Annotated in this window: 53 protein-coding genes and 3 tRNA genes (1 of these 56 running past the window's edge); 33 read left to right on the forward strand and 23 right to left on the reverse strand. The window is 35.2% G+C overall.

Annotated features, from left to right (window positions below):
• Positions 1–99: 99 nt before the first annotated feature.
• From DSM00_RS12475 to xerA, 4 genes are all read right to left on the reverse strand, one after another.
• Positions 100–435, reverse strand: coding sequence for a hypothetical protein (locus tag DSM00_RS12475; protein ID WP_128758306.1), 336 nt, complete (start codon positions 433–435; stop codon positions 100–102).
• Positions 436–604: 169 nt separating this feature from the next.
• A complete protein-coding gene (locus DSM00_RS12480; RefSeq protein ID WP_128758307.1) occupies positions 605–1,660 on the reverse strand; it encodes a hypothetical protein in 1,056 nt (351 codons plus the stop codon).
• Positions 1,661–1,825: 165 nt separating this feature from the next.
• Positions 1,826–2,719, reverse strand: coding sequence for a carboxypeptidase-like regulatory domain-containing protein (locus tag DSM00_RS12485; protein ID WP_164916336.1), 894 nt, complete (start codon positions 2,717–2,719; stop codon positions 1,826–1,828).
• 602 nt (positions 2,720–3,321) lie between these two features.
• Positions 3,322–4,395, reverse strand: a complete 1,074-nt coding sequence (xerA, locus tag DSM00_RS12495; protein WP_128758310.1) for a site-specific tyrosine recombinase/integron integrase — start codon at positions 4,393–4,395, stop codon at positions 3,322–3,324.
• 130 nt (positions 4,396–4,525) lie between these two features.
• Here xerA and DSM00_RS12500 point away from each other — a divergent pair, with 130 nt between their 5' ends.
• The 8 genes from DSM00_RS12500 to DSM00_RS12535 all read left to right on the forward strand — a co-directional run bounded on the left by DSM00_RS12500 (position 4,526) and on the right by DSM00_RS12535 (position 14,152).
• Positions 4,526–4,900 carry a hypothetical protein gene (locus DSM00_RS12500; RefSeq protein ID WP_128758311.1) on the forward strand — a complete coding sequence of 125 codons (375 nt, stop codon included), beginning with the start codon at positions 4,526–4,528 and terminating at the stop codon, positions 4,898–4,900.
• A 280-nt stretch (positions 4,901–5,180) separates the two neighbouring features.
• Positions 5,181–6,494, forward strand: a complete 1,314-nt coding sequence (locus tag DSM00_RS12505; protein ID WP_128758312.1) for a phage integrase SAM-like domain-containing protein — start codon at positions 5,181–5,183, stop codon at positions 6,492–6,494.
• A gap of 219 nt (positions 6,495–6,713) precedes the next feature.
• A complete protein-coding gene (locus DSM00_RS12510) occupies positions 6,714–7,637 on the forward strand; it encodes a hypothetical protein (protein ID WP_128758313.1) in 924 nt (307 codons plus the stop codon).
• Between the two features lie 98 nt (positions 7,638–7,735).
• Positions 7,736–8,020 (forward strand): helix-turn-helix domain-containing protein, encoded by a 285-nt coding sequence (locus tag DSM00_RS12515; protein ID WP_128758314.1) that lies wholly within the window; start codon positions 7,736–7,738, stop codon positions 8,018–8,020.
• Between the two features lie 5 nt (positions 8,021–8,025).
• Complete coding sequence (locus DSM00_RS12520) at positions 8,026–8,334, forward strand: helix-turn-helix domain-containing protein (RefSeq protein ID WP_128758315.1); 309 nt, start codon at positions 8,026–8,028, stop codon at positions 8,332–8,334.
• An 11-nt stretch (positions 8,335–8,345) separates the two neighbouring features.
• On the forward strand, positions 8,346–13,007 hold the full coding sequence (locus DSM00_RS12525) for a hypothetical protein (RefSeq protein WP_128758316.1): 4,662 nt from the start codon (positions 8,346–8,348) through the stop codon (positions 13,005–13,007).
• 107 nt (positions 13,008–13,114) lie between these two features.
• Positions 13,115–13,723 (forward strand): hypothetical protein, encoded by a 609-nt coding sequence (locus DSM00_RS12530; protein ID WP_128758317.1) that lies wholly within the window; start codon positions 13,115–13,117, stop codon positions 13,721–13,723.
• 210 nt (positions 13,724–13,933) lie between these two features.
• Entirely contained in the window at positions 13,934–14,152 is a 219-nt protein-coding gene (locus DSM00_RS12535; RefSeq protein ID WP_128758318.1) for a helix-turn-helix domain-containing protein, read from the forward strand.
• Between the two features lie 236 nt (positions 14,153–14,388).
• Here the strand turns inward: DSM00_RS12535 and DSM00_RS12540 are convergent, their stop codons facing one another.
• From DSM00_RS12540 to DSM00_RS12565, 6 genes are all read right to left on the reverse strand, one after another.
• Positions 14,389–14,616: a helix-turn-helix domain-containing protein gene (locus DSM00_RS12540; protein WP_128758319.1), complete on the reverse strand. Its 228-nt coding sequence runs from the start codon at positions 14,614–14,616 to the stop codon at positions 14,389–14,391.
• A gap of 30 nt (positions 14,617–14,646) precedes the next feature.
• Positions 14,647–15,024 carry a hypothetical protein gene (locus DSM00_RS12545; RefSeq protein ID WP_128758320.1) on the reverse strand — a complete coding sequence of 126 codons (378 nt, stop codon included), beginning with the start codon at positions 15,022–15,024 and terminating at the stop codon, positions 14,647–14,649.
• 10 nt (positions 15,025–15,034) lie between these two features.
• Positions 15,035–15,772 carry a hypothetical protein gene (locus tag DSM00_RS12550; RefSeq protein ID WP_128758321.1) on the reverse strand — a complete coding sequence of 246 codons (738 nt, stop codon included), beginning with the start codon at positions 15,770–15,772 and terminating at the stop codon, positions 15,035–15,037.
• A gap of 596 nt (positions 15,773–16,368) precedes the next feature.
• Positions 16,369–16,451 (reverse strand) — tRNA-Leu (locus DSM00_RS12555).
• Positions 16,452–16,503: 52 nt separating this feature from the next.
• Positions 16,504–16,576: transfer RNA gene (locus DSM00_RS12560), tRNA-Lys, on the reverse strand.
• Between the two features lie 77 nt (positions 16,577–16,653).
• Positions 16,654–16,726, reverse strand: a tRNA-Lys gene (locus tag DSM00_RS12565).
• 121 nt (positions 16,727–16,847) lie between these two features.
• Between DSM00_RS12565 and DSM00_RS12570 the strand changes: the two genes are divergently transcribed.
• Entirely contained in the window at positions 16,848–17,366 is a 519-nt protein-coding gene (locus DSM00_RS12570) for a shikimate kinase (RefSeq protein WP_128758322.1), read from the forward strand.
• On the opposite strand, the gene DSM00_RS12575 is transcribed toward DSM00_RS12570, so the two are convergent.
• Genes DSM00_RS12575 through DSM00_RS12585 form a run of 3 tightly spaced genes read right to left on the reverse strand, consistent with a single transcriptional unit; the run spans position 17,358 to position 18,839 of the window.
• A complete protein-coding gene (locus DSM00_RS12575; RefSeq protein ID WP_128758323.1) occupies positions 17,358–17,861 on the reverse strand; it encodes a phosphoribosyltransferase family protein in 504 nt (167 codons plus the stop codon). The genes DSM00_RS12570 and DSM00_RS12575 overlap by 9 nt on opposite strands.
• Positions 17,862–17,881: 20 nt before the next feature.
• Positions 17,882–18,460, reverse strand: a complete 579-nt coding sequence (locus DSM00_RS12580; RefSeq protein WP_241652416.1) for a methyltransferase — start codon at positions 18,458–18,460, stop codon at positions 17,882–17,884.
• Complete coding sequence (locus DSM00_RS12585) at positions 18,450–18,839, reverse strand: RNA-binding S4 domain-containing protein (RefSeq protein ID WP_128758325.1); 390 nt, start codon at positions 18,837–18,839, stop codon at positions 18,450–18,452. Before DSM00_RS12585 ends, DSM00_RS12580 begins: the two co-directional genes overlap by 11 nt.
• Before the next feature lie 79 nt (positions 18,840–18,918).
• On the opposite strand from DSM00_RS12585, the gene DSM00_RS12590 reads away from it, so the two are divergent.
• Positions 18,919–19,821, forward strand: coding sequence for an FKBP-type peptidyl-prolyl cis-trans isomerase (locus tag DSM00_RS12590; RefSeq protein WP_128758326.1), 903 nt, complete (start codon positions 18,919–18,921; stop codon positions 19,819–19,821).
• An 81-nt stretch (positions 19,822–19,902) separates the two neighbouring features.
• On the opposite strand, the gene DSM00_RS12595 is transcribed toward DSM00_RS12590, so the two are convergent.
• From DSM00_RS12595 to DSM00_RS12605, 3 genes are all read right to left on the reverse strand, one after another.
• Positions 19,903–20,487 (reverse strand): outer membrane beta-barrel protein, encoded by a 585-nt coding sequence (locus DSM00_RS12595; RefSeq protein WP_128758327.1) that lies wholly within the window; start codon positions 20,485–20,487, stop codon positions 19,903–19,905.
• Positions 20,488–20,601: 114 nt separating this feature from the next.
• Positions 20,602–21,555 carry a transketolase family protein gene (locus DSM00_RS12600; protein WP_128758328.1) on the reverse strand — a complete coding sequence of 318 codons (954 nt, stop codon included), beginning with the start codon at positions 21,553–21,555 and terminating at the stop codon, positions 20,602–20,604.
• 41 nt (positions 21,556–21,596) lie between these two features.
• Complete coding sequence (locus DSM00_RS12605) at positions 21,597–22,442, reverse strand: transketolase (protein WP_128758329.1); 846 nt, start codon at positions 22,440–22,442, stop codon at positions 21,597–21,599.
• A 193-nt stretch (positions 22,443–22,635) separates the two neighbouring features.
• On the opposite strand from DSM00_RS12605, the gene tgt reads away from it, so the two are divergent.
• From tgt to DSM00_RS12660, 11 genes are all read left to right on the forward strand, one after another.
• Positions 22,636–23,766 carry a tRNA guanosine(34) transglycosylase Tgt gene (gene tgt / locus DSM00_RS12610; RefSeq protein ID WP_128758330.1) on the forward strand — a complete coding sequence of 377 codons (1,131 nt, stop codon included), beginning with the start codon at positions 22,636–22,638 and terminating at the stop codon, positions 23,764–23,766.
• The gene (locus DSM00_RS12615; protein WP_128758331.1) at positions 23,767–24,843 is read left to right on the forward strand and encodes an LptF/LptG family permease; all 1,077 of its coding nucleotides are present in this window, start codon (positions 23,767–23,769) and stop codon (positions 24,841–24,843) included.
• On the forward strand, positions 24,830–25,741 hold the full coding sequence (locus tag DSM00_RS12620; RefSeq protein ID WP_128758332.1) for a DMT family transporter: 912 nt from the start codon (positions 24,830–24,832) through the stop codon (positions 25,739–25,741). The genes DSM00_RS12615 and DSM00_RS12620 overlap by 14 nt, the downstream gene beginning before the upstream one ends.
• A 90-nt stretch (positions 25,742–25,831) precedes the next feature.
• On the forward strand, positions 25,832–26,785 hold the full coding sequence (locus DSM00_RS12625) for an acetyl-CoA carboxylase carboxyltransferase subunit alpha (RefSeq protein WP_128758333.1): 954 nt from the start codon (positions 25,832–25,834) through the stop codon (positions 26,783–26,785).
• Between the two features lie 167 nt (positions 26,786–26,952).
• Positions 26,953–28,521 carry a replicative DNA helicase gene (dnaB, locus tag DSM00_RS12630; RefSeq protein WP_128758334.1) on the forward strand — a complete coding sequence of 523 codons (1,569 nt, stop codon included), beginning with the start codon at positions 26,953–26,955 and terminating at the stop codon, positions 28,519–28,521.
• A gap of 152 nt (positions 28,522–28,673) precedes the next feature.
• Positions 28,674–30,407 (forward strand): alkaline phosphatase D family protein, encoded by a 1,734-nt coding sequence (locus tag DSM00_RS12635; protein ID WP_128758335.1) that lies wholly within the window; start codon positions 28,674–28,676, stop codon positions 30,405–30,407.
• A gap of 224 nt (positions 30,408–30,631) precedes the next feature.
• Positions 30,632–31,816 carry an asparagine synthetase B gene (locus DSM00_RS12640; RefSeq protein WP_394365804.1) on the forward strand — a complete coding sequence of 395 codons (1,185 nt, stop codon included), beginning with the start codon at positions 30,632–30,634 and terminating at the stop codon, positions 31,814–31,816.
• On the forward strand, positions 31,816–32,352 hold the full coding sequence (locus tag DSM00_RS12645; RefSeq protein ID WP_128758336.1) for a DUF922 domain-containing protein: 537 nt from the start codon (positions 31,816–31,818) through the stop codon (positions 32,350–32,352). The genes DSM00_RS12640 and DSM00_RS12645 overlap by 1 nt, the downstream gene beginning before the upstream one ends.
• A 78-nt stretch (positions 32,353–32,430) precedes the next feature.
• Complete coding sequence (locus DSM00_RS12650; RefSeq protein ID WP_128758337.1) at positions 32,431–32,640, forward strand: hypervirulence associated TUDOR domain-containing protein; 210 nt, start codon at positions 32,431–32,433, stop codon at positions 32,638–32,640.
• 5 nt (positions 32,641–32,645) lie between these two features.
• Positions 32,646–33,263: an L-threonylcarbamoyladenylate synthase gene (locus DSM00_RS12655; protein WP_128758338.1), complete on the forward strand. Its 618-nt coding sequence runs from the start codon at positions 32,646–32,648 to the stop codon at positions 33,261–33,263.
• 93 nt (positions 33,264–33,356) lie between these two features.
• Entirely contained in the window at positions 33,357–34,193 is an 837-nt protein-coding gene (locus tag DSM00_RS12660; protein WP_128758339.1) for an alpha/beta fold hydrolase, read from the forward strand.
• Positions 34,194–34,263: 70 nt separating this feature from the next.
• Here DSM00_RS12660 and DSM00_RS12665 read toward each other — a convergent pair whose 3' ends face one another.
• From DSM00_RS12665 to DSM00_RS12675, 3 genes are all read right to left on the reverse strand, one after another.
• Entirely contained in the window at positions 34,264–35,097 is an 834-nt protein-coding gene (locus tag DSM00_RS12665) for an OmpA family protein (protein WP_128758340.1), read from the reverse strand.
• Between the two features lie 90 nt (positions 35,098–35,187).
• Positions 35,188–36,186, reverse strand: a complete 999-nt coding sequence (locus tag DSM00_RS12670) for a glycosyltransferase family 2 protein (protein WP_128758341.1) — start codon at positions 36,184–36,186, stop codon at positions 35,188–35,190.
• 9 nt (positions 36,187–36,195) lie between these two features.
• Positions 36,196–36,642, reverse strand: coding sequence for a type I restriction enzyme HsdR N-terminal domain-containing protein (locus tag DSM00_RS12675; RefSeq protein WP_128758342.1), 447 nt, complete (start codon positions 36,640–36,642; stop codon positions 36,196–36,198).
• A 73-nt stretch (positions 36,643–36,715) separates the two neighbouring features.
• On the opposite strand from DSM00_RS12675, the gene holA reads away from it, so the two are divergent.
• Positions 36,716–37,744 carry a DNA polymerase III subunit delta gene (gene holA / locus DSM00_RS12680; RefSeq protein ID WP_128758343.1) on the forward strand — a complete coding sequence of 343 codons (1,029 nt, stop codon included), beginning with the start codon at positions 36,716–36,718 and terminating at the stop codon, positions 37,742–37,744.
• A 21-nt stretch (positions 37,745–37,765) separates the two neighbouring features.
• On the opposite strand, the gene DSM00_RS12685 is transcribed toward holA, so the two are convergent.
• Together DSM00_RS12685 and tsaD are read right to left on the reverse strand one after the other, a co-directional pair.
• Complete coding sequence (locus DSM00_RS12685; protein WP_128758344.1) at positions 37,766–38,476, reverse strand: 16S rRNA (uracil(1498)-N(3))-methyltransferase; 711 nt, start codon at positions 38,474–38,476, stop codon at positions 37,766–37,768.
• Between the two features lie 2 nt (positions 38,477–38,478).
• Entirely contained in the window at positions 38,479–39,516 is a 1,038-nt protein-coding gene (gene tsaD, locus DSM00_RS12690; protein WP_128758505.1) for a tRNA (adenosine(37)-N6)-threonylcarbamoyltransferase complex transferase subunit TsaD, read from the reverse strand.
• 223 nt (positions 39,517–39,739) lie between these two features.
• On the opposite strand from tsaD, the gene DSM00_RS12695 reads away from it, so the two are divergent.
• The 4 genes from DSM00_RS12695 (at position 39,740) to DSM00_RS12710 (ending at position 47,267) form a co-directional block, all read left to right on the forward strand.
• On the forward strand, positions 39,740–44,086 hold the full coding sequence (locus DSM00_RS12695; RefSeq protein ID WP_128758345.1) for a translocation/assembly module TamB domain-containing protein: 4,347 nt from the start codon (positions 39,740–39,742) through the stop codon (positions 44,084–44,086).
• 229 nt (positions 44,087–44,315) lie between these two features.
• Complete coding sequence (gene pfkA, locus DSM00_RS12700) at positions 44,316–45,302, forward strand: 6-phosphofructokinase (RefSeq protein ID WP_128758346.1); 987 nt, start codon at positions 44,316–44,318, stop codon at positions 45,300–45,302.
• A 28-nt stretch (positions 45,303–45,330) separates the two neighbouring features.
• Positions 45,331–46,332 (forward strand): type I glyceraldehyde-3-phosphate dehydrogenase, encoded by a 1,002-nt coding sequence (gene gap, locus DSM00_RS12705; RefSeq protein WP_128758347.1) that lies wholly within the window; start codon positions 45,331–45,333, stop codon positions 46,330–46,332.
• A 74-nt stretch (positions 46,333–46,406) separates the two neighbouring features.
• Complete coding sequence (locus DSM00_RS12710; protein ID WP_128758348.1) at positions 46,407–47,267, forward strand: N-acetylglucosamine kinase; 861 nt, start codon at positions 46,407–46,409, stop codon at positions 47,265–47,267.
• 74 nt (positions 47,268–47,341) lie between these two features.
• Here the strand turns inward: DSM00_RS12710 and DSM00_RS12715 are convergent, their stop codons facing one another.
• A complete protein-coding gene (locus DSM00_RS12715; RefSeq protein WP_128758349.1) occupies positions 47,342–47,722 on the reverse strand; it encodes a RidA family protein in 381 nt (126 codons plus the stop codon).
• A 23-nt stretch (positions 47,723–47,745) separates the two neighbouring features.
• Positions 47,746–50,454 (reverse strand): putative LPS assembly protein LptD, encoded by a 2,709-nt coding sequence (locus tag DSM00_RS12720; protein ID WP_241652417.1) that lies wholly within the window; start codon positions 50,452–50,454, stop codon positions 47,746–47,748.
• A gap of 138 nt (positions 50,455–50,592) precedes the next feature.
• On the opposite strand from DSM00_RS12720, the gene DSM00_RS12725 reads away from it, so the two are divergent.
• The 7 genes from DSM00_RS12725 to DSM00_RS12755 all read left to right on the forward strand — a co-directional run.
• Positions 50,593–51,672 carry an N-acetylmuramoyl-L-alanine amidase family protein gene (locus DSM00_RS12725; protein WP_128758351.1) on the forward strand — a complete coding sequence of 360 codons (1,080 nt, stop codon included), beginning with the start codon at positions 50,593–50,595 and terminating at the stop codon, positions 51,670–51,672.
• Between the two features lie 77 nt (positions 51,673–51,749).
• The gene (locus DSM00_RS12730; RefSeq protein WP_128758352.1) at positions 51,750–52,700 is read left to right on the forward strand and encodes an MlaD family protein; all 951 of its coding nucleotides are present in this window, start codon (positions 51,750–51,752) and stop codon (positions 52,698–52,700) included.
• A 5-nt stretch (positions 52,701–52,705) separates the two neighbouring features.
• On the forward strand, positions 52,706–54,049 hold the full coding sequence (locus DSM00_RS12735) for a (Fe-S)-binding protein (protein WP_128758353.1): 1,344 nt from the start codon (positions 52,706–52,708) through the stop codon (positions 54,047–54,049).
• A gap of 37 nt (positions 54,050–54,086) precedes the next feature.
• Positions 54,087–54,521 carry an LNS2 domain-containing protein gene (locus tag DSM00_RS12740; RefSeq protein WP_128758354.1) on the forward strand — a complete coding sequence of 145 codons (435 nt, stop codon included), beginning with the start codon at positions 54,087–54,089 and terminating at the stop codon, positions 54,519–54,521.
• Positions 54,522–54,557: 36 nt separating this feature from the next.
• A complete protein-coding gene (locus DSM00_RS12745; RefSeq protein WP_128758355.1) occupies positions 54,558–55,349 on the forward strand; it encodes a (Fe-S)-binding protein in 792 nt (263 codons plus the stop codon).
• Between the two features lie 166 nt (positions 55,350–55,515).
• A complete protein-coding gene (locus tag DSM00_RS12750; protein ID WP_128758356.1) occupies positions 55,516–56,001 on the forward strand; it encodes an ABC transporter ATPase in 486 nt (161 codons plus the stop codon).
• A gap of 14 nt (positions 56,002–56,015) precedes the next feature.
• Positions 56,016–57,671: the 5' portion of a glycoside hydrolase family 3 N-terminal domain-containing protein gene (locus DSM00_RS12755; protein WP_394365805.1), read on the forward strand. The gene runs 1,257 nt beyond the window's last position; the window shows 1,656 of its 2,913 coding nt (coding positions 1–1,656); the start codon lies at positions 56,016–56,018; its stop codon lies off the right edge, out of view.

The raw sequence follows: 57,671 nt of genomic DNA on the forward strand, positions 1-57,671 counted from the left end.
GATCTGTAGTTACAGATTTTAGCAAAGGATACGTATGTCTCAAATTTAATGTAGAAAAGAGTTGTTTTTTACCTCAGTTCTTTGTTGTAACACGTTTTTTTATTCAGCCCAACCGTGATAAATATGTAACATAATCAGTAAAATAGTCAGTCCAAAAATTATAAATCCGTTTATTTTATTTTTTCTCAAACTCCAAAATCCAATTCCGAGTAAAATTCCGAAAGCTATTCCGTAAGTCAAATTCACGTACGAGTAAAGTTCAGCCGTTCTGTAATAATAAGGAACAGGTCCTTCTCCGCCAAAAGGATAAAATTCGGTTTCTTTTTTAATTCCAATTTTATAAAATTCAGCGAGTCCAAAAAACGAATAGAATCCGCTCAAAAGAATTGCAATTCCAGTTATTATTTTTTCGAATATGGATTTTTCTGTTTTCAATTATTTGGTTAGAGTGTCGGTTTGGTCAAATGTGTTACAACGGTCTCGGCTATGAGTAGTTGCGTGGTTTAGCGGTTAACTTTGCAAATACACACCAAACTGAAAATCCGCGAGGATTTTCAGAAGTAGGCGAGAACAAGCAATTACTTATAGCCATTGTTAGGCAAAGTTATTTTTTCGGTTTTACAATTATTAAATCCTCAGAATTAATTCCTTCTTTAATAAATAATTCAGGTGTTTCTTCCTCGCTGATATCTTCTAGCATAAGAAGTGCTATAGCTTGTTCGAAAGATTTTTTGACAGATAAACCAAAACCGATGGAAGAATAAAATTGAGATGAAAATATTCTTGCAGCTTCGTCTCCGATTGAAGTATTCATTCCAATTGTTGCTTCAACATATTCAGATACCGCTTCGGCCTGATTTTTAGAATAACAAGTGTTGAAAAAGACTAATCTAATTCCGTCTGAAGAAGCCATAATTGTTTGTACAATTGCCTCTTTACTAACTATTTTAGTTCTACCATAATTAGTTTGAAAAATGATTTCATCATTATCTGATCCGTGTCCGCTAAAGTGAATTATTGATGGTTTGTACTCATTAATAGCTTGTAATAAGTCTATCGGTTGAACTGCCCAGCAGGTTTCAAACTTAACAGAATCTCTATGCTTAGATTTCCGTATCATTTCAGATATTGCTCTAGCTTCTTCGTCTAATCTTAATTGTTGTTGGTCAATTGGATTTGATGCAAGAAATAAGACAACAATTTTTTCAGGAATATTTTTTAATTCTTCAATTTGATATCGTGTTTCGGTATGTAAATTATTATGATGTTGAAGTGTTGAACCAATATTCCTAAGGTTTTGTTCTTGTTCTCTTCTTAATTTATCTGCTTCAGCTTTTCTTTTTTTATCAATAGAAGCTAATTCCTTGTCAACTTTAGTTTGAGCGTCTTGAATTTCTTTATTCTTTTTTCCAATCTTAGTTTCTATATCCGCTATTTTCTTGTAAGAATTAGCAAGGTCTTTTTCATATCTAGTTATCTCTCTTAGTTTAGATTGAATTGTACTAGTTGATTTAGTCCGATTAATAGCTTCACTCGCTCTATTAATTTTAATTGTTGTATCGGATATTTTTTTTTGCTCTTTGGCTTTATCTGTCAAAAGCTTAGTCAAATCGCTTTGTTTTCTGGATAGATTATTTCTGTGTGAATCAATTAAAGCCATTTTTTTAGTTTCGATTTAATTTTGCCTAACGTGTTTGTGTATGATTTCGTTGCGTGTTTCAGCAACTAATTTAGCAAATACAAACCGAATAGAAAATCCGCGAGGATTTTCGTAAGCAGTAGATTACTAGCAATGAATTATACACGGTGTTGCCCACAGTATTTTTTAATTCGTAAGTGTTAATTCAATTGTTAAAATTCCATAATTATCTAAATACGGTTTGGGGCTATTTCCTTTAAATCTTTCTACTTTTTCCCATTTCCCATTTTTATATAACCAACTATTTGTGTTTTTTGTAACAGGTAAAAGTCCAACTTTTGGTTCATAAAGTGTTTTCTCAATTATTTGATTAGAGTCTTGGGTTGGAATCGAAATATTAAATTCATTTTCTTCAATTATTAACCATTCGTAGCTTACAAAAAGTCCGTTATCAGGAAAGTAAATATTTAAGTCCGATAAATCAATTTCCAAATTTTTCGTTCCCTTTTTAGAAATTCCAATTATATTTTTTCCGAAAATAGGTTTATCAGGTTGCCCATTGTCTCCAACTGAATAAAACCTGATATTGAATTTCGCATTTTTAATGTCACTAAAAATTCTAAATTTTATACTTTTTAGAAAAGGTGTTTCTAAATAAGATGTATCATAATCAAATAACCTAGCTTTTATTTCAGGATTTTTTTCTGTAGCGTAGTAAAATCCTATTTCAGAATCCTGAAAAGCTCCAATTATTTTTTCTTTACTGTCTTTTTTTGTTGAAACAATTACTTCTTCTAATTCATAGGATTTTGGAATTAGGAATATTTCAGAAGGCACTTCTTTTAGATTGATTTTCATGGTCTCATATCCTAAACTTGAAAGCACTAAATTTTTTCCTTCAGAATTGTCAATTAAAAACTCACCGTTTTCGTCTGAAGTAGTTCCGATATTTTCATTTTCAATCCAAATGTTAACATAGGATATTTTTTCTTTAGTTTTCTTGTCAAATATCACTGCCTTTATTTGACTAAAACACAAGTTAGAAACAAGGAAAACTATTATCGGAAGCAGGTTTTTCATATTGTGGGCAACGGTTCGTGTATGGTGTCGTAGCATCCCGAAGGGTGCTATGCACTATACATATTGTTAGCTTTTAGTGCTTTCTTGACCACTTAATATTCATTCGTATTTTTAATTTTTATGTATTTGTTAAATTCTGCATACTTTCTAAATTTTAAAAATATTTTTCAATTCAGATTTCGAGTTTTCAATTCAGATTTTGATTCCGCAAACGAGTTAAAATATCAAATGAAATTGAATTCCGAGTTTGAGTGAGATTTTAGTATTTTTCAAATTCTGTAAATTAATTCATTCAGATTTTGACTCTTTATTATCATTGATGTTATTCAATTTCAAAATAAAAATGAAGTTTAAAACAGAAAATAAAATGATTAGAATCGATGATGTTTTAGAATTTATCAACTCAAATAATTCAAATATTTGATTTAATCCTAAAATGATTAATCCAATACTTGATATCAGAATAATTATAGATACTTTTTTATTTCTCATTTTCATTAATTTCTTTTTTTAGAATTCAATTTGCGTAAACTTGCTCCTGCATTAAAGCTAACAATTGGATATGTGTACATGTACACATATATCTATTTTAGTTTCAGTAGCTAATCTAAGGGATTTTTGATCTTTAAAAAAGTATTTGTTGCTACATGAGTATATATTTCAGTAGTTTTTGTACTCTGGTGACCTAACAAAACTTGTATTTGGCGTAAGTCTATTCCGGCTTCTAATAGATGCGTAGCAAAACTATGTCGTAAAGTGTGTGCGCTTATTTTTTGTATAATCCCTGCTTTGCTTGCAGAGCGGTTTATAATTTTCACAATACTTGTACTGCTGTATTGATTTCCATTTTGTCCTTCAAAAAGAAATTTTTGTGGTTTATAACATTTATAATAAATGCGTAAATTTTTTAATACAGTTTGTGATAATAACGTATAACGATCTTTTTTACCCTTAGCTTGTATCACACGTATAAGCATTCGTTTACTATCTATATCTGCAATTTTCAAGTTAAGAAGCTCGCTACGCCTCAGCCCAGAACTATATAGAAGTTGTATAACACATTTGTGCTTAACGTTAGTGGTAGCATCAATAAGACTTAGTATTTCTTCTTTCGAGATAAAAGTAGGTAATTTCTTTTCTTTTCTAGGTCTTTCTAGTTCATAAAAACGATTAGGCATTCCTAATACACTTTCATAATAGAATTTAATAGCATTTATAGCTTGGTTTATGTATGAATTAGATTTATCACTGCGTATTAATGCTTGGAGGTATCTGCGTACGTGCATTTCATTAAGAGTTGATATTTCTTTATCGGAATAGTAATTAATATAATGTTCAAAAAACTGAATATAAGTACGTACAGTATTAAGTGCATAGCGCTTAAGTTCAAGTTTTAGAAGATACTCTTCGGGGCATCGCTTGTAATCTTTTGGAAGGTTTCTATTGCGATAATAATCTACGTTAATTATAACATTTTTCTTGACTACAGGTTTATTCGCTAGAAATCTGTTGTAATTAATCCAGGCTATGCCATTAAATGTTTTATAGATTTGAGCAAGATTAGCTTTAGAATTAATTATGTATACTAAGTTATAGGTAGTGCTCCATTTTGGCGAATCAAGATTTTTTATCAATGCCTGAATTTTTTTATCAGGAGCAAATTTTATCCCTATCATTTTCTGATTGTTGATCATGATATTGTATAACGTAATATTTTTTAGAGCACTCACGGTTTCAATACTACAATAGAATCAAATTTTAAAAGGTATATTAGTCGTATAATATACTTTTTTAAAAGGATTGCTTATGAGAACTTGTCCGGTTTGTGATTCAGTTATAGCTGGTAGAATTGATAAAATATTCTGCTCTGTAAAATGCAAATCAATTTGTCAATACGAAAGAAGACAGTCTAAAGAAGTATTCTATTTAGAAGTAGATCGCCAACTCAAAACAAATAGAAAGTTATTAAAGACATACAGCTATAAAGGCTATACTACAGTTCAGAAGGCTGAACTTATAAACGATGGCTTTAACCCTAATTTCTTCACGCATTATTGGAAAAACAAGAGGGGAGATGTTTACTTATTCGTTTATGATTACGGATTCCTCGATCTGGAAAAATCTGGTAAATCAAAATATCTAATTGTAATGTGGCAAAAGTATATGGAAAAGAAAGCTTAATTTTAAAACATTAATTTTAGGCCAAAAATTCTGTCAGTATTTTGAAAGTATAAAAAGAAAAACCCCTGTAAACATTGCGTTTACAGGGGTTTTTTGTACCCGGAATGGGAGTATAATAGCGCAATTCATTGAAATTTTAATAATACAAAAACAATCAGATAGACTAGTGTTTATAGGGTTTTTACTGTTATTTATATTGCCTAAGGTATTATTAAATTGCGAGTTGGTTAACTAGATGTTAACTAATAAGCTATCTTTGAACCTTTAAAAGGTATGTATAATGGCTTCTATTAAATTTTTAATTCAAGGAAAAAATTCCCCGGCTAATATTTATGTTCAGTTGTCAGTTGGGCGTGGTAAGGTATTTAAACGTAAAACTGGTTATTCTATAGACCCCAAAGACTGGGGTAAAAAAGGGATGCCTATTGACAGGAATACTAGCCTTAAAAACCTAAAGGCAGACTTGAACAAGTTAAGTAGTAATTTAGAAAATTGCCTTAATGATGCAGTTAGTTTAAAAGAGGTTGTAAATGGTGATTGGTTGCAACTGCAAATCAATATAATTAATGGTCAAGTTATTGGAGATGAAAAGGAAAAGCTAACTAATCATATTCAATATATTATTGATAATGCGCACAGAGTTAAAAAAGCTAATAATCAAATAGGATTGTCTCAAAGCCGTATTAAATCTTACAAGCTTTTTAAAAATGTGATCTCAAGATTTGAGAAAGAGATAAACAAAGGACAATCATTTTTTATTAGGGATGTTGGGTTTGATTTTGGGGAACAGTTTTCGGAATGGTTGTTTAGTAAAAAATACAGTATTAATTATGTGGGTAAAAATATTGATAATCTAAAAGCTGTTTGTCGTGATGCTGAAAGGAGAGGTATAGAAACCTCAACACAATTAAAAAGAATATCGAGTTTTACAAAACAGACAAATAGCGACGAGGTAATAATTTTAAGCGAATCTGAGCAAGAATCAATTGCCGATTTAAAACTTAATAGGGAAGCTTTGATAAACGCACGTAAATGGCTGCTATTAGGTTGTCAACTGGGGCAAAGATTTAGTGATTTGATACGTATTACTCCTGATATGATTAAGGCTAGTAATGGTATAAAAATAATAGAGTTAACTCAAATAAAGACGAGCAAACTAGTAGCAATACCATTAATGCCAAAAGCTATAGAAATTATAGAAAATGGTATGCCTTACCCTATAGCGTTACAAAATTTCAACGAGTATATTAAGGATATCTGTAGAGAGGCTGGATTTAATCAACCTACTAAAGGATCCGCTTACATCGAAACAGAAGAAAAGAGTAAAAATAAACCTAAAACACCAGGGATTTATCCAAAGTGGAAACTAATCGGGTCCCACGTCTGCAGGCGTTCTTTTGCCTCTAACCTATACGGAAAAATACCCACTGCATTATTGATAAATATTACAGGACATGGAACCGAAAAAATGTTTTTAAAATATATTGGCCGCACTGCTTATGATAATGCTTATCAAATGATGGAATATTTTGGTAAGCTACAGGCCAAAGAGAAAAAAGAGGCACAAATGCAAGTATTAAAAAACGCTAACTAAATAATTAAAATTATGAAAATTGTTAAAATTGAAGGTCGAAACGAGTTGCACATTATAGGAACACGGGAGTTACTTTCGGATAATGAAATTAAAAGAATAGCACTTGAAAATGACGTACAGAAATATTCTAGTAAAGTTTATGAAGTATTTAGGCACTCAAGGGTTAACTCTGGATTTAAACACTTCGCATACCAATTAAATTATTAAGCATTAATTAAAATGAGTCCTGTACTTGAAATTTATAAAGAACTTGATAAGTTTGATAACATATCAGATAAGCTTGATTGTTTATCAAAATACCACTTGTCTTTTAATGGTATTTACAGGGCTAATTATAATTCAATTACAGAGGGCAACCTTTCAATTCATCAGTTAGTAAAAAAGTTTGAAAAAAAGCATTTTCCGGATACTAAGAATATTCCAGAATTTACTTTTTGGTTCCTAAAGTTTAACGCACTAAAGTATTGTGAAACCTATTTGCTAAATGATAGACTCACAAGAAGGCTCAATTCAGAGGTTAGAATAGAAGAAGCGACTATTGAGCTTGAAAAAATAGAAAAGGCTGAGAAATTAGCCCACACGCTGGTTATTGATAACGATATTGATACCGATTTAAAGTATAAAGATGAAAAAGGGTATTTGTATTTGATGAACCCTAAAGATTTTCCTCAGCCAGAATACCAAACCAAAGAAATTAGGCGTGTTCTGAATGGTTACTATGAATCTAATCCTACAGAACACGCTTATACGGTTGCTCAGAGTCCAGAGGTTAAAATCTATGCTAAGCATATTATTTTAAAAGGTTATTTAAAAAAACTCAAAGCAGAAGTTGAAATTGTAAATGATAATCACAAATTAAAATTTGATCCTAATTATTTTAATAAGGAGGGCTTCAATTTGTTTTTATACTTACTAGAGAATTATTCAAAAACCACGATAAACAAGTATTCGTACATATGGTTCTTTTTGAAAAATCATAATCCGAAGCCGGAGCAAATAAAATTTCTACATACTCAAACTAGCTATAAGGAAATGATCGATGAAAAATTTAAAGTGAGTATAAGCTATAAGAAAGCAGGGTATAAATGGGAGGAAGATGTCCTGCCAACTTTAAAACGTATTGCAAGTAATTTTTTTCATTAGGGTTGTTTAAACAATAACTCACCCAAACTTACCTTTTACTACCCTTTTATCAAACCCCTTTAAGGCAATCTATTTGCTTCATAACTAAAACAAACGTTATGGAGACAAATCAAATTATTCTACAAGGCACAACTAGTCAACAACTCATTGAGGACCTAAAAAATGCCTTCCGCGAAGTATTAGAGGATAGTAAACCTCAAACTAACTCTTCGATCGACAAACAATTAATGACTAGAGAAGAAGTCTGCGATTTATTGCAAATCAATAAATCCACACTTTGGAAACGTACAAAGACTGGCAAAATTCCTAGTTACGGTCAGGGTCGCCGCATTTACTATAAGCGCAGCGAAGTAATGGAGTCGTTAACCCCACTTAAAAAATAAAAGCTATGCGTACCGCAGATACACAAAGCCTTTATAATTCAGGAGGCAATATAAATGAATTTACTGAATTAACCGGTGATGTTTCAAGAGTTTATGATGTGCTAAAGCAATCGCCCTTAACAATGAAAGAGGTTGATCTAAGAACTGGTATTATGCGTGAAAGCGTATGCAGACACGTTAACAATCTTCTTAAGGCTGGACTAATCGCCAGAACGAGAGTAAGACGGTGTTCAGTTACAGGTTATTCAAATGTAAATGAGTATACCGGAGATTCTAGTTTATTTCCTGAAACTCGTCAGCTTTCACTTTTTTAAAACTAACTACAATGCTTAGACAGACTTTTATATCCGGTAGAATGAATCAGGATGCCGATATTCGCTTACTACCCAAAGGCGAATATCGCGAAGCATACGGTATTGAAATAATTAATAGTGAAGGCTCAGACGTTGGTGCAATTGAGCCAATGCTCTCTAATAAGAAACTCACTAGCTACAACGTAGGCGCTAACCCTCTTGATATGGGTGACTTTGCAGACGAGTTCCGCAAGAAAATATATTGGCTTGTCCTTTCAGATTTAGGAAGCTTTTTATTTGAGTGGGATGATACAAATAAGATACAATCATTAGTATTAGGAGATACGCGCCCGGAGGCTACACGTGTATTTTCACTCAAGAAAGAAAACCTGATTACAGCAATGGTCAAGGTCACTACTCAAAATATCGAGGATGATTTATTGCTGTTTACTGATGATAACATGCAGCCAATTTGCATAAATATTGAACGTGCTAAATCCTGGGGAATAAATGGCTTTGTTGAGGAAGATATTCTACTCATTAAAAAACCACCGCGTTATGCCCCTAAGATAACACCTACCTATACCAATGACGGCAGCAATAACCTTGAAGAACGGTTTTTCTTATTTGCTACACGCTTCAGATATTTAGACGGGGAATATAGCGCACCTTCGGACTTTACTAACTACAACTTTAACCCTAAGCCGTTTAATCTTGATTATTTTACCCTTGACAATAAGGGAATGATCAACGCTTTTAATGCGGTAAAAATTGATTTCAATACAGGAGAAAAGCAGGTTACAGAAATTCAGCTTTTAGTAAAAGAAAGCTTGAGTAATTCGTTAAACGTAATTGAAACCTTTAGTAAAGAGGCTGAGGGATGGGGAGATAACTTAACCAAGAGTTTTGTATTTTCAAATAACAAAACAATCACGCCTCTTCCCGATGATCAATTGCTTCGTTTATTTGACAATGTACCTTTAAAAGCAAAAGCTTTATCGCTTATTGAGAATATACCGGTATTCAGTAATTACTTAGAAGGCTATGACCTAAAAGACGAGGACGGCAACGACATTAATATCGATTATAATATTGCTCTTCAAAATAACATAATTGAAAGCGGTGACGATTTTAATGTTTCGGTAGTTCCTTCAAATAAGGCAAAAATAACCAACCCAAACAACTACGCATTAAGTGAAGGTCGGAGAATCATTATTGATTTATCTACGGAAATAGATGGATTGCCGGGTTATGACAATTCGTTTTTCCATACGCTTGACGCCGAATACCCAACTCTTAATGATGTTTTTCAAAGTCTTGAATTTCAAAACCTACTAGAAGTAATTAATAGTGATTTTCAAAATAATTTTAACCAGGCAGGTGATTATACGATTCCACCAACTTACACCCCTACACTAGATCCTGAAATCACGTATGCGCTAGAAGGTGGTATCGCAACGTTTACCATTAGCCCGGCTACATTTACAGACTCAGATAATGGCGGCGCTACCGTAGAAGTACCCGTTACCTTTGCAGAATCTACCAATTTTGGTATTGTGGATGATATTAATAGCGGTACGTGTAAGACAAACCGAAACTATGAAGTAGGAGTTGTTTACATGGATAAGTATGGCAGACGTTCTACTGTACTCACTTCAAAAAATAACACCCTTTTTATTCCACAGGAATATTCGGTTTTTCAAAACAAGTTGGTTGCAACCATAAATAGTAAAGTACCATATTGGGCTGATCGCTATAAGCTAGTTGTAAAATCTACGCCATTAGCATATCAAACACTATACATTACCGAGTTCTACAATGACGATTTCTTTACATGGTGTAAGCTTGAAGGCAAAAACAAAGACAAAATTTCAATAGGCGATTTCCTGATTATAAAAAAAGCAGGTGATCAAATTATTACAGAACCTATAAAAATTAAGGTACTTGACATTAAAGAACAGGCAGATGATTTTATCAAGAATAATACCGATGAAAATGACAACGATATAATTGAGCGTGGCGGTCTTTATATGAAAATAAGACCTACTTCTGATTTTTCAATGGATAGAGATGATTTTGACGTTGATACAAGGGAATCTCCAGTAGGCTCAAATAAAGACGGTTTCCCAAGAACAATACTTGATTTGTTTACAAGCGCAGGAAGTCCAGATTTGCAAGAGTTAGCAATACCCGCCGGAACATCTATTACACTACAACTGAATAGTTCTCGTAATTATGATGCTGGTTGGAAAAACATAAATTATGATAATGAGTTTTATACGCAACGAGACTATAATACTATAGAGGAATGGTTTAAAGAAATAATACTGAAAAGGTTTTCATTAAAAGCAGATGACGGAAGTGGTGAGTTTGATTATGATTATTTAAAAAGCTCCGACCCTGATAGAGAAAAAAATATGGAACTATTTCGTGATGAGAATGGCTATTTAAAACTTATTGTTTGGGGATTACTTTCTGGTGGAACACGTAACCGCAGAGGCCGAGTAAGTGCAAAAATTATAGTACGTACCGGTAGCGGCGTATACGCCTTTGAAACGCTACCAAAACAAGCTGATACAAACGCCTTTTTTGAAACTGCCCAATGCTTTGATATTATAAACGGCAATCATACGGGAAATACCCAAGACCAATATTTTGACAATGGAGATCCTGCAATTATAGAAATGGACTTTTTCAATTGCTATACTCAGGGCAACGGCATTGAAAGTTACCGGGTACGTGACGAGTTCAATACAAACTATCTAAGCATAGACACAAGACCTTCCGCTACAAGCGTTGAGGAATACCGTGCAGTACGCAGGTTCGCAGATATGACTTACGGTAAGGCTTATATCGAAAGCACAAATATTAACGGCTTAAATGAGTTTAATTTGAGTCTGGCTAATTTCAAGGAGCTCGACAAGCATTATGGTAGTATTCAAAAAACCATTAACCGCGAAGGTGATATTCTGGTACTTCAAGAAGAAAAAGCCGGATATGTATTGTTTGGTAAAGACCTTTTAGCAACGGCCAACGGAGAAATGGCATTAAAGAGAATTTCTGAAATTCTAGGGCAATACATGCCCTATGCCGGTCATAATGGCATAGGTAATAATCCAGAGAGTGTTGCAATAGATGGTAACCGTGTGTATTGGGTGAATGCACGTAGAGGTACACCGGTACGATTATCTATTGATGGAACTACCGAAATAAATTACGGTATGGTTTCTCATTTTAGGAACCTGTTTATTCAAAACCCTACTTCAAGAAAGATAGGAGGTTATGACCCGTATTTTAAAAAGTACACCTTAACCATAGAAGATGAAGTTGCACGTACCTTAAATGCGTATTGTGGTAATATTATTCAGAAAACCATAACAGAGCCATTCACTTACATTTTAAATATCAATTACTTGTTAGGTGATACCGTTTTAAACTTCAACGTTTCAGAAGGAGAAGTAAACATTGTTGCGACCTACGCCGGAATCCCATATACTGCCAATGGAGTGACCGGCCTCGCAGCTTTAACAATACCGCGTACCGATTTAGAAGATACTCAAATTGTAATTACGATTACACCGGTAAGTTCTGCTGCGACAATACAAGCTGCGCATACCTGCCCTACCGGAATACCTATGAAAGTAATCAGTATAGTACTTGCTGATGAATCCGATTTAGGCCGAACAATGATAAACCGTTATCGATGGGGAGCAAGTTCATTCTTTAGCGAGGAACATTTATTTGAAAATTCTGAAGTAAGCAAGTTTGTTATTGAAGAAGGCCTTGAAGGAACTGCCAAATATCCTAAGCGAGGAACCAATGTGAATATCCAGGCTTATAAAGACGGTGCCAATACTGGAAGTTTTAAAGTAGATCGCGAGAATAAGCTAGGGTATTTAATAAGCAGCAACAATTATACTGATGCAGACATAGCAACGATACTTGCTGAGGCTACATTTATTGATACTACAAATACTCAGATTTCATTAACCAACTTTATTGATCAGGCAAGTTTCCCATTTAACAGACCTAATGGCGATGAAAACCTGTATATGATTTGGGATTATAGGGATAATGAATTGGCGATTAATGCTGATACCAAAATCATATTTGCTTTTGATGGTTCAGGATCAATGGACGGAACTTTAGCGCCATTGGAAACAATGAAAGACACCATTCTTAAGGACCGGTTATTGCCGCTTTATGGTAATGACTCAGCTTTGTATGATGCAAGCGTGGAAGTTATCCCTTGGGGAACAGGAGATCAATACCCAGAAGTAAACGAACAGACTTTAGCAGCTCTAAATATGTTTGGTACCACACCAGAAGGTAATGTAATTGTAATGGTATTTCAAGATGAAGCCAGCCCTATTTATACCGATGGAACTTTTGACCCTACAGAAGCTAGTACAGCGCCTTACGATACTGATTTAGCAACTTTGAGAGGAAGATTAAATTCATTCCCGAATAACTATTATAGAGGGGTTATCTTTCAGGTAGATCCTGCAAGCGGAACCAGCTTCAAAGATTTTGTAAGTGCTATTCAATTAGGTACAGGAAATTACGCAGGAGCAAATGGATTAAGTGATCGCAATGAGTTCAACTACAAGTACGATATTGCTGATGGAGAAACACCGGCATACTATCTGGATAAGATTGTAGAAGCATTAACCGAATTAGGATATAACCTATAAGAAGCGCAGAAATGAGCAAAAAAAGCAGTCAAATAAGATACCTTAATTTCCCTATTCAGATGCTAGGCGGTTTTTTGCTTGATAGTAAGGGGGTTTTAGGTGATATTATGAACTATTCTGTTTATGCTCATTCAGTTGAAAATCTTGAGTTTGGTAATGAGGAAGAAGCATTTGTTTCTAGTGCAAAGTATTTCAGAATATCATTTGGCAATGTTAAAACCTCTATTAAAAATGGCGAGGCTTTATATGATTCATTAGGCGATGGTAGCCCGATGGTTGGCATTGACGTAAATATGCTGTTTGACTACTATAAAAATCACAAATCAATTTTTCAGAAACGTTGTCTTTTAGGGTATTTAGCAATTAGGAGTATTTTAATGGATAAAGCATATTGTAAAACCACAAATGATAATTGGTTTTCTAGAATGGATGGAAAGACTTCAAAAATGCCTAAAGAAAAGCTTTCTAAAGAGATACAGGATTTTCACAATGAATATCAGGCGAAAAAAATTAAAACAGAATTGTCTTTAAATTGGAATTTAAAAACCTATTCAAAATATACCAGGGGGTTTTATGTGAGTTTTAAATTGGACTTGGATGATTTGGTATTTAACGCTGAAAAAAAACGTAAATCCTACCAGGCAAAGAAGCTTAAGAACGATACGGAAATGGCCCGGCTTAAAGCTTTAGAAAGATTGAAAAATATAGATTTTTAAAATATAACTCAGTTGAAATAAAATTTCAACACAGTTTATAATTTATTTCTACAATTCATTATTATAATGTCTTTCTATAAGTTATTACTATAATATCTTTTTATAGGTCGTGTTGTTTTGAAAAAAAATATGAAGGAATTTTTCAATAATAAATCACAATTACAAAATCTCTTATTATAGGTCGTGTAATGGTCGTGAAAAATCACTGTTATGAAATTAGAAAGCATTCAAGATTTAGGAGCATTTGTAAAAGAGTCAAGGCTCAAATATCAATTAACCCAAGCTCAGGTAGCATATGCGACAAAGGTTGAAAGAAGTGTTATTAACCGACTTGAAAAGGGTAAAATAGATGGGGTTCACCTCAACACAGTATTCAAAATAATCAAAGGCTTAAACTCATCTTTGATTATACACACGTCCGAGCGTTAGCAACAGAACAAATACCGCAATCAGCATTTCATAGTAAAGTACTTTTGAAATCCTTTTATAATTCTAGCGCTTATATTTAGTTATTAATTTCATCACAGATCAAATGTCTCTTAGTTGTACTTATTTAAAGGGGTGAGTTAGGATTTCTTAAAGAAGAATGTGTTTTAATAAAAAGACCTAAGGCAATTAGTCTAGGGTTTTTTTGATTAAAAAAACAAGTGTTAGAAATTAAACATTTACAAATCATCCAATGTAGCAAATGGTATCTTAAGAGCAACAAATAATTTCACGATTGTTTTTAATTGAAATTCCAAATATTCACCGCTTTCAATTCGGCTTATGCTCGACTTCTCTACACCGCTTAATTTGCTGAGGTCCGTTTGAGTCATATTCTGTTCTTCTCTGTGTTGTTTGATAAGCTTACCTACTTTGTACACTAGTGGATGAAGTTCTTTCTTTTTCATAATTATCGATAGTTAACCGAAGTTTCTTATTTACTTACAATCGCATTTGTTGGGTGAAATATATTCATTGAATAGTTTTCCAGAGTTATGCCCAGTTTCTATAAATACTCTAAAAAGTTCAAAGTTGTCATTTGAGATATTGCAATAAACATAATAGCTATCGTTGTCTTTCATCTTCACTAAAGCAAAATTACTTGTATGTCTACTGTACAGTTTTATTTTTTCAAGAAAACTTGATTTTAACTCATAATCATCCCAACCGTATTTAAGTTCACACTTTTTCACGATTAAGGTTTCCAATTCATCACAAGTCAAATATTTATCTGTGCCAAGGGGAATTGCATAATTTTGAGAAAATGAATTATTTGATGCTAAGAATAAAAGCAACAGCATTAAAATTGACCTCATAAAGTAATTTTTAAAGGTTAGTTGAATTTTTCTTGTCCGCTACCATCTTCTCCACTTTCTTCTTGAACTCGGGATCTTCCTTCATTCGTTTGGCTATTCGCTGCATTGCTTCGGCTGTCTCTACTTCCGTAAGCTTCTTCTTCTGAGGTTCGTATTTCATTTCTTTTAATGTATCCTGATCAATCATTTCCCTATTCTCAAAAATAAATATAGCCCTAGCGTTTACCACGCTATCGCTTATTTCATATTCTTCTACACCTTGCGCCTCATATTCTGCCATTAACTCACGCTGCGCCTGATCTTTTAATTCCTGTTGTTTATTAATTGGTAGTATATCAAAAAAGAAATTTTGATCGGATTCTATAAGTTTAGGAGAATAATCATTATCAATATATTCATTTCTCAATAAAAGGAATGTTAAAGTAGAACCTGCAGCGCAACCTAAAGAAATTGAAAAATGAACAGTATTGAATGAACCGTTAAATTCCCAAATTGAAAATAGTAATAGCATGAACCCAAGGGAATAAAATAGAATAATATAAAATGAATATTTCACACATTTACTTTTGTGATGCGGTGCTACAGAAACAAGGGTTATCATAAAAATAAAACTAGTAAAAAGCCAAACAAAGAAACTGCTAGAAAAATTTTGTGAATCAAATACTAAAAAAAGTGCCTCTTTCAATAAGTATGCTATAGCTAAAGATAGAGGTAAGGAAACTATCCATTTTAAAGTTTTGAATTTCAAATCAATAAGGTTTATTTTTCTAATATAATACCTTAAAAAAGATCGACCTAACATAATTACGTAAATGTTGTTTATAATCGTGCTATCGGGATGGAATACAATAATCACGAGACGCCTGGGCAGATCGAAAACGCGAATATTTGACCCACGGGGTATGGTCCCGAGTGTTGGTCCTGCTAATTTTTGACTTTTTACCTGCTTACTATGTTGAAGGATCGCGCACAACTAATGGTTTGAATCGCGACAGGGTCACGTTTAATTTTTTTACTTTATTTTTTTAAAATGAAAAGATTGATTTTTTTTGATATTTATAAATAAACACAAAACAATTATTAGTTATTCTTTATTCAAACGTTTTTCCGATAGTCCATTCGTTTAGCTTTTCGTAAAATTCAAATCAAATGAATTAATGCCTGTGTTTAGAGCTTTTTTTTCATAAGTACATTTTACGAAAAATCTTTTGCATTTGGGTCATTAAGTATTGTTGATTTTTCAAATACAGGGTTGAAGAGAAGTAAAATGAAAATAGTTAACTAGATGTTAACTAGATGAAACAAAAAAACACCTGAATAACAGTTAGTTATCAGGTGTTTTAGTACCCGGAATGGGACTTGAACCCACACGTACGTAGTACACACGGCCCTCAACCGTGCCTGTCTACCAATTCCAGCATCCGGGTATAAATCTAAAGTAATAAAAAAAACCAGATCCTAAGATCTGGTTTCCATTAGTGACTTGGCTGGGGCTCGAACCCAGGACCCTCTCCTTAAAAGGGAGATGCTCTGCCAACTGAGCTACCAAGTCTTTTACAACTCAGATTTTAATCAAAATCAACATTTTTAAAAAATAAAACCAGATGTTGAGATCTGGTTTTATGTTAGTGACTTGGCTGGGGCTCGAACCCAGGACCCTCTCCTTAAAAGGGAGATGCTCTGCCAACTGAGCTACCAAGTCTTTCCTTAAATGCGGCTGCAAATATACACCCATTTTATTAATCTTTGCAAGTCTTTTTGTGATAAATTTGAATAAAAAATACAGACAGCTGTTAGGCTTCTGAAAATCAGTAATTTTAAAGATGAAAATATATTTAATAGGCTATATGGGATCGGGAAAATCAACCTTAGGGAGGATTTTAGCTCAAGAGCAAAATATGAATTTTATCGATTTTGATGACTACCTGGAGCAAAAGGAAGGAAAAAAAATTAAAGATATATTTGAAGAGAAGGGAGAAATCTATTTTAGAAAACGTGAATCTACTTATCTTGACTTATTACTTACAGGTTACCCTAATACGATTATAAGTCTGGGCGGTGGCACTCCTTGTTATGGTGATGCAATGGAGAGAATAAAAAAAGCTGATGGAACTTCTGTTTATATAAACGTAGGTGTTCCTGAGCTTACCCAGCGTTTATGGACAGAGCGAGAGCAGCGTCCTGTTTTAAAACATCAAGAAACTAGAGAGAAATTAGAGGAGTTTGTGCGCAAGCATCTTTTTGAACGTAGCTACTACTACAATCAGGCAGAAGTGAAGATTTTAGTAAATTCAAAAACGGTGCCGGAGCTAATTGACGAATTAAATAATACGCTATTCTAGAATAGCAGAATCTTTTCCGGGTTTAAAGCGCACCTTAACGCGCTCTTGCAATGAGGTGCTTAAGGAAATACCTTTATAATCTGCTTTTACCGGATATTTTTTGTGATTGCGATTTACAAGTACTGCCGTTTTAAATTGCTTAAGCGGTACCTCTAGAAAATGTTTTACTCCATAAATTAACGTGGTTCCAGAATTTAAAACATCATCAATAAGTATTAGCGATTTATCTTGATAATTTTTAGCATCAAGAGAGGTTTCTACCGTACCCAAGGGTGCAGTTTTATTCATTGTCACCTTGCATAAAGTACATTTTATATCAGAGACATCTTCTAATATTACTTTTAAACGTTCTGCAATTACATACCCATTAAGCGCAACACCGGCCAGAATAATTTCATTTTCAGAAACATTACTCTCATAAATTTGATAAGCAATACGTCGTATTTTATTCTGAATATCTTCGTGATTGAGAATGGTCTGTATAGTAGTTTTCATAAGCGTATATAAGCAGGTTGCTATTTACTTTCAAATATAAAAAAGAGTTCGTTTCCCTGACGTGGTTTTATAGAATTATAACAAGGCTCAAGGGTTTTAATACTGAAATATTCAGAAAAGAGATTTTGATACTCAGAATAACTTCCGCCATAGGGTGGCCCCTGTTCATTTAGTGGAAAATTAAATAACACACCGGCAAGCTTTCCACCTGGTTTTAATAATTTATGCATATGGGATGCATAGCTAGATCGCAGTTGTGGATCAAGAGCACAAAAGAAAGTTTGCTCTATAATAAGGTCGTATTTTTGAGTATGCTGAAAGAAATCTTCCTCTATACAAGTTACTAATGCAGGGTCAGGTAAACTGTTTTTGATTTTTGATAAGGGAATTGATGATATATCTAAAACAGTTATATTCTTAATGCCTTTGTCTGCCAGATACAATGCTTCGTGTCCAAATCCCGCCCCCGGAATTAAGATTTCTAGATTTTTGTTTGATAATTGATCAAAATAAGCCGTTAATGGGGTAGATGCATAACCTATATCCCATCCCGTATTAGATTCATTATATCTGGATTCCCAATAATTTTTATTCAACATCTTCAAAAAAGTCATCGGTATCGTGAAAATCATCTAGATCGCGACGGTCTTTTTTTGTAGGACGTCCCGTACCTTTTTTGCGATAGTAATCCTTAGAATAATTAAGTAAGTCTAGTTTCTCTAAATTTTCAGCAGGGGTTTTATCTATAACATATAATCCTACTAATTTTGCTCCAACGCGGCTGGGCGGATGCTCAATAACCTCAAGAATATAATCTACTTGATTTTTTCTTACCTGTATTGTATCAGAAGGAAACACCTCTCTAGAGGGTTTTACCGAAACATCATTCATTTTTACTTGCCCTTTTTTGCAGGCATTTGTGGCAATAGAACGTGATTTAAAGTACCGTACACACCACAAATATTTATCAACTCGCATAATCAATTGCTTTAAAGCTCGTTTTTAATAACACAAAAATAGCGCAAAATTGTATCTTGCGCGACCTAAAAGGAATATGATGAAAATGATTAAAAATGTGTTTATGGCTGTTTTCAGCCTTTTAATTCTTGCTTCTTGTAGTAATGATGATGATTCTGTAGAGGTTACTCCACCCAGAGATCGTGGTGAAGTAGAACTAGAGAGTCAGGCAAATTTAAAAGCCTACCTGTCAACGCACTTTTATAATTATGAAGAATTTGAAGCGGAAGATGAAGGCTTTGATTATAAAATAGTTTTTGACACGATTAGTGGAGACAATTCAGATAAAACTCCATTGTTATCGCAGGTAATTGAAGAGAAATTTACATATCAAGAAACAGAATATACTTTATATAGTCTTATAGCAAGACAGGGTGCAGGGATCCAGCCCACCTTTGCAGATTCTACCTACGTTAATTATCAAGGCAGTGTAGTAGGTGGTGCAAAATTTGATAGCTCGACTACGCCAGTTTGGTTTGACCTTACTCAGGTTGTATTTGGTTTTGCAAATGGATTAAGCAACTTAAAGGCAGGTACAATGGCTACTGAAAACGCAGACGGTTCTGTTACTTTTGGTAATGATTATGGTATAGGAGCAGTGTTTATCCCGAGTGGTTTGGGCTACTTTAATAGCTCTGGTAGTGGTTTTAGTTCGTATTCAGATCTGGTATTTACTTTTGATTTGTATCGAGCGGTTGCAGATACAGATGATGATAATGATGGTGTTCCTAACTGGAAAGAAGATATTAACGGAAACAAATTCTTGAATGAATTAGCAGATGATACAGATGGAGATAATATTCCTGATTTCCTAGATACAGATGATGACGGTGATGGTACGCTTACGCGTGATGAAATTGTCATTAATGCAGATGGAACAGTAACATACACTGACTCTAATAATGATGGTACTCCAGATTATTTAGATCCAGATGTAAACTAATTCATCTATATTTTTAACTATAAAAAAAAACCCGCCAGATAACTCTGGCGAGTTTTTTATTTTCAATCTTAGAGTATATAATTATAGGTTAAGTGAAACGCTTAAGATTAATTGGTCTGGTCTTGTATCTATACGAGAACCATCTGTAATAATGCCTCGAGAATCTAAAAATTCTGCTTCATTATCTCCAAAACCTCTTTCGTATCGTAGATCAATTCCCAATTTACCTAGAGCTACTCCTGCACCAAAATTAAGACCAACTGTAAAATCATTTTTTACATCTCCTAATGCTAGGCCGTCGTAGTCTGTATCTAAAATATACTGCAACGATGGACCTGCAAAAATATTTAGGGGTCCTATTACTTCATATCCAATTAATAGAGGAGCATCCAATTTTTGCATACTGAAATCAGAATCTTCATAAGTGGTATTTAATTTAGTATATACTAATTCTGGTCTAAAGAACAATCTCTCACCTGTACGGGCAAATACTCCCACGTGATAACCTATATCGCTACTTGGGTCGTCATATGCATTACTTGCAGAGTCACTTATGTCTCCTGTACCACCATAGTTAAGACCACCTTTAATACCAAATCCCGGATCTGATTGTGCGCTTACCGCACCGGCAGCTAAAAATAAAACTCCTAAAAATAAATTCTTCATATCGGTTATTTTGTGCTCTTACGTTGAGCAGTTAAAATTAATTTTGGTCTAGCTAAAGACCTTCTAATTTTGGTTAATAGAAGCAAACATTCTCAGGAATTATACCTGTAATATTTACTTTCTAGTTAGTACCTTGTTAACGGCTGCAACAATAGATTTAGTATTTAAGCCATATTTTTCCATTAACTCGGCTGGAGTTCCACTTTCACCAAAAGTATCTTGAGTTGCTACAAATTCTTGAGGAGCAGGGTCATTAGTAGCAAGTACGCGTGCAACGCTTTCACCTAAACCACCTAAATAATTATGCTCTTCACAAGTAACAATACATCTTGTTTTCTTCACAGAATTAAGTATTGCTTCATCATCAAGAGGTTTAATAGTGTGAATATTAATTACCTCTGCGCTAATTCCATTTTCATTTAATTCTTCAGCAGCTTTAATAGCTTCCCAAACTAAGTGTCCGGTAGCCACGATAGTCACATCAGAACCTTCAAGCAAATGTACCGCTTTGCCTATTTCAAATTTTCCGTCTTTCTCTGTGAAATTTGCTACGCTAGGACGCCCAAAACGTAAGTAAACAGGACCATCGTGATCTGCAATTGCGATAGTGGCCGCTTTTGTTTGGTTGTAATCACACGTGTTAATTACGGTCATACCTGGTAACATTTTCATCAATCCAAGATCTTCTAAGATTTGATGCGTAGCACCATCTTCACCAAGTGTAAGACCTGCGTGAGATGCACATATTTTCACGTTTTTATTTGAGTAAGCAATACTTTGACGTATTTGATCGTAAACGCGGCCTGTCGCAAAATTTGCAAATGTTGTAGCATACGGTATTTTACCTCCTATGGTCATACCTGCGGCCATACCCATCATATTAGCTTCTGCTATACCAGTTTGGAAAAAACGTTCTGGATGATTTTTTTCAAAATCGTTTAATTTTAATGAACCTGTAAGGTCTGCACAAAGAGCGACTACATTCTCATGTGTCTTTCCTAGTTCATCCATACCAGCTCCAAAACCTGAACGGGTATCTATATTTCCTGAGTTTATATATTTTTTCATGAATGTATTTTTAAAGTGTTAGAAACTGCTAAGGCTATCGATTAATAATCACCTAACGTTTCAGGATTTTGAGTTAAAGCAGATTCTAGTTGCTCATCATTTGGTGCTTTACCATGCCACGCGTGAGTTCCCATCATAAAATCAACACCATTACCCATAATCGTATGTAGTAAAATACAAACGGGTTTCCCTTTACCAGTTAATGATTTTGCTTCTTTTAAACCAGCAAGAACCGCATTCATATCATTTCCTTTCTCAACATCTAGAACTTCCCAGCCAAAAGCTTCAAATTTTGCTCTAATGCTGCCCATATTAAGAACGTGATCTGTAGTTCCGTCAATCTGCTGTCCATTTAAATCTACTGTAGAAATAAGGTTGTCAATGTTATTTGCAGATGCATACATGATTGCTTCCCAGTTTTGACCTTCTTGCAATTCCCCATCACCGTGTAATGAATAAACTAAGTTAGGATCTCCATTGAGTTTTTTAGTTTGAGCTGCACCTAGTGCTACACTCATACCTTGGCCTAGTGATCCAGATGCTATACGTATTCCTGGTAACCCTTCATGTGTAGTAGGGTGGCCTTGTACACGTGAATCAATTTTTCTATATGTATTTAATTCAGCTACAGGAAAATATCCTGATCTAGCCAAAACGCTATAAAATACGGGTGAGATATGACCATTAGATAAGAAAAATAAATCCTCATCTTTGCCATCCATATCAAAGCCATCTTTTCGCTTCATTACTTCCTGATATAAGGCGACAAAAAATTCTGCACAACCTAAAGATCCTCCCGGATGACCAGAATTCACTCCATGTACTTGCCTTACGATGTCTCTTCTTACCTGAGAAACAAAATCCTCTAATTGTTTTGTGTTTGGCATTTTTATTGAGTTAAAATTGAATTTCAAAAATACCGTTTTTGAATAGGGATTACAATCAATAACCTATATATTACTAAGCTTTTAAGATAATTTAAGAAGATTGGGATTATCATTGCACATTTGTCATTATCCTATTTGGGTTAGACCCTGTATCTGCTAAATAGTTTTATCTTTGCCCCTTCTAAAATATATTATGCAATTTAATCTTCTTAATACTGACGCAGGCAGTCAGGCGCGCGCAGGAACAATCACCACAAATCACGGAACTATAGAAACACCCATATTTATGCCCGTAGGAACTGTGGGTACTGTAAAAGGGGTGCATCAACGTGAACTTAAAGAAGATATAAACCCAGATATTATATTAGGGAACACCTATCATCTTTATCTAAGACCTCAAATTGATATCTTAGAAAAAGCAGGAGGTTTACATAAGTTTATGAATTGGGACCGAAATATCCTAACAGATAGTGGAGGTTACCAGGTTTATTCACTTTCTGCAAACCGAAAAATTAAAGAAGAAGGAGTAAAGTTTAAGTCCCATATAGATGGCTCTGTACATTTATTTACTCCAGAACGTGTGATGGAAATTCAGCGTAGTATAGGTGCAGATATTATTATGGCTTTTGATGAATGCACGCCTTATCCTTGTGACTACAATTATGCAAAACGATCTATGCATATGACTCATCGCTGGTTAGATCGTTGTATAAATCATCTTGATAAAACGCCGGTTAAATATGGTTACGATCAGGCATTTTTTCCTATTGTTCAAGGTAGTACATATAAAGATTTAAGACAGCAGTCTGCAGAATATATTGCAAATTCTGGGGCTGTGGGTAATGCCATTGGTGGTCTTTCTGTGGGAGAACCTGCAGAGGAGATGTATGCAATGACAGAAATTGTTACCGCCATCCTTCCTAAAGAAAAGCCACGTTATCTAATGGGTGTGGGCACGCCTATAAATATTTTAGAGAATATTGCGTTAGGTATAGATATGTTTGACTGCGTAATGCCTACTCGTAATGGAAGAAACGGAACACTCTTCACACAGCACGGAAGCATAAATATTAAAAACAAAAAATGGGAGGCAGACTTTTCTCCCCTTGATCCAGATGGCACCACTTGGGTAGATAATGCATATTCAAAAGCGTATGTGCGTCATTTATTTAGTGTAAATGAAATATTAGGAAGACAAATAGGAACTATACACAATCTTGGTTTCTATATGTGGCTGGTGCGGGAAGCACGTAAACATATTATAGCAGGAGATTTTTATAGCTGGAAAGAAAAAATGGTTAAACAAATGGACAAAAGGTTGTAGATGAAAATTCTGGACTGGTACATTCTTAAGCGTTATCTGGGTACATTTACGATGATGCTTGTATTGTTTATTCCGATAGGGATAACAGTAAATCTTGCTGAAAAAATAGACAAGATGCTGGCTAATGAGGTGCCTTTCTTAGAGGTAGTATTGTACTACTTAAACTTTACAGTTTATTTTGCTAACCTGCTTTTTCCGTTGTTTTTATTTCTTTCGGTCATTTGGTTTACTTCAAAGCTTGCCAATAACACCGAGGTTATTGCATTTTTAAGCTCTGGTGTTTCTTTTTATAGATTTTTACGTCCTTATCTCATTGGTGCAACTCTGGTTTGTGTAGGAGCCTATATTTTAGGAACCTATCTCGCTCCGGCAGCAAGTAGAGGGTTTAATGAGTTTTCTTATGAGTATTTAAAGAATAATAAAGCAGATAGGGAAACGCGTAATGTGTATAGACAGATTAACGATAATGATTTTATTTACGTAAGCCGGTTTACTCCTTCAAGTAAGATGGGACAGAATTTTACACTAGAACATTTTGAGGATAATACGTTAAAGTACAAAATTCAGGCGCGGAGCATTGTGTACCGCCCTGAAGACACCCTATACCGATTAAATGGGTATAAAAAACGAATCATAGGAGAGGAAGGTGATATTTTAATTAGTCAGACTAAATTAGACACTTTATTCGCCTTTGATTTAGAAGATCTTACACCACTAGAATATATTGCAGAAACGCTTACTACTCCAAAATTGCGAGAATTTATAGCTAAAGAAAAGGCTAGAGGTTCCTCATCAATAAATAGATATGAGGTGACGCTATATAAACGTTTCAGTTTACCTGTAAGTGCCTATATTTTAACTATAATTGCGGTTGCGGTTTCCTCTATGAAACGAAGAGGAGGTATGGGAATTAATCTAGCGCTTGGTATCTCTCTCGCTTTTATATTCATATTTTTTGATAAAGTTTTTGGAACAATATCAGAACAATCAGATTTTTCACCGTTAGTTGCCGTTTGGTTACCTAACGTTCTTTTTGGGATTTTAGCAATATATCTGCTCAACAATGCAAAACGATAGTTTAAAAAGCTACCTCCATTTTCATTTTATAGTTTTTATTTGGGGGTTTACCGCAGTCTTAGGCGCACTTATAAGTATAGACACGGTAGCACTGGTGTGGTACCGCATGTTAATTGCTTCACTGTTTATCTATATTTATATACGTTACAAAAAGATTCCGCTAGAAGCAAGTAAATCTACACGATTAAAGTTGGCTGGAGCGGGTATAATTATTGCCCTTCACTGGCTTACATTTTTTGGAGCAATTAAATTGGCTAATGTTTCAATCACTCTGGCTATGCTAAGTACAGGTGCATTTTTTACAAGCATACTAGAACCTATATTTTATAAGCGGAAAGTAATCTGGTACGAGATTGTTTTTGGTTTATTTGTAATAGCGGGACTGTATCTCATATTTGAAGTAGAAACCCGATATACTGAAGGAATAATTGTCGCCTTAATTTCGGCTTTACTATCTGCAATTTTCACATTGATAAATGGAAAGTTTGTACAGCAGCATCATCCGGTTATGATTTCATTTTATGAATTGCTTACCGGCGCACTATTTATAACCGTATTTCTAGCAGTAACGGCTCGTTTTGATGCGCAATTTTTTTATTTAAATCAGGCAGACTGGATTTATATTTTAATCTTAGCCACGATTTGTACGGCATATGCATTTATTGCTGCTATAAAAGTGATGAAATATTTGTCTCCATATACCGTAATGCTTACGACTAATATGGAGCCTGTATATGGCATTATACTTGCCTATGTGATTCTGGGTGATACAGAAGAAATGAATACCGGATTTTATTACGGTGCAGTTTTAATTTTGCTAACTGTTATTGGTAACGGCATTCTAAAAAGTCAGCGTAAGTGGCGTACAGCCCGACAATTAAAAAAACAAGTAAAATAATAAAGTGACCTTAACATTTAAAATGGTTGAGACTTTGGCAAAAGGTTTCTAAAACCATTATATTTGTGAGCTAACTCAAATTTTCCCCTAATGGAATATTTAGATTTTGAACAACCTATTAAAGAGCTTGAAGAACAGCTTCAAAAATGTTCTTTAATTGGTGAAGAGAGTGACGTAGATGTCACTAATACCTGCAAGCAGATTGAGAAGAAGCTTGCTGAGACAAAAAAAGATATTTATAAAAATCTTACAGCCTGGCAACGTGTTCAGCTGTCTCGTCATCCTAACAGACCGTATACTTTAGATTACATAAAAGCACTTTGCGGAACTTCGTTTCTAGAATTGCATGGTGATCGTACGGTAAAGGACGATAAGGCAATGATAGGTGGACTGGGTAAAATAGGTGACCAGAGTTTTATGCTTATAGGTCAGCAAAAGGGTTATAATACAAAAACCAGACAGTACCGTAATTTTGGTATGGCTAACCCTGAAGGATACCGTAAAGCGCTGCGTCTTATGAAGAGTGCTGAAAAATTTGGTATTCCTGTGGTTTCGTTTATTGATACGCCGGGAGCATATCCAGGTTTGGAAGCAGAAGAACGTGGTCAAGGAGAAGCGATTGCACGTAACATACTTGAGATGATGCGCCTTAAGGTGCCTGTTATAGTTATAGTAATAGGTGAAGGTGCCAGTGGTGGAGCGTTAGGTATTGGAGTAGGTGATAAGGTGATGATGCTGGAGAACTCTTGGTATTCTGTAATATCTCCAGAAAACTGTTCATCAATTCTTTGGAGAAGTTGGGAGTATAAGGAAATTGCTGCAGAAGCGTTAAAACTAACTGCAAGCGATGCAAAACGCCTTAAAGTAATCGATTCTATTATCAAAGAACCATTGGGTGGTGCTCATACTCAGCGTGATGAAACTTTTGCAACTGTCAAAAGCACAATTCTAAGTACTTATAAGGATTTAAAAAACTTATCAGCATCAGAATTGGTTGAAAAACGAATGGATAAATATTCAAATATGGGTGTGTTTAAGGGATAACCTTTTAAACATCACTTGCACTTAAATTCCGGAACCTTAAGTTCCGGTTTTTTTTATGCTTATCAACAAAAAAATAAAGTTGTTCACAGGTAAATTGTTAACGACCAGTGAATAACCGAAGAGTAGAAAATTAAGCTGCCCTTAACACATTCTTTACATTTGCTCTAATGGAACAAGTAAAAACAAAACCCAATTACGTTAATCCTTCAAAAGAAGTAATATCGCTTGAACGTGGCAAAATACCCCCGCAAGCTATTGATTTAGAGCAAGTTGTTCTAGGGGCGATGATGATTGATAAAAAGGGTGTTGATGAGATTATAGATATTCTTACCCCCGAAGTTTTCTACAAAGAGGCCCATCACCACATTTACGATGCAATACGTGCATTGTTTGAAAACGGGGAGCCTATTGACTTATTAACTGTTTCAGAGCAGTTAAAGAAAATGGCCAAGTTAGATCAGGCAGGCGGTGATTATTATCTTATACAACTTACACAAAAGGTATCTTCATCGGCACATATTGAGTATCACGCACGTATCATACTACAGAAGTATATACAGCGTAGTCTTATCAAAATTTCTAACGAGATTATTGAGGAGGCTTACGATGAGACTACAGATGTTTTTGATTTATTAGACACTGCAGAAAGCAAGTTGTATGAAGTAACACAAGGAAATATTAAGCGTTCCTCAGAAACTGCTCAAAGTCTTGTAATACAAGCTAAAAAGAAAATTGAAGAGATTTCTAATAAAGAGGGTCTGTCTGGTGTTCCATCAGGTTTTGACCGTCTTGATAAATTAACTTCGGGCTGGCAACCTAGTGATTTAATTATTGTTGCTGCTCGTCCAGGTATGGGTAAAACGGCTCTTACCTTATCTATGGCTCGTAATATTGCCGTAGGACAAGGAATTCCCGTTGCGTTTTTCTCACTTGAGATGGCATCTGTTCAGTTAATTACCCGTCTTATTTCTTCAGAAACTGGTCTTTCTTCAGAAAAGCTACGTACTGGAAAATTAGAAAAACACGAGTGGGAGCAATTAAATGTTAAGGTTAAAAGCCTTGAGAAAGCACCCTTGTTTATAGATGATACACCATCACTATCTATATTTGACTTGCGTGCAAAAGCTCGTCGTCTGGCTTCGCAGCACGGTATCAAAATGATTATAATTGATTATTTGCAGTTGATGACTGCAGGAGGTAGTCAAAAGAATGGAAACCGGGAACAAGAGATATCTATGATCTCACGTAACTTAAAGGCGCTTGCAAAAGAGTTAATGGTGCCAGTAATTGCACTGTCTCAGCTTTCGAGAGCTGTAGAAACACGTGGTGGTAGTAAAAGACCCTTGCTTTCTGACCTTAGGGAATCTGGAGCAATTGAGCAGGATGCAGATATTGTATCATTTATTTATCGTCCAGAATACTATAAGATTGATGAGTGGGATGATGAAGAGCGCAGCCCTACCGATGGTCAGGCCGAATTTATTATTGCAAAACACCGTAATGGTGGTTTAGAAAATATACGTCTTAAGTTTATTGGGCATTTAGGTAAATTTGATAACCTCGATGACTTCAATACACCTTATCAATTTGAGTCTGCTATGAACCAAAATGCAGCGGCCAATGATGATACCTTTAGACCAGAGTCATTTCCAACGCCTACGCCCGATCAGGCATTTGGTAGTTCTATGAATGATGGTGGGTTTGATCGCAATGGGGAAGATGAGGTTCCTTTTTAATTAAAGTGAACTTTACGTTATAGTAAAAAAGGAAGCCCTAACGGCTTCCTTTTTTTTGTTTTCGGTGTTATTTGATAAAATTAGGTTAATACATTGGAAAAATTTGATTTGAATATTATAGGTAATTCTGTATATCTAAAACAAATGATAGCATGAATTCAAATCTAAAGAGACGCGCGTTTCTAAAAAATACTTTACTTGCTACAGGTGGAGTAATTCTGGTACCTAATTTTATAAGTTGTTCTGAGGATGATTTGCCGGCATCCATTAAAATTCCTGAAAATCTTAAGACCGAAAATTTTGATTGGGGAGTCGCAAGTTTTGACCCTACAGCAAATCAGGTAATTATTTGGACACGCTACGCAACTACAGCTCCTTCGGCTAGTATTATCTGGCAATTAAGTTTAGATTCTAATTTTGACGCTATACTACGTGAAGGTGAAGTAGTAGTTGATCAATCTCGTGACTTTACTGCTGCTATTGAAGTTAAAGATCTTGAACCATCTCTAAAATTATTCTATCGGTTTATAAATTCTGAAGATGTAACGGTTTCTCCGGTAGGTCAAACAATTACATTAGCGGCGACAGGAAATGAAGCAGTTTCTTTTGCGGTGGTTTCTTGCGCTAATTATCCTGCAGGTCTATTTAATGTTTATAAGGAAGTTGCTAACTCAGATGTGGATATTGTCATTCACTTAGGAGATTATATTTATGAGTATGCTCCAGATCAATACGGAACTAATGAAAATACAGTAGCTCTAAACCGCGTTCCGGAGCCTAATCGAGAGATTGTTTCCTTAGATGATTACAGAATCAGGTACAGACAATACAGATCTGATGCAGACCTTAAATTGGTGCACCAGCTAAAGCCTTTTATAGGGGTGTGGGATGATCACGAAATTACAAACGATACCTATAATGACGGAGCACAGAATCACCAAAGTGATGAAGGTAGTTTTGAAGTGCGTAAACAAGCAGCATTGCAAGCCTATAGTGAATTTATGCCTGCTATGACAAATGATATAAGCATTATTTACAGAAGTTTTAAAATAGGGGATCTGGCAGATTTAATTATGCTAGACACACGACTGGTAGGTCGGGATAAACAACTTGAAATATTTGACTACGTCGATGCAACTGGCACTATTGACGCCATTAGATTTCAGAATGATCTTACTGATACTTCAAGAACAATGTTGGGAGCTCAACAATTATCGTGGTTCAAAAACCAGATGACTTCAAGTTCCTCAAAATATCAAATAATTGGGCAGCAAGTGCTTATGGGACGTATGATGGTGCCGGCAGAATTGCTATTGATTCTAGGACAAATACTCGGAGAAGTAGCAGCATTAGGGACGGTGACGGCAATTACCCAAGCACAATTTGAGGGTAGCTTGATGCAATTAACCCAACTCAAAGCACGATTACTTGCAAATGATTCCACGTTAACTGCTGCCGAAAGAGCACGTATAACGACACTTATTCCTTATAATCTGGATGCCTGGGATGGATATGCTGCTGAAAGAGAACAATTATTAGCTCTTTTTGAAGATAGAAATGTGGTGGTTTTGGCAGGAGATACCCATAATGCTTGGCATAACGAGATTTATAATGCAGCAGGCAAAAAAGTAGTAACAGAATTTGCGACATCGTCTGTAAGTTCGCCGGGTTTTGAAACTTATCTTGGTACATCTACTGAGCAATTAGGAGCCTTTCAGCAGGCGCTTGTCGTATTAATCGATGGTTTGCAAAATTTTGATGCCTCACAAAGAGGATATCTTAAGGTTGTTGTAAATGACAGCGGAGTAAATGCAAGTTGGTTTTTTATAGATAATCTAGAAAATCCAAATTATAGCGTAACGGCTGGGTTTACTGCAAGTTTATAAATAAACCTAAGTGTTTTATCTAGTGTAATTCTAAGAGGGAAAACTTTTAGAATTACACTATTTTTATTTAAAGTAGGCATATTATTTGCTAAGTTGTATTTCAATAGGATATTTATTGCTATAAAATCTAAAGATTGAAAACATATAACTATAAAACCGCTATAGCCCTTCTAACAATTTTGCTTGTTTCCATAAGTAGCTATGCTTCATATGTACTTATACCAATGGATGCAGAAGGTCAAAGAGAACATCTTAAAGCATACGGAATAACCTACTGGTCACTTAGTCAAAATCAAAAAGTGAAATGGTTACTCAATTATAGAGGCGGTTCATTTTTGCTTCCTGACTCAGAGAGTTTGAGAAGAGAATGTAAAATACGCGGAATCTCTTTTGAAATTATTAGCGATTCAAAAACAGAACAGATTTTAGCCGAGATTGAGAGTCCGTCACAAAATATGGAAGCCGTTATTCTTGAAAAAGCTCCAAAGGTTGCTGTCTATACTCCTGATGGTTCTGCACCTTGGGATGATGCAGTAACAATGGTATTAGAGTATGCAGAGATCCCATATACTAAAATTTACGATAAGGAAGTGCTGGCAGATGAGTTGATCTTATATGACTGGTTACATTTGCATCACGAAGATTTTACAGGACAGTATGGCAAATTTTATGGGACTTACAGAGCTACGCCATGGTATATTGAAGAAAAGCAAAACGCTGAAGCTCTTGCTACAGAATTGGGCTTTGAAAAAGTTTCCGAAGAAAAATTAGCAGTTGCTTCAAAAATAAGCGATTATGTGATAGGCGGGGGTTTTATGTTTGCTATGTGTAGTGCTACAGATAGTTTTGATATTGCATTAGCCGCTGCAGGAGTAGATATTTGCGAGCCAATGTTTGATGGAGATGCATCAGATGCAGACTACCAATCCCTAATTAACTTTGAACGTACATTTGCTTTTACAGACTTTACTCTGGAACGTTCTCCCGTACAGTACGAATTCTCGAGTATAGATACCACTCCGGTACGTGCAATAAATGCAGATACAGATTATTTTAGTTTAAAAAATTTTTCAGCAAAATGGGATCCTGTTCCTACGATGTTATGTCAAAACCATACTGCATTAGTAAAAGGCTTTATGGGTCAGACGACTGCGTACAACCCGTCTGAAATAAAGGCTAACGTTCTCATTTTAGGAGAAAATAAAACGAATGGAGAAGCGCGGTATATTCACGGAATAAAGGGTAAAGGTTTTTTTACTTTTTATGGCGGCCACGATCCTGAAGATTATCAGCATAGGGTGGGAGATCCTAAAACGGAATTAGAATTGCATCCTACAAGTCCGGGATATCGGCTTATTTTAAATAATATATTATTTCCTGCAGCAAAGAAAAAACAACAAAAAACCTAATGTATCGTCATTTATTTTTAATTGCCTTAGCAGTTGTATTTCTTTCCGGTCAACGTAAAGCAGATCGTTTTGCGTGGGACGCTAATGATCCCTTAGAGTGGTCAGATTTTAGAGCCGTGCCAGATCGAAGAGCTCCATATTCTGCTACGGCAAATTCTGGATTGAGCCATAGATATACTATTGACAGTAAAGGATTTTTAGTAAAGAAAGCTTCGGTTATTACAGCTAACTTTTATCCTAATTTGTCGTGGTATAAACCAAAGTTGATTGATGAAAATACCTTAGCACACGAGCAAACCCATTTTGATATTTCAGAACTTCACGCACGTTTACTTAGAAAAGCCATTGATGAATATCGTTTTACAAAAAACTCTAAATCTGAAATTCAGAAAATTTATAATACTATAGAAGCTAAACGGCGAGAGATGCAAACACAGTTTGATAAAGAAACAGATCATTCTCAAAATGAAGCTGCCGAGAAAAAATGGGAAGCTTTTGTAAAAAATAGTCTCTATAAGCTACGTAACTATTCCTAATTTATTAAGCCTCGTTAATCTTCTGTTAGAGTGCGGGTTTATAATTACAGACTCCTTTAACTTTAGAAAAAAAAAGTTATGATTCGAGAAGGTAGTACTGTGAAATGGAAATGGGGTAGCGGTTCTGCAACCGGTACAGTTGAAAAAACTTATACTAAAAAAATAACCAGAACTATTGAAGGTTCTGAAATTACCCGCGATGGGGAAGAAGGTAACAAAGCACTTTATATCAAGCAAGAGGATGGCTCTGAGGTTTTGAAATTAGAAAGTGAAGTAGAAAAAGCATAATTAAGATGGCAGAGTTTATTAAACTTTATAACGACAATCCAAGCGAACGTGAGATTAAGCGCATCGTTAAGGTGCTCAAAAATGATGGTGTGATAATATATCCTACAGATACCGTGTATGGTTTGGGATGTGATATTACTAGTACCAAAGCACTTACTAAAGTCGCACAACTACGAGGAGTGAAGCTCCAGAAAGCAAATTTTTCATTCATTTGCGAAGATTTGAGCAATATTTCTGAATATGTAAGGCAAATTGATACGCCTACGTTTAAGATATTAAAACGTGCATTACCTGGGCCGTATACCTTCATATTACCGGGAAATAACAATTTACCGTCAGCATTTAAAAAGAAGAAAACGGTGGGTATTCGGGTGCCAGATAATAATATTGCACGTGCAATTGTAAAAGAATTGGGCAACCCTATCATATCTACTTCTATTTATGATGAAGATGAAGTTGTGGAGTATACTACAGATCCCGAACTTATTTTAGAGAAGTGGGATAAGTTGGTAGATATTGTCGTGGATGGGGGTTATGGAGATAATGTACCTTCTACAGTGATTGATTTGACTAGTGGTGAAGCAGTACTTATTCGAGAGGGTAAGGGTCCATTAACAATCTAAAACCTTAAGACCTTAAGGTTAAAATTGTTTTAAATATACCGAATAAACTATTTACACTGAATAGAGGTTGTAATTTAAGTGTAAAACTAAATTATGAGCTTTCTTAGAACAACTTCAACTGAAAATGGCGAAGCTATAAATCTATATTATACTGATTACGGTAGCGGAGATCCTATAATTCTAATTCACGGATGGCCACTAAGTCATCAAATGTGGGAATATCAAATTGAACCTTTAGTAAACGCCGGTTATCGAGTTATAGCTTATGACCGGAGAGGATTCGGCAATTCTGACAAACCTTGGGGGCCTTATGATTACGATACCTTAGCAAAGGATCTAAATGACCTTATAACCACTTTAAAATTGACTAATGCAACATTGGTAGGTTTCTCTATGGGTGGTGGTGAAGTATGTAAATATGTTGCGCATTATGGCACTGCAGCACTTAAAAAAGTGGCACTTGTATCTTCTGTAGCTGCGTTTATGTTGCAAACAGATGACAACCCTGATGGAGTACCAGCAGAAACATTTGAATCATTTAAAGCAGGTGTTCGCAAAGACAGGTTGGGTTTTCTTAAAGATTTTGGTAAAAATTTTGTGAATTATGAGGCTAATACAGATCGCATTAGTGAGGCTCAGGTTCACTTTAACTGGTCTATTGCTTCAAATGCATCACCAAAGGCTACGGTAGATTGTATAGATTCTTTTGGGACCACAGATTTTAGAGACGATTTAAAGAAATTTGATGTGCCTACGCTCATTGTTCACGGAGATGCGGATGAGGTAGTTTATATAGAGCCATCCGCTAAACAAGCGGCACAAATAGTAAAGAACAGTGAATTACACATATTAAAGGATGCGCCTCACGGACTTGTTTTCACGCATACTGAAGAATTAAATAAGTTACTTATCGACTTTATCTCTAAGTAATTTAGAACCATATATAAACAAAAAACCCGGTCTAAGACCGGGTTTTTTTATTTTCTAATACTAGAAAATATTATTTTTCTTTAGGCATACCGTCTTCTATCATCTTGTAGAATTGGTCAAGCTTAGGAAGAACTACGATACGAGTTCTACGGTTACGAGCACGACCTTCTTCAGTATCGTTGCTAGCAAGTGGCACGTAGTAACTTCTACCTGCTGCTACCATACGCTCTGGAGGAACACCAAATTCTTTTTGTAAAATACGCACTACTGAAGTTGCACGTTTAACACTTAGATCCCAGTTGTCTTCGATAACTGCAGTGCTAATAGATTTGCTGTCTGTATGACCTTCAACCATAAATTCGATCTCTGGCTTATTCTTAACAACTGTAGCAACTTTACCTAGTACTTCTTTTGCACGGCTAGTTACATCCCAACGACCACTGTTAAATAATAACTTGTCTGAGATAGAAACATAAACAACACCTTTCTCAACGTTGATCTGGATATCGTCATCATTTAAGTTACCAATTGCACCTTTTAAGCTAGTTACTAATGCAAGAGTTACAGAATCTTTCTTGTTTAAAGCGTCACGGAAAGTTTTGATCTGAAGATCTTTTTCTTTCATTTGCTCTAAAGATTTCTCTAAGTTCTCAGCACCTTTAGTTGATAAAGTGGTAAGGTTACCTTGAGTGTCTATTAAACTATTATTAGTTTTTCTTAAATCTCCTATTTGCTCACGTAATGTTTCACTTTGAGCTAAACAAGAGTTCAATTTCACAGTTGCTGAATTCAGCATGTCTTGAGTTTCCATTTGTTTTGCCTCCAATGCAGCATATTTTTTCTGAGATACGCAAGAGGAAAGAAGTATCATAGCAGAAGCCGATACAAGCATTAATTTTCTCATAATTTAGTTGTTTTCTATTTAAATTTTGTGGAGCCAAATATACCTAAAATACGATGCAAAATATCAAACTTAACAATACTTTAAATTTTGTTAAAAAATTTCGTCATATTGCTTCTTTTTACTTATGAAATACATCCATACGATAGAATTAATTTTATAGTACTCATTGATTTTCAGTATATTGTGTCTCTTTTTAAGAACTATAAAAATTTTTGAATAAAAGTTAAAATGCGCCCTTAAAATTGCAAAAAAGTGAGCAGGTTTACCGTCAATCAAGAATTTAATAGCAGCAATGCCATCTAAACATAATCTAATAAATAGGAGAAGCCAAACTTGAATACCAGCGACATTTTTAAGTAATAGAATTAAATTATTTCTGAAGTTCAGAAAAGTTTTCTGCGGATTCATTTGTTCTAGTGTGGCCCCGCCTAAATGGTACACGGTACTTTTACCTATACATTTAATAGTTTTGCCTGTTCCGTGAATGCGCCAGCACAAATCTATTTCTTCTTGATGCGCAAAAAAGAGTTCGTCGAGTGCGCCCACCTTCCAGAAAAGGTCATTCCGTATAATTAAACAAGCACCACTGGCCCAGAAAATAGGAGCAACATCATCGTACTGACCGTGATCTTCTTCTAGAGTTTCAAAAACGCGGCCTCTACAAAAGGGATATCCCAGCCTATCAATAAAACCTCCTGCAGCACCAGCATACTCAAAATGAGACTTCCGCTTTAAATCTAGGATCTTTGGCTGTGCAGCACCTAGGTTTTTATCTGTAATGAATTCTTTTATAATAGGCTTTAACCAATTTTGAGTAGTGAGGATATCACTATTCATTAAAATAAATAATTCTTCAGTTAGGCCTTGCAAACTTTCATTGTATCCCTTAGCATAACCGCCATTAGATGTATTTTGAATACATTTTATTTGCGGAAAATGTTGTTTTAGATAGGCGACTGAGTCGTCTGTTGACGCATTATCGGCAACATAGATTTGGGAATTATCTGCGCTGTGTTCTATTACTAAAGGCAAAAATTTCTCCAGTAAATGTTTACCGTTCCAATTAAGTATAACTAGTGCTACTTTCAATTCTTTAATTTATAGGGTGTATGCAGGAAAATCTTTCAGAAAAATATATTTTTTTGCTTCATAATCCATTTGACAATAATAGTGGTTTAAGCCATTTGTAACCATTAGATAATCTGCTTTTAAAGCCAAATTGTAGCGTGCAATCTGATCAAAGGTGTCTTGGTTAATTTTTATCTTAGGCGCTTTACATTCAACAATAAGCTTTATGCTTCCGTCGGGCTTAAATATCACGATATCATAGCGTTTAGAAAGGGAATTTATTTTTAATTCCTTTTCTACATTTACAAGAGAAAGCGGGTAATTATAAGCTTTTAGTAGATGTGTGACAGTATGCTGACGCACCCATTCTTCTGGCGTAAGCCGAACAAACTTTTTGCGTATATCGTCAAATATAAGCGGTTTATTTTCGCTATTTTTGACCCTAAAGGTATAATTGGGAAAGTTTAATTGCTGCATCGCTTCAAAGGTAATCAACCTTTATAATTTTTATCTCATTTGTATAATTAAGCCTTAATAAATACATCTTTTTGTGGAAGAAGTTACTCGTATAGTAAAAGATATTAAAAGTAGAAATCTCAAGCCTATCTATTTTTTAATGGGAGAAGAGCCCTATTATATCGATCAGCTGGCAGATTATATTGCAGACAAAGTACTTACTGAAGAAGAGCGCGGTTTTAATCAAATGGTTTTATATGGTAGAGATGTTTCTCTTGATGATGTGATATCACAGGCAAAAAGATTTCCTATGATGGCAGAACATCAGGTGGTAATTGTAAAGGAAGCTCAGGATATGGCTCGCGAGATTAATGCACAAAGCGATGGCAAAAAGAATAAACTGGAAGCCTATGCAGAAAATCCGCAAAATACAACCGTTTTAGTTTTCTGCTATAAATACAAGAAGATAGATAAGCGAAAAAAAGTATATAAGGCACTGGTAAAAGGCGGAGTCGTTTTTGAAAGCAAAAAACTTTATGAAAATCAGGTGAGCGATTGGATTAGAAAAGTAATGAGTGGTAAAAACTACACGATAGAACCTAAAGCGGCACATATGCTCGTTGAGTTTTTAGGAACAGATCTTTCTAAAATAAATAATGAACTTCAAAAACTGATGCTTATTCTTCCTCCCGGAAGTGATATTACTCCTCTGGCAATTGAAGAAAATATAGGGATAAGTAAAGATTACAATAATTTTGAATTACGCAAAGCTGTAGGTGGTAGGGATATTGTTAAGGTGCATCGCATAATTAATTATTTTTCACAAAACCCTAAAGATAATCCGATGGTCGTAACCATTGCCTTACTGTTTCAATACTTTCAGAAATTATTAATGTATCACGGGTTACCTAGTAAAGACAAAAGTAGTGTGGCAAAAGCCTTAGGGGTAAGTCCGTTTTTTGTAGGAGAATATGTCGAGGCAGGTCGCAATTACCCAATGAAAAAGGTGAGTTTCATAATAAACTTGCTACGTGATGCAGACATGAAGGGTAAAGGGGTGGGAGCAAACCAGCTGCCACAAGGAGATATTTTAAAAGAATTAATGGTGCAAATTATGGGTTAGTAATTGCTAGCAAATACGCTCTTACTCGTTTATAAATGCTACACTATGAACCGCTACAACAGCTGCTGTTTCGGTGCGTAGTCTACTCGATCCAAGCATTACCGGCGTAAATGATGCACTCAAAGCAAGTTCTATTTCTGAGGTAGAAAAATCGCCTTCAGGACCTATTAAAATAAGATTAGTGCCGCCTGGTTCTAGTTTTTGCTTTAAAGAATACTTTAAGGTTTCTTCGCAATGCGCAATATACTTTACACCTTCAAAATTTTTCTGAAGTTCAATAAATTCTGAAAATGTAACTGCAGGATTCAGTTTAGGAATATATGCTTTTAATGATTGCTTCATTGCGCTTTGCAGAATCCGCTCATAGCGGTCTTCTTTGATAACCTTACGTTCGCTATGATCACAGATTACGGGAGTTATTTCGGTAATACCTATTTCTGTTGCTTTTTCTAAAAACCACTCATATCGGTCATTAAGTTTTGTGGGAGCAACGGCCATATGTAACTTATACGGTAAAGCATTTTCCTGAGTAACTTCGAGAATCCGTACGGTGCATCCAGATGGACTGGCGCTTGTTATTTCGGCTTTAAAAAAATTACCCGAACCATTCGTAATATCAAGAATATCACCAGCTTTTTTCCGAAGAACTTTTACAATATGCTTACTTTCATCTTTGGGGAATGTTGCAGTCTTATCTTGAGCGGCTATATCTGGATTATAAAATAATTGCATAGTTATAATTTAAGTCGAGATTGAGCCATAACTCGTGTTTCTTTAAACCCGGTATTTTCCAAGTTTTCAGCAGAATATTTTAAATATCCTACAATTCCTATCATTGCAGCATTATCTGTTGTGTATTCAAATTTCGGAATATATGTTTTCCAGCCGTATTTACCTTCTGCAGTTTTTAACGCATCTCGTATTCCACTGTTTGCAGAAACTCCGCCTCCTATTGCTACTTGCTTAATTCCAGTTTCTTTTACTGCTTTTTTGATCTTATCCATTAATATTTCAACAATAGTATATTGGATGGAAGCGCAGATATCATTGAGATTATTTGTTACAAATTGTGGGTCTTTTGCTATTTCTCGCTGATAAAAATAAAGCACGGCAGTTTTAAATCCACTAAAGCTAAAATTCAATCCGTCAACTTTCGGCTTTGTAAATTTATAAGCTTTAGGATTTCCAAGCTTTGCATATTTATCAATCAAGGGACCTCCCGGATAAGGCAAACCCAATATTTTTGCGCTCTTGTCAAAAGCTTCACCTACCGCATCATCAATAGTTTGACCCAGAACTTCCATTTCAAAATAATTAGAAACTTTTACGATTTGCGTATGACCACCCGAAATAGTCATTGCCAAAAATGGAAATGTAGGTTTGCTGTAATTTTCTTCTTCTATAAAATGTGCTAGTATATGTGCCTGCATATGATTTACATCAATAAGCGGAATATTTAATCCCATAGCAAGAGACTTAGCAAATGAAGTACCTACCAGCAACGAACCCATTAAACCGGGGCCACTGGTAAATGCTATCGCTGCAAGATCTTCTTTTTTTACATTTGCAAGACGTAAAGCTTCATGTACCACAGGTACAATGTTTTGCTGATGTGCTCTTGAGGCAAGTTCTGGAACGACGCCGCCATATTGCTTATGCACTGCTTGACCGGCAACAACATTTGATAATGTTTTATCGTTAAGGAGCACAGCTGCGGCAGTATCATCACAAGATGATTCTATAGCAAGAATGTAGGTGTTATTTTTTGGCATAATGGAGTTAAGCATACCGTTTGTTAATGTACTTTTACCCTTTAGAAAATCAATGTGAATTGCAAATCATAAACGGGCTATTATAAAGAATGCGATCTTTCTTAATATCGATGTTTTAAGATTTATATATCGCATAATGTGCAAAGTTAAAACTTAAATACGTATCAGAAAATTTAGAAAAATAGTTACGCGTACCCTATTTATTTTAATAGGTGTTTTTGCGTTGCTAATTGTAATATTTTCCATTCCCTCGGTACAAACCTATATAGCAAATAAAGTTACTACATCTCTCAATGAGAAGTATGATACCCAAATCAATGTTGGCAAAATCCACATCAAGTATAATGGTTTTGCAGCGATTAAAGAAGTATATATAGCAGATCATCACAATGATACACTCATATATTCTCAAGAAGTAGAAACCAGTCTGCTTAGCTTAAAAGCGTTGATGAATAGCCAAATGAATTTAGGTGATATCGCACTTAAAAATTCGAAGTTATTTGTGAAAAAATATAAGGGCGAGGAGAATGATAACCTCTATGTTTTTTCTCAAAAATTTAATACAGGTGCTCCGCCTTCTACTCCTTTTAAACTTTCCTCTTCTGAAGTTGAGTTAATTAATATGCACTTTAAATTTAGTGATGAAGATCTGGACAACCCCACGGTTGTAGATTACACAAATTTAAATTTGCTTGCGGAGGATTTTAAATTAGACGACGTTACTATAACAGCGCAGATTAAAGATTTACAATTAGATGCTGCGAGAGACTATCATATACGCGGACTCGAAGCAAATTTTAAGTACAATCCAGATACAATTATTCTTAAAAATCTTACGCTAGCAACAAAATATTCCGTATTAAAAGGAGATGTTGTGCTTGATACAAAGGATGATGCATTTCAAGATTTTAATAATCGGGTATTATTTGATATTGATTTTAAAGAGACAAAGATTTCAACCTCAGATCTACGGGCTTTTTATTCTGAATTTGGAAGTGGGGAGCTGTTGTCGCTTTCTGGAAAAATGCAAGGGACTCTTAATGATTTTAGACTCTCCGCGTTTGACTTGTCTGGCTTAAGCACGAGCCGTATACGCGGAGATGTGCGGTTTAGAAATTTGCTAGGTGACAATAATACATTTACAATTGAAGGAGATTATTCGCAATTGCGAACTTCCTACCTCGATTTAACCAGTCTTTTACCTAATGTTCTAGGGTCTAACTTACCAGAAGAATTTGTGCGTTTAGGTGTAATTGATCTCACGGGAATTTTAAATGTTACAGAAAATACGGTGTATTCTAAAAACACCATACAAACAGATCTGGGTCTTGTAGAAACTGATATAGATCTTAAAAATACGAGTAATATAGATCTGGCTACCTACGTGGGAATGATACGTACCGAAAGTTTTAATTTAGGTCGATTACTCCAAGTTCCTAAACTGGGTGCAGTAACATTTAATTTGCTTATTAACGGTGAAGGTATTGAGGCTGCTACGCTTGACACCCATATTGAAGGTGTAATTAATAGAATAAACTATAACAAATACAACTATCAGGGAATTACAGTTTCTGGGGATTTGAGTTATCCGGTTTTTGATGGGCGATTGACAATACGAGACCCCAATGCTAATTTATCATTCAACGGCTTAATTGACGTTACTGAAGCTATAAATACATATGATTTTACTGCAGAGATAGAACGTATAGACTTAGCCAAACTAAACTTTTTAAAGGACAGTACTGCGGTTTTAAAAGGCCAGGTGGTTATGGATATGCAAGGAACTACTGTTGATAATGCGGCAGGTAGCATTGTATTTAGTAAAGCAAGTTTTGAAAATAGTAACGATTTGTATGAGTTTGAGGATTTTGAAATCACCTCAACTTTTACGGATAGCCTACGAACGATTACAATTAATTCCCCCGATATTATTTCTGGAGAAGTTTCTGGGAATTTTAAAATAGGAGACGTACGGTCCTTATTTAGAAATGCGATAGGAAGTTTATATACTAATTATGAACCTCAGACAATTACTACAGACCAATTTATGGATTTTAATATCCAGATTTATAGTAAGATCGTTGAGGTGCTTGTTCCGGGGGTAGAACTTGAACCCAATACATTTGTAAGAGGAAGCGTAATTTCTGATGATTCTGATTTTAAACTTACTTTTAGGTCTCCTCGTATTAAGGCATTTGGAGTTTTAGCCGAATCAATTAACGTGCGTGTAGATAATAAGAACCCATTGTTTAATACATTTATCGAAGCAGATAGTATAGGTAGCGGTATCTATGGAGTAAGTGATTTTAATCTCATTAACGTTACCTTAAAAGATACCTTGTTTATGCGCTCTGAGTTTAAGGGAGGTCCAGATAAACAAGATGCTTATGACTTAAGTTTTTATCACACGATCAATCCTGATAACAACTCGGTTGTAGGCTTTAAGAAAAGTAGTCTAAAGTTTAAAAACAATCAGTGGTTTCTTAATGAGGCCGATAACAAGGCAAATAAAATAGTTTTTAGCAATAACTTTCAGGATATTGATGTTCGGGAAATTATATTATCTCACGAAGAAGAGCGCATATCACTTGAAGGAATTTTAAGGGATAGTACTTTTAAAGATATTAAGACAAACTTTGAACAGGTGCGTCTCTCTCATATAACGCCTTATGTAGATAGTTTGAGCCTTCGTGGACTCGTAAATGGAAATCTGGATATTTTACAGAAAGAAGGAGTATATCTTCCTAATAGTAATATTAGTATAAACAACTTCACTATAAATGATGTGTTGATGGGTGACCTTGATCTTTCAGTAAAAGGTAATGAAAGTCTCACGAGCTATAAAATAGATACACGATTACGTAATGATAATGTAGAAACTCTTACCGCACTGGGGACTATAGACCTTGGAGCTAATAGTCCTGCTATAGATCTCGATGTACAATTACGTAAATTAAATCTGGAAGCTTTTAGTCCGTTAGGAGGTGATGTAATTTCTGCAATTCGTGGTTTTGCCAGTGGTAGGGCTCAAGTGACGGGGGATTATCGCAACCCAGATATAGATGGCGAACTCCTCTTACGTGAGGCGGGTCTATCTGTACCTTATTTAAATACCAATTACGATTTTAAAGGTACGGCCCGGGTAACCCTAAGTGATCAGGAATTTAAATTTAATTCAGTCTCTTTATCAGACGTAAAATATAAAACTACCGGAAATTTAAGTGGTACAATACGACATCAGTTTTTTAGCGATTGGGAGTTAGATCTGGATGTTACTACAGATAGACTCCTCGTACTGGATACCAAGCAAGAGGACTTTGCATTGTATTACGGTACAGCCTTTATAAGTGGAGACGCGAGTTTAAAAGGTCCTACAGATGAGTTGGTAATAGACGTAACAGCCACTACTGAAAAAGGGACAGTTTTCAAAATCCCATTAAGTGATACAGAATCTTTTGGAGATAGTAGTAATATATATTTTCTAAGTCCTGAAGAAAAACAGGCCAGACTTGACGGAGAAGAAATTGTAATTAAAGAATTTAAAGGTCTGGAGCTCAATTTTGATTTAGAAGTTACTCGTGATGCTGAGGTTGAGATTGTGGTAGATGAGACAAATGGAAGTACTTTAAAGGGTCGAGGAGCCGGTTACTTGTTAATTCAGATAAATACGAATGGTAAGTTTAATATGTTTGGTGACTTTACACCGTATGAGGGATCATATAACTTTAGATATAGTGGTGTAGTTCAAAAACAATTTGACATACTTCCTGAAGGAAAAATAAGCTGGGATGGTGAGCCTACTGAGGCATTACTCGATATTAGTGCAGTGTATAGAACACAGGCAAACCCTTCAATTTTACTAGAAAACCCATCAGTAAACCGAAAAATTCCTGTTAATGTAATTATTAATCTTGATGGTGAATTATTACAACCAGAAATCACCTTTGATTTTGAATTTCCTAATACGAGTTCGATTGTTACCTCTGAGCTTAATTACAGATTAGATAACAGAGCTACTCGCGAGCTTCAGGCTTTTTCTTTAGTGACACAAGGATCCTTCTTTAGTCAGAATGGGATTGATGCTCAATCTGCCGCCTACGGAAACTTAATAGAAACGGCTTCTGGGATATTTAATGATTTGCTTTCTGATGAGGATGGTAAATTTAGTGTAGGACTTGATTATGTTCAGGCAGATAACCGTCCAGATTTACAAACATCGGGTCGTTTTGGCTTCACACTTTCTACTCAAATTTCTAATCGGGTGATTATAAATGGTAAAGTGGGTGTGCCAGTGGGAGGAGTAAGCGAGCGTGCGGTTGTAGGTAATGTTGAGGTAAACTTTTTGCTTAATGAAGACGGCTCGCTTAGAGCAACAATATTTAACCGTCAAACCGACATTCAATTTGTTGCTAGCGATAATGATGGTTACACACAAGGAGCCGGTATTTCTTACTCGGTAGATTTTGATACGTTTAAACAATTAATTCAGAAAATATTTAAAGGAGAGGCTCGAGAAGTTGAAGAAGAAATTAAAATTATTCAGTCTGATTCTGACTATCCTGTTGATTAAATGACGTTCTAAAATTGTAAAACGCATTAAGAATATGATATTTTCACTAGTTCTTAATTTCTGATCCTTTAAAAACTACCCAATTAGATTATAAAATTGTTAAATTTTAACGCTTACAAAAAATAGTTGTTAACGATAACGATTGAAATTAGTGATACTCTCAAATTCATTGCTAATGACTTAGGAAAGTGATTAGAGATTCCTATTTTTACTATTCATTCAATAGTAAATGGCAAAAAAAATAACAAAAATCGGAGTTCTTACTTCTGGTGGAGATTCTCCAGGAATGAATGCTGCAGTAAGATCGGTTGTACGTACTTGTGCGTACCATAAAATTGATTGTATTGGCATATTTAGAGGATATGAAGGTTTAATTGATGGTGAGTTTGCACCTATGGATGCACGTAGTGTACGTGATATTATTAACCGGGGAGGTACAATGCTCAAGTCTGCGCGATCAGATCGCTTTAGAACACCGGAAGGGCGCAAAATTGCATATGACAATTTACAAGAACATCATATACAGGCACTCGTAGTAATAGGAGGTGACGGTACTTTCACCGGAGGATTACTATTTAATAAGGAATATGATTTTCCAGTAATTGGTATTCCGGGAACTATAGATAATGATATTAGTGGTACAGATCGAACATTAGGTTACGATACTGCCCTCAACACCGCTGTAGAAGCGATTGATAAAATACGTGATACTGCCAGCTCGCATAACCGACTTTTCTTTGTGGAGGTTATGGGAAGAGATGTAGGTCACATTGCTTTAAACGCCGGAGTAGGTGCTGGAGCAGAAGAAATTTTGATTCCTGAAGAAAATCTTGGACTAGAGCGCTTGTTAGAGTCTTTACTACGTAGTAAAGCAAGCGGTAAAATGTCTAGTATTGTAGTAGTCGCTGAAGGCGATAAGACTGGGAAAAACGTTTTTGAGCTTAAAGACTACGTCGATGAGCACTTAGAAGGTTATGATGTACGTGTTGCAGTCTTAGGGCATATGCAGCGAGGAGGATCACCTAGTTGTTATGACCGTGTACTTGCCAGTAGAATGGGAGTGAAGGCAGTAGAATCTTTACTAGAAGGCGAAAGTAATTATATGGTAGGTATACAACATGAAAAAATGGTTTTATATCCTATAGAGAAAGCCATCAAAGGAAAAACTGAAATTAACAAAGAGCTTGTGCGTGTGTCTGAAATAATGACCACATAATATTAATTCTAATTAAAAGTAATTTAAAATGGGAAATTTAAAAATAGGTATTAATGGTTTTGGTCGTATTGGCCGTATCGTATTCAGAGCAACAGTAAAACGTGATAATGTTGATGTTGTAGCAATTAACGACCTTTTAGACGTTGAGCATCTTGCATACCTTTTAAAATATGATTCTGTACACGGAAATTTTGACGGTACAGTAGAAGTAAAAGATGGTCATCTTGTAGTAGATGGTAAAACAGTACGTATCACAGCAGAGCGTGATCCTAAGAACTTGAAGTGGGATGAAGCTGGAGTAGATGTTGTAGCAGAATGTACTGGTATCTTTACTACTATGGAAACTGCAGATTATCACATACAAGCAGGAGCAAAGAAAGTTGTAATTTCTGCACCTTCTAAAGATGTTCCTATGTTTGTAATGGGAGTAAACCATAAAGACGTTAAAGCAAGCGATAAAATCGTTTCTAATGCATCTTGTACTACAAACTGTTTAGCTCCATTAGCAAAAGTATTAAATGATGCTTATGGTATTGATGAAGCTTTAATGACTACAGTACACGCAACTACTGCTACACAAATGACAGTAGATGGTCCTTCTAAGAAAGACTGGAGAGGTGGACGTTCAGCAATGCTTAACATTATTCCTGCTAGTACAGGTGCTGCAGTAGCTGTAACTAAAGTTATTCCAGAATTAAAAGGGAAATTAACAGGTATGGCTTTCCGTGTTCCTACTGCAGATGTTTCTGTTGTAGATTTAACGGTACGTTTATCTACAGAGACAAGCTACGAGGAAATCAAGAAAACTTTTAAAGCAGCTTCAGAAGGTGAGATGAAAGGTGTTCTTGGTTATACTGAAGAAGATGTAGTTTCTCAAGACTTTATAGGAGATGCACGTACTAGTATTTTTGATGCTGGTGCTGGTATTGAGCTTAACTCTAAGTTCTTTAAGATTGTTTCTTGGTATGACAATGAGTTTGGTTATTCAAACAAATTAGTTGATTTAGCAGAATACGTTAATACGCTATAATCGACTTATAATTTTTAAGCCCTTTAATTCATATTTGAATTAAAGGGCTTTTTTTAACTCTTACATCAAAACATATGATATTATTAGTAGATAGCGGATCAACGAAGACAGATTGGATCGCATTGAATGCTGAGGGGGCTGAGATTTTTCAAACACAGACTTTTGGTTTAAATCCACAAGTGTTGTCTGCTGAAATTTTAACCGAAAGAATAATCAATAATTACGAACTGTATAAGCATCGTCACGAAGTGACTCATGTTTACTTTTACGGTGCAGGCTGTGGTACTACTAAGCCTAAGGAATTGATTAAAGGTGTTTTTGATGAATTTTTTGACAAAGCGCAGCTTATAGATATAAAAGAAGATACTTATGCTGCTCTTTACGCTACTACTAAAAAAAATGAACCAGGTATTGTATGTATAATTGGTACCGGCTCTAATTGTAGTTTATACGATGGAGAAAATATAGAACAAAAAGTTACTTCTCTAGGGTATATCTTAATGGATGATGGTAGTGGTAATTATTTTGGACGCCAGCTATTGCGGGATTTCCATTTCAATAAAATTCCGAAGGAACTTGCTTATGAATTTGCTAAGCAGTTTGACCTTACTGCAGAGAGTATAAAGAATCATTTATATAAAATGCCAAACCCCAATACGTATTTGGCACAATTTGCACGTTTCTTAATTACAAACAAAGATCACGAGTATTGCAAAAAACTTATTCGTAAGGGCTTTAAATTATTTATAGAGCATCAAATACTTCAATTTAAAAATGCTAAAGAAATTCCTGTGCATTTTGTAGGTTCTATTTCATTCTACTTGCAGGATGAGTTGCGAGACTTATTGAAAGAATATGACTTGAAGATAGGTAAAGTTTTGAAAAGACCTATCGAAGGTTTAGTTGCTTATCACAAGAACTATATAATGATATAAGTATCTTTATATCAAAATAAAAAAGCTGCTAAGAATCGTTCTTGGCAGCTTTTTTATTTAAGGTTATTAGTTGATTACTTAACAGCAATCATTGATATCTCTACGTTTACAAATTTTGGCAAATTAGCCACTTCTACAGTTTCTCTAGCCGGTGCAGTATCTTCATTAAAAGCGGTAGCATAAACCGTATTTACTCCTGCAAAGCTATTCATATCGCTTAAAAATATAGAGCTCTTCACCACATTTTCAAACGTTAGTCCTGCTTCAGTTAAAATAGCTTCCAGATTTTGCATCACCATTTTTGTTTCAGCAGCAATATCGCCACTTACTAATTCACCAGTTTTAGGATCTAATGGTATTTGTCCGCTAATGTATAGTGTATCTCCGGCAAATACAGCTTGGTTGTAAGGTCCTATAGGTGCCGGTGCATTTGTTGTGCTAATTATTTTTTTCATAACGCTATATAATTAAGTTTGACTTACAGATTTTGATCTGGAGAACGACGTTTTTCGTATTTAAGATCACTTAATACACTTGATTTAATACCTATAAAAAAGTTCCAGGATGCATAGGTTCCGAAGGGAGTCCATGCAAAAGTCATATTAAAACTTTCTAGATCTCTCGCAAAACGTAACTGGGTGGGTGTAAATTTTCCTGTAGTTAGATCTATACCAGATGAAGCACCTACAAACCAGCGTTCCCCTAATTCTACATCACCACTAAAGTTTACGGCGTGAGAAGTAATCATATCTTGACGTGTGAGATTGCCATAATTAACATTATAATTCACACGTAAGTTCCAGGGGATTTTATAATTGTAAAGTTCGCGCTTTACATCTTCCTCCTCATCCTCTTCCTTATTATTAAATTTATTACGTAATTGATCACCATCTTCTCCTAGCAGATTATCACGACGTGCCCCATTACGAGCCGTCTGCGTGTCTTCATCATTAGAATTTTTCTCAAAACTCTTACTGCTAAATGCATAGCTGAAGTTTGCACTTGCATTGGTCAATCGAAAAAGACTACCTCCATTTTCGATATTTAACTTGTCTATTCGCTGGTTATTATTATTAAGAGCGTAAGGATCAAGAGTAGTATTAAAATTGATACTTAATTTATTTTGAATAATAGGAATAGTTCCTCTCACTGAAATTGGACTCAATCGTAGACTATCTGCCAGAAAATTATAGTTAGTAGAAACAGCAAGATTGCTTATTAAATCTATTTTCTTGGGCTCTACAGCAGTACTATCTCGATCTCTAACTTTTGCTTCTAAGGTGTTATTAATGGTAAGACTAACACCGCTCGAACTAAAGTTACCCGGAGCACCATAGAAACCACCATCAAATCTGGAGTAGGTCACTTCACGAGTTAAATCTCCGTTAGGATCATCTAATTCAGGAGCTAAAAATGTCTCATAATATTGATCAAAGGCAGGATTGTAATTAAAAGATACCGACGGTTTTATTACGTGGCGAATAGCTTGAATTTTTTTGTCCTCGCCAAAGTTAAACTGACCATATAAAGTGGTACCTAAACTCGTACTGAAGTTATAGGTGCGAAAGGAATCAAATCCATTTACTGTATCCAGTACAATCTCCCGTTGCTCTGTATCAAAACTCTGGTTTATAGTTTCAAATACCCAACTTTCCTGATAGTTTGTACTTGCAGAAACACTTAGATGCTTAAATAATTTAAAGTTTGTTGTTAACGGTATGCTATGTTGTACCCCTAGTTCTGCGTCCCTAAACATTTGCGCAGTAAAAAAGAGACTGTCTGTAGTTACAAAACGATTTTCTCCACTACCTGAATAGTTGAAGTTTATATTTTCTATAATCCCTTTTTTAGAACCTGTTTTTGGCGCAAAAGGATAAATACGATCTACGTTAACCTGTAAACTAGGTAACGTCATATTAATAATTTGAGTTTGTGTATTCTGAGTATGTCTCGCTGTTAATGCAAGGTTTACCTGCGGAACAGTTTGAAAAGTTTTAGAATAAGAAACAGACGAACTCAAGGTATTTGTAAGTCGGCTAGCAACGTTATCGATATTTGTTGACTGTCTAAAATAATCACTACTTCCCAAGTTTACAGAAGCTGAAAACCGCGAATTAGGGCTGGATTTAGTGTCTTGACTATGTGACCACTGAATATTATAGGTATTGGTTTCAGAAAAATCAGGTAGCCCACGTTCACTCGTAAGTAAATGTTCATATCTAATATTCACATTACCGCTAAACTTATAACGTTTACGATAGGCACTACTTCCGCGTAATGCATAACTACCATTTGTATAATAATCTCCGGTTAGAGTAAGATCTGCGTAATCATTAATTGCAAAATAGTAACCCCCATTTTGAAGAAAATAGCCGCGTTCATTATTTTCTCCAGGAGAAGGCATAATAAATCCGGAGACACTGGTTTCTTTTTCCATTGGGAAATAGGCAAAGGGTACTCCTAACGGAATGGGAACATCATATACAAACATGTTTACCAGACCAGTAACAATCTTTTTTCCGGGAACAAATTTTACTTTCCGTGCATAAAAATAGTATTCGGGATCTTCCTCATTTTCACTAGTAGTAAAACGCACATTGCGCATAAATACTACTGAATCGTTAACACGTTTACTAACCTCATTTTTTATATAAAATTCTTGCTGTTTTGTGCGCGAACCATAAATGAGTGCCTTTTCAGTTTTGAAATTATACTTAATAGAATCAGGCTCTACCGTATTCTGAGCTTGTACAAATACGGGGCCTTGTGTATATACACCAGCAGAATCTAAAATTCCTTTAGCAAATACTACATTGTTTGTATTATCTACAATTATTTGACCCGCTTTAATATTTATATCTGTATAATTTATCTCTGCCTCGTTGTACAAATACAATTTATTTGAGCGCCTATCAAACTTAGAATAATCGGTGGCACTGTATTTGACAATTGCTGTTAATGGTTCACGAGGAGGTTTTATGCTGTCTGTTTGGGTGCTATCGCGTTGAGAAGCCGGTAACATTCCTGTTAATGTGCTGCCTTGAGGCTTGTTTGTAATTTGTTTATAAGACGTGTCTGCGGGAATTGATCTTAACGTATTTACCGATATCTCCTGAGCTTGTAAAGCTCCGCAGCAGATAAGCAATACGCCTAGAATTTGCAGTACGATAAGGATCTTTGTTCGCAATGGGATTAATACTATTTTTGTAAATGAAAGGGCAAAAACCAATATGCCAAAATTACATCTATTTTTTAGAAGCCATTAACAATGCAGATTAAAAATGGCTTTGTAAAATTGTAAGACTTTAAATGACGTTCCCCAAATATGAAAACGAATATATCCTATATAATTGTATTAAGCCTTATTTTGTTCTGTGGCAATGCATTTTCTAATGATAAACCGGTTGATAGCAAGCGATTTGTAGTTGTTATAGATGCTGGTCATGGTGGGAAAGATCCAGGTAAACCATCAAAAACGGGGGTGAGAGAAAAGGATGTTGCGCTCAAGATAGCCTTGCTATTAGGTGAAGAATTGAGTAAAAATCGTGAGATCGAAGTTATTTATACCCGAAAAACAGATGTTTTTGTCGAATTAGACCGTCGTGGTGAAATAGCGAATAAAGCAAAAGCAGATCTTTTTATTTCCATTCATTGTAATGCACACACCTCTCAGGCTTCGGGAGCAGAAACGTATGTTTTGGGATTACACCGAAACAATACCAATTTTGAAGTTGCAAAAGCAGAGAATGAGGTGATCTTTTTAGAGGATAATTATGAAGAGAAATATGCTCAATATAATTTAAACTCCCCAGAGTCTCTAATCGGTCTTACTCTAATGCAGGAAGAATTTCTGGATCAGAGCATTCAATTAGCAAGTTTAGTTCAGGATAATTTTAGGGAAAAACTAAACCGTAAGGATCGAAGTGTAAAACAAGCGGGTTTTGTTGTTTTACATCAAACAGTTATGCCCAGTATTCTTATTGAAACAGGTTTTATTACAAATAATGAAGAAGGTAGATATTTAAATTCGTCTTCAGGGCAGCGTGAAATAGCACATGCAATTGCTACTGCTATTGAAGAATATCGAGAAAATGTAAGCGCAAATGACTTTTTGGGCATTTCAAAAGTAGTACCTGCTGTAGAAGTCAAAGATGTGGTTTCCGAAGATACTAATTATAAGGTACAGATTGCTGCTAGTAGTAAGAACGTAGAAGCAAAAGCTTACAATTTTAAAGGTTTGCCAGAAATTTCAAAAGAGAAAGAAGGGCGTCTTTACAAATATTACTATGGTGACACTTCTAATTACAGTGAGATACAGCGCAAACTATCTGAAGCAAAATCAAAAGGATATAAAACGGCTTACATTGTTTCCTTCAAAAATGGGGTGAAGACAATCTTAAACTAAGTTATAAATAAAAGTTAGCGCCGTAAGTCCTAATAGATTTTATTCCTAAATTTGGAATTCATTAAAAATAGTGCACATTGAACATTTCTAGAGAAGTAAAAACAGGTCTGTTAGCGGTTGTGGCTATAGGTCTTTTGATTTTTGGATATAGCTTTTTAAAAGGCAACAATCTTCTAAATAATGATCGTACTTACTACGCGATTTATGACAATGTCGAAGGTCTTTCACCCGGTTCTAGTGTTACTATTAATGGTCTTGCTGTAGGTAAAGTCCTTTCTATAGATTTTGCAGATCAACGCGGAAAATTATTAGTTACATTTAATGTAAAAAATGATTTTAAATTCTCGACGAGTAGTAAAGCACAAATATATGGTGGTGGTCTCATAGGAGGTAAGTCACTTTCTATTGTTCCTGATTACGAGCGGGGAGAAGTAGCAAAATCTGGAGATACTTTAGAAGGAACTATTGATGAGGGAATTTTTGAGCTAGTGAATGAGCGTCTAACTCCGTTACAGAAAAAAGTAGAATCTGTGATTAACAGTACCGATTCTGTACTTACGGGTGTAGCTGATGTTCTTGATAAAGACACTCGAAAAAACTTACGAATTGCAATAGCGGATATCAGTCAAACAGCTTCTTCATTTAAGCAAGCTTCTCAAAATTTAAATACGTTGTTAGCAGATAATGATCAGAAATTGAGCCGTACATTTACAAATCTAGATGAAATGTCTGCCAATTTTAATCAAATGAGTGATAGTTTATCGCAGGTAAATGTGGGGCAGCTAGTAACGAAAATGGAAAATATGATTGCTGAAGTAGAGAGTATTACTTCAAAAATAGATAACGGCGAAGGTAGTCTGGGTCAATTTATTAATGATAAGCAGATGTATAATAACCTTGAACGTGCTACTAAGCAGATGGAGGAACTTATGCAGGACATCAAGCTAAATCCTAAACGTTACGTACATTTTTCAGTTTTCGGAAAAAATCCGGGTCCATATAATGAACCGAAAGATTCACTTAAATAAATTTCATGCAATACCTGCCTAATATATTGTTTATAATCGCCCTAGCGATTGGAGTTGTTTTTTTTGCTAAAAATGTTCAAAAACTTATCCGCAATATAAAATTAGGTCGAGATGAAGATCGCTTCGACAATAAGCCGCAGCGCTGGAAGAATATGGCCAAAATTGCTTTAGGGCAATACAAAATGGTTCGTAGACCTGTTTCTGGTATTATTCACGTTCTCGTATATCTGGGTTTTATTATCATTAATATAGAAGTTCTAGAAATTGTTATTGATGGTGTTTTTGGAACTCACCGCATATTCAGCTTTATGGGAGGTTTTTATGACTTTCTAATTGCTGTTTTTGAGATTTTTGCGCTTCTAGTACTTGTAGGAGTTATCATCTTTTGGGTACGTAGAAATATTCTTCATATAAAGCGTTTTCTTAATCGTGAAATGAAAGGCTGGCCTAAACTAGATGCTAACCTGATTTTGTATTTTGAAGTGGTTTTGATGCTTCTCTTTCTAACGATGAATGCCGCAGATTACACACTTCAACTTAAAGGTGCAGAACATTATGCGAGTGCAGATGGTATTTTAGGATCTTTTCCGGTTAGCCAATTTATAGTGCCGCTTCTGGAAAATTTAAGTATCTCTACTCTTGTTATTATAGAACGTACGGCTTGGTGGGTGCATATTTTAGGAATTCTAGTATTCCTGAATTATTTATATTATTCAAAACACTTACATATTCTACTCGCATTTCCGAATACTTATTTTGCAAGGCTAAAACCTCAAGGTCAGTTTGATAATTTACAAGCTGTAACCAATGAGGTAAAATTAATGATGGATCCAGATGCAGATCCCTATGCAATGCCAGAAGAAGGTGCAGAAGATGAAACGCCTGCAAAATTTGGTGCAAGTGAAGCAACAGATTTGAGTTGGGTTCAGTTATTAAACGCCTATACCTGTACAGAATGTGGAAGATGTACAAGTGAATGTCCCGCTAATCAAACCGGAAAGTTATTGTCACCACGTCGTATTATGATGGCTACACGAGATCGATTAGAAGATATAGGTAATAATATAGACGCTAATAAAGGTACTTTTCAAGATGATGGAAAGCAGTTATTGGATGATTATATTACCAGAGAAGAATTATGGGCTTGCACAACTTGTAATGCCTGTGTTGAAGCCTGTCCTGTAGGTATTAATCCGCTTTCCATTATTATGGATATGCGTCAATACCTGGTAATGGAACAGAGTGCAGCACCTACAGATTTAAATAATGCAATGACCAATATTGAAAATAACGCAGCACCATGGCCTTTCAATCAAATGGATCGTGCAAATTGGATAAACGAATTATAAAATCAACCAACCAACCAATAATTTAAAACAAGAAGTGATGAAAAAAGAGGAAGTGGATAAAATGTTAAGTGAAAAGTTGCAGGACGGAGAACACGTAAGTCCAGTTTTGCCAGAAGGTGTAAAAAACTACCTCATTGATATTGATGGGACAATTACTGAAGATGTACCTAATGAAGAGCCAGAGCGTATGGGAACTTGTGAACCATTCCCTGATGCTTTAGCAACTCTAAATAAGTGGTATGATGAAGGGCATATTATTTGCTTTTTTACCTCTCGTACCGAGGAGCACCGTGAAGTAACCGAAACCTGGTTAAATAAACATGGATTTAATTATCACAGTCTTTTAATGGGAAAACCTAGAGGCGGTAATTACCATTGGATCGATAATCACTTAGTGCGTGCAACGCGTTACAAAGGGAAATTTACAGATCTTGTAGAAAAAGATGTTACCATTGAAGTGTTTGAAGATTAATATCTTTAAATAAACAAATACGATAAAAGTTAGATTATGGCAGAAGCTATCAAAGTACCTACGATGGCAGAATTTATGGCACAAGGCAAATCCCCGGAGGTTCTCTTCTGGGTAGGCTGCGCCGGAAGTTTTGACGATAGAGCAAAGAAAATTACTAAGGCATTTGTAAAACTACTTGCAAAAGCCGGAGTAGAATTTGCTGTATTAGGTACCGAAGAAAGCTGTACGGGTGATCCTGCAAAACGTGCAGGAAATGAATTTTTATTTCAGATGCAGGCGGTAACTAATATCGAAGTTTTAAATGCATATGAAGTTAAAAAAATAGTTACTGCTTGTCCTCATTGCTTTAATACCATTGCAAATGAATATCCCGGATTAGGTGGTAATTATGAAGTCTTACACCATACTCAATTTCTTAAATCTTTAATTGAAGAAGGTAGGTTAACCGTTGAAGGAGGTAAATACAAAGGAAAACGTATTACATTTCATGACCCGTGCTACTTAGCTCGTGCTAATCGTATTTATGAAGCTCCACGCGACTTGTTACGTAAGCTAGAAGTTGAGCTTGTCGAAATGAAACGCTGTAAGACCAAAGGTTTTTGCTGTGGTGCAGGTGGTGCTCAAATGTTTAAAGAACCAGAGCCTGGTATTAAAGAAGTAAATATTGAGCGTACTGAAGAGGCCTTAGGTATTAAGCCAGATGTTATAGCAGCCGGTTGTCCATTTTGCAATACCATGATGACTGATGGTGTTAAAAATAAAGAGAAAGAAGATAGTGTAGAAGTTCTGGATATTGCAGAAATGATTGCAAATGCAGAAGATCTTTAAACTCAAATTTCAAGAGATAAAAAAAGCATCGTTTTACGATGCTTTTTTTATGTTTTATAATTAAATAGTAAACTATTGCGGTGCTTTCATTAGCATTTAACACGATCTTTTTTAAGCACCATAATATTATACGTTAAGTTTGTGCTATTAATTTACAAATGATTTTATGCTAGTTCCATTTCAAGATTTACCTGCAAATTCCCGCTTATGGATTTATCAAAGTGACCGTAAGTTTTCAGAAGACGAACTTTTAAAACTTCAGGAAGCACTTAATAGTTTTCTAAATGATTGGACCGCTCATGGTGCAAGTTTAAATGCAGGTTTTGAGATTAAATACGATCGCTTTATTGTAATAGGCTTAGACCAAAGTGCAAGTGCTGCTAGTGGCTGCTCGATAGATAGTCAGGTGCGTTTTATACAACAAATAGAAAAAGAGTTTGAGGTTGTATTATTAGATAAAATGAATGTAACCTATATTCAAAATGATCGAGTACATTTTAAGCCGTTAGCAGATTTCAAAAAAATGGCTAAAGAAGGTGCTGTAGGCAAAAAAACCATTGTATTTAATAATCTCGTAAATACTAAAGAAGAATATCTTGAATTTTGGGAAGTCCCTGCAATAGAAAGCTGGCACAGCCGTTTCTTTAAATAAATAGAATGTATATGATGCGTGAACATTTACTCGTTGGAGTATTTCTAATACTAGCCTTTCAAGGTTTCTCACAATCAAAAAATCCACTAATTGCTAAAGATATTACCGAGCAGCAAGCTTGGGTTGATAGCATTTACAATAAAATGACCCTTAAGGAAAAGATAGGTCAATTATTTATGGTAGATGTTTTTTCTAGTGATCCTAAGTCTAAAACAGATGCTATTAAGACGCTAATAAAAAATAATCATATTGGAGGGATTATCTTTTCTAAAGGTGGTCCTATGCGTCAGGCTAAACTCAACAACGAATTTCAGGCGATTAGCAAGATTCCGCTAATGATGGCTATGGATGCAGAATGGGGTCTGGCGATGCGATTAGATTCTACGTATGCATTTCCCTGGAATATGACTCTAGGAGCGATTAGAGATAATAAGATTGTAGAAGAAGTTGCTAAGCAAATAGGATTGCATAATAAGCGCTTAGGCGTACACATTAATTTTGCACCTGTCGTAGATATTAATGTTAATCCTGAAAACCCAATTATCGGAAATAGATCATTTGGAGAAGATCGAAATAATGTTACCGATAAAAGTGTCGCCTTTATAAAAGGCATGCAAGAAGCCGGAGTACTGGGTAGTGCAAAACATTTTCCAGGTCATGGAGATACAAATCAGGATTCTCACAAAACACTTCCTACACTGCCTTTTACAAGAAAGCGTCTTGATTCTATAGAAATGTTTCCGTATAAAAAAGTTATAGATGCGGGAATTGCCAGTATAATGATAGGACATTTAAATGTTCCTGCCTTAGAAAGCAGACCTGGTTATCCTACATCATTATCTCAGAAAGTAGTAACTGGTCTTTTAAAGGATAGTTTGGGTTTTCAAGGTTTGATTTTTACAGATGCACTAAATATGAAAGGTGCTTCTAATTATAAAGAACCGGGATTGATAGATCTCGAAGCTTTTAAAGCTGGTAATGATATCCTACTTATAAGCGAGAATGTGCCTAAAGCAATGCTTAAAATTGAAGATGCATATAACTCTGGCGCAATTACAGAAACGCGACTTGCGCGCTCTGTTAAGAAAATTTTATTTGCGAAGTTCAAAGTTGGTTTAAATAAATACCAGCCTGTAAGTACAACAAATCTTTATAATGATTTAAATAGCGTCCAAGATGACGTTATCTATAGAAAGGCGATGGCTAATGCTATAACGGTTTTAAAAAATGACCAGGCCATTCTACCGGTTAAGGATTTGGATCTAAAAAAAATCGCCTTTGTTGAGTTAGGGGATGATAGCGGAAATACATTTCATCAAGCCCTACAAAAGTATACATCGGTTACCAAGATAAGTGCCAACTCTTCTGCAGAATATGTATCTAAATTAGAGAAGTTTAATTATGTTATTATTGGGTTTCACCGTTCTGATGAAAATCCTTGGAAATCCTATTCGATGACCTCTGGCGATATTGCAATTATCGAAGCAATCGCTAATGCTAAACCTACCGTTCTGGATGTGTTTGTAAGACCCTATGCGCTTTTAAAACTGAAAGATATTAGCAAAATTGAAGGGATTGTAATGTCTTATCAAAATAGTAAAATCGCTCAGGACCTTAGTGCCCAGCTTATTTTTGGAGCGATTGGAGCACAAGGAAAATTACCGGTTTCT

Source organism: Leeuwenhoekiella aequorea (assembly GCF_004104375.1).
GTDB lineage: Bacteria > Bacteroidota > Bacteroidia > Flavobacteriales > Flavobacteriaceae > Leeuwenhoekiella > Leeuwenhoekiella aequorea.

Bases quoted from the DNA above. Each gene is read 5' to 3' on its own strand.
- DSM00_RS12480 (WP_128758307.1), bottom strand. From the start codon at position 1,660: ATGGCTTTAATTGATTCACACAGAAATAATCTATCCAGAAAACAAAGC.
- DSM00_RS12485 (WP_164916336.1), bottom strand. From the start codon at position 2,719: ATGAAAAACCTGCTTCCGATAATAGTTTTCCTTGTTTCTAACTTGTGT.
- xerA (WP_128758310.1), bottom strand. From the start codon at position 4,395: ATGATAGGGATAAAATTTGCTCCTGATAAAAAAATTCAGGCATTGATA.
- DSM00_RS12500 (WP_128758311.1), top strand. From the start codon at position 4,526: ATGAGAACTTGTCCGGTTTGTGATTCAGTTATAGCTGGTAGAATTGAT.
- DSM00_RS12505 (WP_128758312.1), top strand. From the start codon at position 5,181: ATGGCTTCTATTAAATTTTTAATTCAAGGAAAAAATTCCCCGGCTAAT.
- DSM00_RS12510 (WP_128758313.1), top strand. From the start codon at position 6,714: ATGAGTCCTGTACTTGAAATTTATAAAGAACTTGATAAGTTTGATAAC.
- DSM00_RS12515 (WP_128758314.1), top strand. From the start codon at position 7,736: ATGGAGACAAATCAAATTATTCTACAAGGCACAACTAGTCAACAACTC.
- DSM00_RS12520 (WP_128758315.1), top strand. From the start codon at position 8,026: ATGCGTACCGCAGATACACAAAGCCTTTATAATTCAGGAGGCAATATA.
- DSM00_RS12525 (WP_128758316.1), top strand. From the start codon at position 8,346: ATGCTTAGACAGACTTTTATATCCGGTAGAATGAATCAGGATGCCGAT.
- DSM00_RS12530 (WP_128758317.1), top strand. From the start codon at position 13,115: ATGAACTATTCTGTTTATGCTCATTCAGTTGAAAATCTTGAGTTTGGT.
- DSM00_RS12535 (WP_128758318.1), top strand. From the start codon at position 13,934: ATGAAATTAGAAAGCATTCAAGATTTAGGAGCATTTGTAAAAGAGTCA.
- DSM00_RS12540 (WP_128758319.1), bottom strand. From the start codon at position 14,616: ATGAAAAAGAAAGAACTTCATCCACTAGTGTACAAAGTAGGTAAGCTT.
- DSM00_RS12545 (WP_128758320.1), bottom strand. From the start codon at position 15,024: ATGAGGTCAATTTTAATGCTGTTGCTTTTATTCTTAGCATCAAATAAT.
- DSM00_RS12570 (WP_128758322.1), top strand. From the start codon at position 16,848: ATGAAAATATATTTAATAGGCTATATGGGATCGGGAAAATCAACCTTA.
- DSM00_RS12575 (WP_128758323.1), bottom strand. From the start codon at position 17,861: ATGAAAACTACTATACAGACCATTCTCAATCACGAAGATATTCAGAAT.
- DSM00_RS12580 (WP_241652416.1), bottom strand. From the start codon at position 18,460: ATGTTGAATAAAAATTATTGGGAATCCAGATATAATGAATCTAATACG.
- DSM00_RS12585 (WP_128758325.1), bottom strand. From the start codon at position 18,839: ATGCGAGTTGATAAATATTTGTGGTGTGTACGGTACTTTAAATCACGT.
- DSM00_RS12590 (WP_128758326.1), top strand. From the start codon at position 18,919: ATGAAAATGATTAAAAATGTGTTTATGGCTGTTTTCAGCCTTTTAATT.
- DSM00_RS12595 (WP_128758327.1), bottom strand. From the start codon at position 20,487: ATGAAGAATTTATTTTTAGGAGTTTTATTTTTAGCTGCCGGTGCGGTA.
- DSM00_RS12600 (WP_128758328.1), bottom strand. From the start codon at position 21,555: ATGAAAAAATATATAAACTCAGGAAATATAGATACCCGTTCAGGTTTT.
- DSM00_RS12605 (WP_128758329.1), bottom strand. From the start codon at position 22,442: ATGCCAAACACAAAACAATTAGAGGATTTTGTTTCTCAGGTAAGAAGA.
- tgt (WP_128758330.1), top strand. From the start codon at position 22,636: ATGCAATTTAATCTTCTTAATACTGACGCAGGCAGTCAGGCGCGCGCA.
- DSM00_RS12615 (WP_128758331.1), top strand. From the start codon at position 23,767: ATGAAAATTCTGGACTGGTACATTCTTAAGCGTTATCTGGGTACATTT.
- DSM00_RS12620 (WP_128758332.1), top strand. From the start codon at position 24,830: ATGCAAAACGATAGTTTAAAAAGCTACCTCCATTTTCATTTTATAGTT.
- DSM00_RS12625 (WP_128758333.1), top strand. From the start codon at position 25,832: ATGGAATATTTAGATTTTGAACAACCTATTAAAGAGCTTGAAGAACAG.
- dnaB (WP_128758334.1), top strand. From the start codon at position 26,953: ATGGAACAAGTAAAAACAAAACCCAATTACGTTAATCCTTCAAAAGAA.
- DSM00_RS12635 (WP_128758335.1), top strand. From the start codon at position 28,674: ATGAATTCAAATCTAAAGAGACGCGCGTTTCTAAAAAATACTTTACTT.
- DSM00_RS12640 (WP_394365804.1), top strand. From the start codon at position 30,632: ATGGATGCAGAAGGTCAAAGAGAACATCTTAAAGCATACGGAATAACC.
- DSM00_RS12645 (WP_128758336.1), top strand. From the start codon at position 31,816: ATGTATCGTCATTTATTTTTAATTGCCTTAGCAGTTGTATTTCTTTCC.
- DSM00_RS12650 (WP_128758337.1), top strand. From the start codon at position 32,431: ATGATTCGAGAAGGTAGTACTGTGAAATGGAAATGGGGTAGCGGTTCT.
- DSM00_RS12655 (WP_128758338.1), top strand. From the start codon at position 32,646: ATGGCAGAGTTTATTAAACTTTATAACGACAATCCAAGCGAACGTGAG.
- DSM00_RS12660 (WP_128758339.1), top strand. From the start codon at position 33,357: ATGAGCTTTCTTAGAACAACTTCAACTGAAAATGGCGAAGCTATAAAT.
- DSM00_RS12665 (WP_128758340.1), bottom strand. From the start codon at position 35,097: ATGAGAAAATTAATGCTTGTATCGGCTTCTGCTATGATACTTCTTTCC.
- DSM00_RS12675 (WP_128758342.1), bottom strand. From the start codon at position 36,642: ATGCAGCAATTAAACTTTCCCAATTATACCTTTAGGGTCAAAAATAGC.
- DSM00_RS12685 (WP_128758344.1), bottom strand. From the start codon at position 38,476: ATGCAATTATTTTATAATCCAGATATAGCCGCTCAAGATAAGACTGCA.
- tsaD (WP_128758505.1), bottom strand. From the start codon at position 39,516: ATGCCAAAAAATAACACCTACATTCTTGCTATAGAATCATCTTGTGAT.
- pfkA (WP_128758346.1), top strand. From the start codon at position 44,316: ATGGCAAAAAAAATAACAAAAATCGGAGTTCTTACTTCTGGTGGAGAT.
- gap (WP_128758347.1), top strand. From the start codon at position 45,331: ATGGGAAATTTAAAAATAGGTATTAATGGTTTTGGTCGTATTGGCCGT.
- DSM00_RS12710 (WP_128758348.1), top strand. From the start codon at position 46,407: ATGATATTATTAGTAGATAGCGGATCAACGAAGACAGATTGGATCGCA.
- DSM00_RS12715 (WP_128758349.1), bottom strand. From the start codon at position 47,722: ATGAAAAAAATAATTAGCACAACAAATGCACCGGCACCTATAGGACCT.
- DSM00_RS12725 (WP_128758351.1), top strand. From the start codon at position 50,593: ATGAAAACGAATATATCCTATATAATTGTATTAAGCCTTATTTTGTTC.
- DSM00_RS12735 (WP_128758353.1), top strand. From the start codon at position 52,706: ATGCAATACCTGCCTAATATATTGTTTATAATCGCCCTAGCGATTGGA.
- DSM00_RS12740 (WP_128758354.1), top strand. From the start codon at position 54,087: ATGAAAAAAGAGGAAGTGGATAAAATGTTAAGTGAAAAGTTGCAGGAC.
- DSM00_RS12745 (WP_128758355.1), top strand. From the start codon at position 54,558: ATGGCAGAAGCTATCAAAGTACCTACGATGGCAGAATTTATGGCACAA.
- DSM00_RS12750 (WP_128758356.1), top strand. From the start codon at position 55,516: ATGCTAGTTCCATTTCAAGATTTACCTGCAAATTCCCGCTTATGGATT.